We start from the raw sequence: 44,319 nt of genomic DNA on the forward strand, positions 1-44,319 counted from the left end.
AGAATCATACTTTAATTTTCAAGTAGTTATGCTTCCGGATTTTTATTTCGAATTCTCTTATATAGCTTTATCCCCAGCATTAAAAGTATACCTAAAACTATAATACCTACCACTCCGAAAATCCAATTAAAGGAGCTTTTCAAAATCACTAAAAACACAATAGCAAATAAAATCAGCGTAGCACCTTCATTCCATATACGCATGAATTTAGAAGTATACTGAATATCATCGCGTTGAAACTTCTTGAAAATTTGATGGTTTTTCAAATGGTAAAGAATCAACAACAAAACGAACCCAAGTTTTACGTGCATCCAGGGTTGCGATAACCATCCCGGATAAATAATCAGTAACCAAATTGCAAAAAAAGTTGCCAATATTGAAGAGGGCCATGTGATGATATACCACAATCGTTTGGTCATTAACTTTAATTGCTTTGAAAGAATTTCCTTTTCAGGAGAAGGTTTTTGAGTGGCTTCAATATGATAAATGAACAGCCTAGGTATATAAAAAAGCCCTGCAAACCAAGTTATTACGAAGATGAGATGCAGGGATTTTATATAGTTGTAATATTCTGTCATAGAGTTAAAAAACAAATTCAAGTTCAAGAGCAAGAAACAAGTGCAAGTGCAAGTGCAAGTGCAAAATAAAAGTTCAAGAGCAAGAAACAAGTTCAAGTGTAAAACTCATTTCTCTTTTCTCAATTCTTATTTCTCAATTCTAGTCTTAAACTAAGCCCAAAGTTAACAAAAGCGAACAGAACTTAGTTTATAATCTTATAGCGCCAACTCCCGCTTCCCATAACGTTTTATTATAAGCAGGTATAGCAGTGTTGATAAATTGCTTTCCCTTGGCTTTTAAACCGGTCCATTGCGCGTCTAATTCAGCCTTACGGTCTTTACTCGCTTTATTCAATCTTGGAATATCACTATTGGTCTGATTAATCATAAATATATATTCGGCAGAAAACTTATTAGGGAAATTCTCAACATCATCATACGCTTGAGACTTACGCTGTACCATATCGCCATCCCATGTTTTCATGTCTGCTAATAATTTTTCTCCAGCTGATTTCGCATTTGCATCAGTTACCTTTTTCAACACTTCCGCTAAATCGTTTTGTGCAGCATATAGTTGATTGATCATATTGTGCATTTCGGTCAATTCTGCTTCAGCAGTTGTCATAAAAGCATCATATTCTTCGTACTGACCAGGTTTTGTTATATAGGTAGGTACTTCATTAATTGTACCTGTAGTTGAAACTGTTTGGCCATCAACCTTTAATTTAAAAGTATACGTACCAGGAGATACTTTATGTCCGCTAAAACCTGCCTCAATATAAACACCTGGTATACCGGGCATAATTGGGTATTTCATATCCCAAACAAAACGGTTTAACCCTTCTTCTTTGCTTAAAACCGGTGCAGGTGGAGCGCCACCACCATTATGAGGAATATAACTAGGGTCTTTTTCTGAGCTTATAGTTCTAATTACTTTTCCTTTAGCATCTGATATTTCTAAGGCAATTGCAGTACTATCTTTCAATTTAGGCAGCTCGTAATATAGCACTACTCCGTTAGCAGGATTAATACCTTCAAAAGCATCGCTACCGGTAAATTTATCAGAATTGCCACTCAATGGGCTCCCCCAAGAACCATTGTAGGCATCTTTTGGTTTCAAAATCTGAAGTCCCTTTTTTGAAGGTTGATACTGCCCAAGAGCAACAACATCATCAAGAATCCAAAATGAACGACCCGATGTAGCTACTACCAAATCACCTTTGTGAACCTTTAAATCTGTAATTGGAGTCTTTGGTAAATTCAATTGAAAAGGCTCCCAAGATTTACCGCCATTCCAAGAAGCATAGATACCCTTTTCCGTACCTGCATACAATAAATCCTTATTAAACTCGTCTTCACGAACTACACGAGTAAAAGCACCGTATGGAATTCCGGAATTGATTGCAGTCCAAGTTTTTCCATAATCGGTTGTTTTATAAAAACCTGGTGTGTAGTCATTAAACTTATATCTAGTTGTAGCAATGTAAGCAGTGGCAGGATCATGCGGAGAAACCTCAATTGCATTGATCAAACACTCTTTTAAACCTTTAGGTGTTACATTTTCCCAAGTTTCGCCACCATTTTTGGTTAAATGCACCAATCCGTCATCACTACCTGTCCAGATGTATCCTTTTTCGTGTGGCGATTCTAAAATATAAGCAAGCGTACCATAGTTCTCAGCACCTACAGCCTCGTTCGTATATGGTCCACCACCGTTGCCTTGTTTTGCATCGATATCTCGGGTAAGATCATCAGATATTTTATCCCAAGTAAGCCCCATATCCCTAGTTCTAAATACAAATTGGGCCCCATGATAAAAAGTCCCGAGTTCATGAGTAGAAGCAATAATAGGAGCGTTCCAATTAAACAAGTATTTCATGTCTCGCGCCTCACGACCTAAATATTGAATAGGTGCTTGCATAATCTGCGTTGCAGCTTTAGACTCCATATCCATAACTTCAACAGTCCCTAAATACTGCCCCCCCATTACATATCTTGGGTTATCTGGATCAAATGCTAAAAAGGCACTTTCACCACCTGCAGAATCTGCCCAATCTCTTGCAGTAATACTGCCACTTCCGGTAGACAAACTTGCTATTCTTACCGATCTATTATCTTGCTGACCACCATAAATATTATAAGGAAATAAATTATCTACGCTGATTCTATAAAACTGTGCAGTAGGCATATTGCTTTGTGTAGACCACGTTTTGGCATAATCAAAAGAAACAGATGCGCCACCATCATCTGCCAATATCATATTTTTAGAGTTGTTAGGGTTGATCCATAAATCGTGTGTATCGCCATGTGCAACATCTAGATCTTCCCAGGTTTTTCCACCATCTTCAGAACGTAATGCCGGTGCACTTAATACATACACGGTATCTTCATCATTAGGATCCACAAAAATCTCTATATAGTACCAAGCACGCTGTACCAATCTATTATCTCCACTTACCATTGACCAAGACTCACCTGCATCGTTAGAAACGAATAATCCGCCTTTATCGGCATCTGAATCACTTTCAATTAATGCATATACCTTATCGGAATTAGACGGACTAACGGCAATAGCCATTTTCCCTTTCTCCTCCGGTAAACCTTCATGAATTTTTTTCCAAGTATCTCCTGCGTCCGTAGATTTATAAAGTCCGCTACCTGGTCCTCCACTTACAACCATGTTTGGCATACGTTGATGTTCCCACATGGCAGCATACATAATTTCAGGATAGCTAGCATCCATAGAAAGTTCAGAAGCTCCCGTAAGATTGTTTACGAATAAGGTGTTTGTCCACGTTTTACCGCCATCAATTGATTTATAAATACCACGTTCGGCATTGCCTTCAAAAAGAGCACCTTGCGCAGCCACATAAACAATATTAGGATTTGTAGGATGGATGATAATTCGTGAAATATGCTGAGTTTTTTCAAGACCCATTTTCTTCCATGTTTTACCGGCATCAGTAGATTTATATACTCCGTCTCCGTAAGATGTCATTACCCCACGTGGCGCGTGTTCGCCCATACCCACATAAACAATATTCGAATTGGATGCCGACACAGAAACTGCGCCTACCGACCCTAATTCAAAAAAACCATCAGAAATATTCTCCCAACGTTGCCCTGCAGATTCTGTTTTCCAAACTCCGCCACCAGTTGTGCCCATATAATACGTCATAGGGTCGCCAATAACTCCTGTAGCAGTTACGGAACGCCCACCTCTAAACGGACCAATATTTCTAAATTTTAAGGGTTCAAAATAATCATTCGCTGTCTGCGCAAAAGTTATGGTGGTTGCAAGCACCGCCATAAACAAGAGTAGTTGTTTTTTCATGATAGTTTGTTTGAATGTTGTTTTGGTTTTTATTCAAAATATGAGTGCAGTCGAGAACCAAGAGTTATAGAACCAAGGCATTTCGACTGCGCTCAATGTGACATTTAGTAATGACAAAACTGTATTTTACTTACTTTCATCAATGAACAAGTAATTCAATTTAAGCTCGTTAAAACCTTTATTAAATTCTTGAAGCTCTGACGAGATTACGTTATTAAAAATTTCAAGTTCTTTATTGATCGCTGTTGTCAATTCATTCTTCACAGCGATATCTTGCTCTGTTGGCGGGAAATCATCTATGGAAACCAAACTATTTAAATGACCCAATTTATTGGTCAATTTAATAGGGAAGTTCAATGGATCTTGACCACTTCTATTTTGAGTTTGATACAATGCTTTTTCTACTTCACCAAGTTTGTCTTTCATGGCTTTTGCCTTTTCGACCAAATCTTTGGTTCTATAATCATCTTTATACTGCTCAGTAAATGAATTCAGTTGCTTGGTAACATTTCTAATCTTCTTTATAGATTGATGCGCATTTTCAATAGTCGTATTGATATCTGTAATAAAATCGAACTGCTCTTGCATTTGAGCTACCGAACTTTCTGCTCTTGGATCGGGTAAAATGGTAAATGTTTCGCTACTATTAGTTCCATTCACATTCAAATGGACTTTATAATCACCAGGTACCGCTTTAGCACCGTCAAAACTTGCCCACCAGAAAATCATTCCTTCTAGTTTCTCAGCTCCTTTACCACGAGTATCCCATACAAAAGTGTTTCCGCCTTTCTTCACTTCTAACTTCTTGTCTTTTTTCTTGGCAGAAGTACTATAATTTGCCAATGTATCACCAGCCATACTTGTATACGTTAACTGAACCGAATCTTTCTCTGTATAGTTTTTCATCAGAAAATGAGTGATTACACCATTCTCTAAATTCTGACCAGCAGTTTTAGAAGGTTTTTTAGATGCTCTACCTTTTGTGCGGTATGAATCTTTTGGTTTGAACAAAACGGTATTCGCATTCTTTTTACTTTCATCTAATTGATGAAGCACCGTTAAGTCATCAATAATCCAAAGACTACGCCCTTGGGTAGCTACAATTAAATTATCATCTTTAATAGTAAGATCGGTAATAGGTACAATTGGTAAATTCAATTGAAAAGGAGTCCAACTAGCACCGTCATTGAATGACACATACATACCGGTTTCTGTACCGGCATAAAGTAAACCCTTCTTCTTTGGGTCTTCACGTACTACTCTTGTAAAATGTTCTGAAGGAATACCGTTCGTTATTTTTGCCCAGGTTTTACCGTAATCCGTTGTTTTGTATAAGTATGGCTGAAAATCGCCCAACTTATATCTAGTAGCGGCTACATAGCATGTACCCTCATCAAAATTAGAAGGATCAATACTATTAATCATATTCCACTCTGGCATATTTGGCGGAGTAACATTCTCCCAAGTAGCACCAGAATCTTTTGAAACATGAATTAATCCGTCATCACTACCTACCCAAAGAATTCCTTCTTTTAACGGACTCTCATTTGCGGTAAAAATGGTACAATAATACTCAACACTCGTATTATCTTGTGTTATTGGTCCGCCACTAGAACCTAATTTAGTTGGGTCGTTTCTAGTTAAATCTCCACTTAATACTTTCCAGCTTTGCCCTTCGTTTTCTGTAACATGTACATAGTTAGAAAAGGTGTATAATTTCTTCGGATTATGTCTACTGAACAGAATAGGGAAATTCCATTGAAAACGATACTTCATTGCTTCTGCGCCTGCACCCATAGGGTTATCAGGCCAAACGTTTATACCCCTTACTGTTTTCTTTTTATGATTAACACGAGTTAAGAATCCGTCATAACTACCACCATAAACAATATCGTTGTCTTTAGGGTCGACAGCAATCCAAGCAGATTCACCACCAGCGGTTTCTTCCCAATTGCCATCACCAATAGAATTTTCATCACTTCTATGATCTATACGTAAAGTAGAATTGTCTTGTTGTGCAACATATATTCTGTATGGGAAAGAGTTATCTGTAGTTACACGGTAGAATTGTGCCGTAGGTTGGTTGTAATAGGTACTCCAAGTTTCGCCACCATCATAAGAAATTTGTGCGCCACCATCATCGCCAATAATCATACGTTGCGAATCTTCTGGAGATATCCATAAATCGTGATGATCCCCATGTGGGGCATTAAAAGTATTGAATGACTTACCGCCATCGGTAGACTTATGGTAATTTACATTTAGCACATAAACTACATCTTCGTCTTGTGTATCGGCATAAACCCTAGTGTAATACCAAGCTCTTTGGCGAATTTTACGTTCTTCATTTACAACAGACCATGTTTTACCACCATCTTCAGAACGGTATAAACCTCCCTTTTCCTTATTCTCTACAATTGCCCAAACACGTTCAGAGTTTTTTGGAGAAACTGCTACGCCAATAATCCCTAATGTATCTGTTGGAAAACCTTCGTTCTTAGAAATTTCTGTCCAAGTTTCACCGCTATCCACACTCTTCCATAAAGCAGAACCATCACCACCACTAATTAAACTATAAGGTGTACGTTGTGCATGCCATGTAGAAGCATATAAAATTCTAGGGTTATTTGGATCGAAAGTTAAATCAACAGCCCCTGCTTGTTCGTTTACAAACAAAACCTGCTTCCAATTTTTGCCACCGTCGGTACTTTTATAAATTCCGCGGTCTTTGGTCGGTTTATAAATATCACCTAATACAGCGGCATATACCGTATTATAATCTGTTGGGTGCACACGAAGTCTAGGTACATGTCTACTTTTCTCTAAACCAGCAGAAGTCCATGTTTTACCCCCATCTTCGGTTTTCCAAACTCCGTAACCAGACGAGACATTTCCTCTTAGGGTTTTTTCTCCTCCACCTACATAGATAACATTCGGGTCGCTTTTGGCAACCTCAACGGCACCAATACTACCTCCAAAATATCCATCGGATATATTATCCCAAGTACGTCCGCCATCTAAGGTTTTCCATACTCCACCACCAGCTGCGCCGAAATAAAATAGATTAGGCTCGCCAGGTACGCCGGTTACGGCTGCAGAACGCCCACCCCGATATGGACCTATGGAACGATACTCTAAACTAGAGTATAATTCTTCTGGATATATTGGTGCGTTGTTTTGAGTTTTACTCCTTTTTTGAGCTAGTAAGGATAAAGGTAATAGGAAACATGCCAGCATGAGAATGCCAGCATTGGTAAGGTGCTTTTTCATTTTGATAGTTTGATGTTAGTCTTCTCTAAAATTAAACATTTTGTTGGGCAATTGTTGATTTTAAGATTTTATTAGCATTTCATAAGAAGTACAATTGTCAAATTGAGAATAAGCTTCGTATTTCTATACTTAATTCTCAGTAGCGGATGCTATTTCTATGCACTACACTACAAGCAAGAATATCATCCATCAAGCAAAAAGCAATTCAACATCTTCAATAGAATGTACTAGATATTTAAAGTATTCCTATATTTAAGCCAACAAACTAACAATTATGAAATTTAGAACACTATTATTTTCGGCATCTTTAATTGCCATTCTTTTTAACGGATTGAGCATCACTTCTATAAATGCCCAGACACAAGATTTTCTATATGGAGACCAAATGCCCGATGCACCAGAACTAAGTGCTAGAGGCGAATATAAAGTTGGCGTACAAACAGTAAACCTTGTAAACCCGAATCAAGTTGATATTTTAAATTCAAAAGATGGTAAAGACCCAAGTTATGACAGACCGATAACTATAGAAGTTTGGTACCCAGCAAGCGTAGGTGCCGATGCCAAAACGGTAGTTTATGATGAAGTAATGGGCACAAGAGGAGATTCGCTAAGACCATTAACACCATTTACTTTCAAAGGAAGATCCTACAGAGATGCAGAAGCATTAAAAGGGACTAAATTTCCTTTGGTAGTAGTATCCCATGGCTATGTGGGGTCACGCTTTTTAATGACATACCTAACAGAGAATTTAGCCTCTAAAGGATATATTGTCGCAGCAATTGACCATACAGATTCTACATTCAAAGATGCCAACGCGTTTCAAAGTACACTTTTGAACAGACCAAAAGATATTCGTTTTGTAATCAATGAAATGGAAAAATTAGGAGCAAAAGGTTCTAAAAATAAAATCGAGGGACTTGTAGATGCTAACAACACCGCAATTATAGGATATTCTATGGGAGGCTACGGAGTACTAAATGTCGGCGGAGCTGGATATAGCGCAGGTTTAGGTCAATTTTTTACAGGGATGACAGGTGGCAGCACTGCAATTTCTGTAAACACGGCAGGTAATGCAGAATACGAAAAATTAGCTGATGCTAGAATTAAAGCAATAGTAGCTTTCGCACCATGGGGAATGGAACGTGGTGTTTGGGACGCAGAGGGATTAAAAGGTTTAAAAACGCCTACTTTCTTTATTGCTGGAAGCGAAGATGATATTTCAGGTTACGAAAAAGGTATTAAAGCCATATATGAGGGTGCAATAAATGCAGATCGCTATCTATTGACTTACCAAAGCGCAAGACATAATGTTGCACCTAACCCAGCACCAGTAGAAGCATTGGCACCAGGTTTACATATCGATGAATACTATAGATATGCAGAGCCATCATGGGATCAACGTAAAATTAACAACGTAAATCAACACTTTATAACTGCATTTATTGGTAATCATCTTAAAAGTCAAGACAACGCTCAGTTTTTAGATGTACAAGAAAATTCAAATGAAAAAGACTGGACAGGTTTTAAACCAAGGTCTTCTACAGGTATGGAGTTATTACATGCTCAACCTGCCAACTAATATTTAGTTTTTGAGACTTTAATGACATTTTCCTTAAGTAGCCTTACATAGGTGTTTTGATTGTTTATCAATTCTTTAAGTTTCCATGCTAATAGAAATATGGCACCGGCAATTAATTGAGATAAAATAAAATTCATAACAGTATTCTTTAGGATTTCTAAAGCTACTTACGGAAAATGTTTTTTGAGGTTTGGTTTTCAGAAAGATTAAACCAAATTTTTATTGATCTCTTTTCGCAAATAATACCCGGTAACAATAGTTGCAAGCACATCTGCAATGGGGAAGGAAATCCACACTCCTAATTCTCCAAGGTAGTTGGGTAAGATTAAGATTAAGGGAATAAAGAAAAAGCCTTGACGGCATAAGGTTAATAATAATGCTGGTACCGCTTTTCCTATTGCCTGAAAATAAGCGGCACCAATAAGCTGAAGTGCAATAATCGGCGTAGCGGCAAACACCCAGCGCATAGCTGACGGAGTATTTTCAAGAACAAAAGCATTCGTAGCTATTTCAAATTCACTCATACCTGGTTTATGACTTAAAAAGAGTCCCGCTATTTCTGCGGGAAAAATCATGAGTCCCGCGAAAACTACCGTCGCTAATATGGCGGCAAATTTTATAGCCGTATAAATAGATTCTTTTACCCTTTCGTATTTTCCTGCTCCGTAATTAAACCCTGCAATAGGCAAAAAGCCTTGTGTTACACCGAATACGGGAAAAAGAGCAAACATCAACATTCTGCCAATTATAGCATAAACAGCTACCATAGCTTCACCTCCTAAATCAAAAAGAATATTATTCATTAGTAAATAAATAACACTTACTACTGCTTGTCTAGATAATGTTACAAATCCTAAAGAACTAATTTCCTTAATAATCGAAAAGTCGATTCTGAAATACTGTGCATTCAGTTTTAATTCTGAATTTTTAGAAAGAAAAAAGTATAGTATATAACTAAAACAAAGAAAATAACTGATTGTAGTTGCCCAAGCGGCACCCTCCATTCCGTAGTCTAATACATTAATAAATAGATAATCTAATACAAGATTTCCTATGGACGGAATTATCATGGCTATCATGGCAAATTTGGGTTTGCCCTCTGCTCGTATAACCGTGTTACCCATCATGTTTAGTGCTAAAAACGGCACACCATAGAGAACGATAACATAATAGATTTTAGCAAATTCAAAAATTGAACCTTTACCCCCAAAAGCGGGAATTAGGGTATCTACGAAAGTTAGCCCTACAGCCACCATAATTACAGTAATCAGTATGGTAAACGAAATTTGATTGCCAAATGTTCGCAGCGCCTTTTCTTTATTATTAGCACCTAAAGCACGCGAAATAATACTCGCACCGCCGATACCGATTGCCATACCTAAAGCACCAATAAAAAATGAAATCGGCAAAACCACATTTATTGCGGCGATGGCAATAGAACCAATCCAATTACCCACAAAAATGGAATCAACCAGAACGTTTAACGACATGACCAGTATGCCTATACCAGCGGGTACTGCTTGTTTAATGAGCAAACTCGAAATTGATTCCGTACCCAGTTCTTCTGCGGAAACGTTTGCCATTCTTTGTTAAATTTATTGATTTTTGATTTTGATTAAAACACCATCACTAATTAAGCTGTAATCTGTTGACGTTCTTGAATAGCTTCTGCAATATGATTCCATAAATTGATGCGTTGTTGTAATGCCTTTTCCGAACATTCTAGAACATCATGCCACTTAACAGCATCAACTCCGCATAATTCTTGAATCATTTTTAGGGAAAGCGGACCGTGTTCATCACCATCCAGCTCAATATGTCTTCTTAAATAGTATTCCAGTTTAGGGTATGCACCTTCCCCAGCCTGTTCAACAATTTTCAAGAACATATCGGGTATTAAATCTTCTCTACCAAAAGTAAATGCAGCGGCAATTTTATGTGGTTGTTGCGTATTAATCGTTTCAAAAGTGAAGCTCAAGAAAGATTTAACGGCAGCGTTTAAATCAGAATTTTGAATTGTCCTCAAAACACTATCCACCTCATTAATGCTATTGAGAAAATCTGATATTCTAGTAGTATCTGCACCTACTTCAACCATAGCGTCCAAATACATTTCGTAATGACTCTTTAAAACTCCAAGCTCATTAACATCAGTTTCTTCTTCCAAAACTATCTCATTAATAAACCGAGCGGTATTTGTATTGATTACCGGTTTCCATGGCAATAAAGTACAGGTTAAGTTAATTTGCAAAGCCTTTAAAAGCGACATAAAGTCCCAAACGGCATACACATGGCTCTCCATGAATATTTGAATATCAGATACCGATTTCAACTCCGAATAAAGCGTGTGATTTCTTAATTTCTCTCTTAACGGTCGTAATATAATTTCTATTTCTTCGATTTTCATAGCAGTGATTTTCTTAGAATTTTAATTTTATTAGGTGCTTGGCACAACATCTAATTTATCTGTAGCATGCCAATCGTTAACCCACTTCGCCATTACCTTCACCCAAGTGTCATTATCGTTCATACATGGAATATGCTTGTATTCTACACCACCAGCTTCCATGAACTGCTCTTTACCTTCCATGGCAATTTCTTCCAATGTTTCTAAACAATCACTTACAAATGCGGGGGTAATAACAGCTAACTTTTTCTTGCCTTCTTTAGCCAAGCGCTCAAATTCATAATCGGTATAAGGCTTTAACCATGGGTCACCGGCCAAACGCGATTGAAACGAAGAACTCACTTGCTCTTCTTTTAATCCTAAATACGCTTTTACCATTTCGGTAGTGTCATATACTTGGTGTCTATAACATGTATTATGCGCAACAGAATTTACGTTACAACAAGTGCCATCTATTTTACAATGAAAGCTGGTAGGATCACTTTTACGAATATGACGCTCAGGAATACCGTGGTATGAAAACAAAATATGATCGTAATCAAAACCTTCTAATCCGTCCTTAATACTTTCTGAAAGCGCTTTAATAAACTCCGGATGCTTATAAAAAGCAGGCATAGTAGTAATTTTCATTTCAGGAAAGCCCGCTTTTTGCTCTTCTAACACTTTTACGACAACCGTCTCAAAACTAGACATCGCATAATGCGGATATAACGGCACCAAAAGAACATCATCAACACCTTTATCTTTCAATTCTTGCAATGCTTTTTTAATCGACATGGTACCATAACGCATACCTAAAGCTACTGGCATTTCGGTCTGTGTTTTCAATTTATTGGAGAAACGCTCAGATATAACCACTAACGGAGAACCTTCTTCCCACCAAATTTTAGCATAGGCCTTCGCAGATTTCTTTGGTCTAGTCTGCAAAATAATTCCTCTTACCAGGATCGTTCTTAACCATTTAGGAGCGTCAATTACACGTTCATCCATTAAAAATTCATCTAAATAGGGCTTAACATCTTTTGCGGTAGGACTTTCTGGAGAACCCAAATTGACCAATAATACTCCTTTCATAGCGAATGTGTTTGTTATTCGATTGCAAAAATAACACATGCAAATCGATGATAATTTAATTTCGGGCATTAGTTTTTCTATACTCTCATAAAGCAATCTAATAACTAGTCAATAAATTTTTAGTCCTATTTAATTTTAGTAAGTTGTATTTAATCCAAAACCACTAAACATTTGAAATGAATACATTTTTTGATACCATACCTAGAAGTGAACTTTATTTATTTTTAGTATCTATTGCAGGCATTCTTTTCGCGTATTGGTTAATATCCTATTTTCTTCGAAAATTTGGTAAGGATCCCAAATACCTATTACCCGAAGGTACTTTTAGAAAATTAAGTTGGCCTATTTTTTTTATTTTCATATCAATACTCATTCGTTCAGAAGCTTTACGAAAAATATTGCATTTAAACGAACATGAATATTTCTTCAAAAAAACAAGCACCATTTTATTTATTTTCTCGGTTACTTGGCTACTGTTAAATCTTTTAAAAATCATTAAAAAAATTATCGTTAGTAACTATGATGTTCGTGTAGAAAACAATTTAAAGGCAAGAAAAATTTATACACAATTCAATATTTTAGAACGCATCTTCATGTTTACCATTATTTTATTGGCAATTGGGGCAGTTTTAATGAGTTTTGAAAGTATTCGTGAACTAGGTGTTAGCATATTTGCATCAGCAGGTGTTGCAGGTATTATCATCGGTTTTTCTGCACAAAAAATGATCGGTACCGTATTGGCAGGAATACAGATTGCCATAGCACAACCTATTAAAATAGACGATGTTGTTATCGTTGAAGGAGAATGGGGCCGTATTGAAGAAATTACATTGACCTATGTTGTGGTGAAAATTTGGGATAAAAGAAGGCTAATTGTTCCCACCCCTTATTTTATTGAGAAACCATTTCAAAACTGGACCAAGACTTCATCAGATATTTTAGGGACTGTCTTTTTATATACCGATTACAATGTGTCTTTCGATGCGCTTCGAGAAGAGTTGACCAAAATTCTGGAAAACACAGACCTTTGGGACAAAGAAGTAAACGTACTACAAGTAACAGAGAGTAAGCAAAATTGTGTTGAAATAAGAGCCCTAATGAGCGCAAAAGATTCCCCTACCGCTTGGGATTTACGTGTACTTGTTCGTGAAAAACTGATTACATTTTTACAACAGAACTATCCTGAAAGTATTGCTAGGAATAGGGTTTTGTTGGAAAAGGACACTAATATCTATTCTAAATAAAAAGTATCAAATAGGGTGAAATATTAACTATTTATAGCCGTTAATTAAGTAGTAAATTTATGAAATGAAAGTTTTAAAGTTCGCCTATTTAAGTTTTATCATATTTTCTTTTTTTAATTGTTCAAAAAACGAAGAAACAAAGGAATCAATCATACAACCAGAAGTCATCGAATCAGAAAATCCAGTCTCTTCACCAGAAATTATTGAAGAGGAAGTATATTTAACTGTAAATATTGATGCAAACAAAAATACTATCGATAGCGAAGATTGGATAATCATTCACGATGACAACAATAATTTGGTTGATTATAAATCTTATGATAGTGGAGACGAAATAACTTTCAGTGCTTATCCCGATTCAATTACATCCTCATTGAGTATAACAGAGTTTAGTCAAGTTATAGATTATGTAAATGATTTAAATGATGGAACAACCCCACAGACCCGCTCTGAAATAGGCAAGAAATATAAGATTTCAACAACTAATGGCCTTAAAAAAGGAGATGTCTTTCATATCAATTCAACTGTGTTAAATGAACCACAAAATCGAACTAAAATTGGCGAGTTCAATATAACGATAGAAGATATCCCTCAAATTAAAAATTTAAATATTTCTACAAAAAATGGAGTTATACCATATGGATATTCTCCTTCTTGGGAGGGAAATGAGCTAATAGATTATACCGAAAGATTAATACAGAATGAAGGGGAACAAGAATATCTAATCTCCATATTAGACGGAAATTATGCAAATAAGTATTTCCTTTTTTCTAATCCTGAAAACCAAGACTTAACTATAAATTATTCTGAATTCAAATTATTTGATTCTACATTGGAAGTAGAAGTTCCTGTAAATTCGAATTATTTAATTAATATAGGAGGATTTGATATTGATGAATCTTTTAATTACTTCGGAGGTTTCAATTTATTAGATATACCTTTAAATAGCGATAATATAAATTCAAATTTTATTTCATTAAGTTACCTAAGTAAATTTTCAAATTATCGAACACGTTTTATTTTAGAGACATCAGATTACAGTTATTATAAAACTCAATTTGGCTCAAGATTAGATAAGCTTATCATACCTAAAAATCCCAACTTCGTAATAAATAACGAATCATCCTTTGAAAATTTTCGTTTTAGCACTACAAGTGATTTTACATCTTCAATTTATACTTGGAGACATATTGAAGGTAATTACCCCTTCGGTAATTACAACATAACCACTCGTAGTATTGAAACACCCAAAAACACAAAAAAAATTGTCGGCAGTATTCCATTAGAAATATTAGAAAAGTATCCAGACATGAATCTTGACAAAATTAAACCTTACAAAACTTTCTTAAATTTACAAGACATTAACTACAATGAAACTTATCCATCAATGGACGGAATTTTAATTTATAATAATTAAATGCTTAGAAGATTTATAACTGTCCTATTGATTTTCATAGGTCAAATTTTACTTTCGCAACAAATAACCTGCTCACCAAAAGACAAGGCTGCTGTTGAAAATAAGCTAACAGAAATCGACGGAATGTATCAGGGTAATTTCGGTGTAACCATGGTGAGCGTTGGCAAAACGTTTATGAAAACTCCTTATGTTGCTAAAACATTAGAAATTGGTGATACCGAAACATTGGTCGTAAATCTTCAAGGGTTAGATTGTACCACATTTGTTGAAAATGTATTGGACCTTTCTAAACTTTTAAGAGAAAATGACCTTTCATTTGATGCTTTCATTAAAAACCTAGAGGTAATTAGATATAAAGACGGTAAACTAGATGGTTACACATCGCGATTACATTACTTTTCTGAGTGGATTGCGAACAATGCAGAGAAAGGACTTCTTAAAGATATTACCGGTGAAATTGGTGGTACAGAAATTACAAAAGATATTGATTTCATGAGTACTCATAGAGATTTGTATCCTTTTCTTTCCGATGATGCTAATTTCTCAAAAATTAAAGCTTCTGAAAACTATTTAAACAATCAGGCTATTTGTGTACTTGCTCAAGATAAGATTGCCGAAAACGAACATTTAATCCAACCTGGAGACATCATAGCATTGGCCACTTCTATAAACGGATTAGATGTTACCCATACCGGTATCGCTACACGAGAAAAAGATGGTAGAATCCATTTACTACATGCTTCGACCGGATCAATGGAAGTTGAAATTTCTAAAAAACCGCTCGCAGAATATTTAAAAGGCATAAAGAGCAACACAGGTATTATGGTTGCAAGACCGTTATAATTTTCTAACTACCTGCTAACGCCAAAAGGTATTTTTTAGGTGTGGTATTATACTTCTTCTTAAAAGCCGCAATAAAATGACTAGAGGTACTATACCCTACTTTGAGTCCGATTTCATTGACATTATACTGACCGGTTTCTAAAAGACGCTTAGCATATTCCATTTTATGGTCAAATAAAAAGCTGTAGACCGAATCGCCATAAATTTGCTTAAAACCTTCTTTCAGGCGTTTTAAACTCAGGCCTATTTCACTTGATAAATCAGCCAATGTTGGCGGCTCTGCCATATTCGCCAAAATAATTTCCTTAGCTTTTTTAATCTTTTTTACATTTTCCTCATCTGCTAAATAAGGGCATTGTTCAATATCTGCATTCGGACTCCTATTAAAATACAAGGCTATTAATTCGTAAATTTTACCTTTTACATAAAGTGATTTTATAGAGGGATGTAGATTATAGTTCACGATCTGACTCAAAATAACTGCTATTGAAGGTGAAAACGGTTCTTGAGAATAGTACTTCTTTTCTTTATTATCTGAACTTAAAAACGGAATATAATCTGCTTCTGCAGTAAATAATGAATGAAACTTTCTTAAGGTCATTACTACAGACACTAAAGAAGATTTTGGATCTAACTTTAAATTCAACGGTAGGTCTAACTGCGTATTATACAGCAACAAAGAATTCTCTTCGCGAACATCTAAATTATAATTGCCTTGATTGAAATTATACGTACCACTTCCCTTTAGACAAAAGTGAAATTGGATAAATCGTTTATTAATTTCGCGGGTATAGTGTACTGCTACATCTTCTTCGTTCTGAAATTTAAGCACATAAAATCCGTCTTCAATTAAAACTTCGTCGTACGACCCTTGAGCGTTACTTTCTATCTCCATATTCTTAAATTATTTTTATATCTATTTAGAAAGCATCTAAATAAAATAGGCTTAATTCGTTGAAACCATCATAAAATTATGGCTAATAAACTGATATTTATCATATTTTGACCAAAAATTCGGCAGGCGACATTAATTGTACCGCTAGCGTTGTTTTTATTGAATAGATGCTCCTACTTTTGTATCCGCTTTATGAAGGACTATCACATTTCTAAACACAACTCCTTTTACACTATTGGCCTTAATTACAAAAAGGCTGATGCTGAAGCCCGTGGTAAATTTAGCTTAGACGAAGTTGCTGTAAAAGCACTTTTAATAGAAGCCAAAAACCAGGGGATAGATGGGTTGTTAGCGACATCGACCTGTAACCGTACCGAGTTACATGGTTTTGCACAACATCCTTTTCAACTTATAAAATTATTATGTGACCACTCAAACGGAACCGTTGAGGCTTTTCAAGAGGTGGCGTATGTATACAAAAATAAAGAAGCTATCAATCACCTATTCAGAGTAGGTACAGGGTTAGATAGCCAAATATTAGGCGATTTTGAAATCATCAGTCAGTTAAAGCAAAGTTTTAAGCGTTCTAAAGAATTGGGCATTGCCAATCCGTTTATCGAAAGACTTTGTAACAGCATTATACAAGCAAGCAAACGTATTAAAAATGAAACTGAAATTTCATCTGGTGCCACTTCGGTAGCATTTGCGTCTGTACAATACATTTTGCGTAATGTTGAAAATGTATCCGAGAAGAATATTCTTTTATTCGGAACCGGAAAAATTGGTCGTAATACATGCGAGAACTTAATAAAGCATACTAAGAATCCGCATATCACCCTAATCAATCGAACTAAAGGTAAAGCAGAGCAAATTGCAGGCAAGTTCAACCTTATGGTAAAAGATTATGGCGATTTACAATCCGAAATTAGAACTTCAGATATTTTGGTAGTTGCCACAGGTGCTCAAAAACCTACGATTACCAAAGAATTAATATATACGAACAAACCATTATTGATATTAGATCTTTCCGTTCCTAAGAATGTAGATGATTCTATTTCAGAAATGGAGAATGTTACCGTAATTCATTTAGATCATTTATCTCAAATGACAGACGAAACCTTAGAGCGCAGAAAGCAATATATACCAGAGGCAGAAGCTATAAACGAAGAGGTTAAAAACGATTTCAACCAATGGTTAGAAACTAGAAAGTTTGCCCCTGTAATTAAGGCTCTAAAGAAAAAATTAAAGACTATTAAAGATGAGGAGCTAGACTACCAATCTAAAAAAACGGTAGATTTTAATTCGCACCAAGCAGATTTGGTAACGAATCGCATCATTCAAAAAATAACCAAACAATTTGCAAATCATTTAAAAGATGACACGGTAGATTCCAATTCAAGTTTAGAATTTATCCAAAAAGTATTTCAATTAGAATTGGACGAACAATGAGTAAAGTAATACGATTAGGCACACGCGATAGCGAATTAGCGCTATGGCAAGCGAATACCGTTAAAAATCAACTTCAAGCATTAGGTTATAAAGTAAAATTAGTCCCTGTAAAATCTACAGGTGATTTGATTTTAGACAAACCCCTATATGAATTAGGAATTACAGGTGTTTTTACCAAAACATTAGATGTTGCCATGATCAATGGTGATATTGATATTGCCGTACATTCTATGAAAGATGTACCTACTGCACTACCACAAGGCATTGTAAAAGCTGCTGTTTTAAAGCGCGGTAATTACATGGACATTATGGCGTTTAAAGACAATGAAGAGTTTTTAGGTTCTCGCGAAGGTGTAATTGCAACGGGTAGTTTACGTAGACAAGCACAATGGCTAAATAGATACCCAACACATACCGTTGTCGATTTAAGAGGAAATATAAATAGACGTTTAGAAAAACTATACGAAAATGACTGGAACGGTGCCATTTTCGCTGCAGCCGGATTAGAACGTATCGGTTTAGAACCAGAAAACACTATCGGACTTGGCTGGATGCTACCAGCGCCTGCGCAAGGTGCCATTATGGTAGTTGCCATGGAAGATGATGAAGAAATTCGCGAAGCCTGTGCACAACTTAATCATGAAGAAACGGACACCTGTGTATCGCTGGAAAGAGAATTTCTTAGAGAGTTAGAAGGTGGATGTAGCGCACCGATCGGTGCATTATCATATATCAACAAAGAAAATATTGTTACCCTAAAAGGTATTTTATTAAATGTTGATGGGAGTAAAAAACTAGAGGCAGAATTGACCGCGCCACTTGGTAAACATCAAAATTTAGGTATCGACTGTGCTAAAAGTATTTTAGCTAGAGGCGGAAAGAGATTAATGACCGAACTGGCAAACGCAGGTTTAGAAGTAAACATCTTTTCTACCAAAAAACTGACTCCGCCACAACAGCTAATGCTAAACATATCGGTAAATGCCGATTCAGATGATTTTATAAAAATTAATCCGAATCGTATCTCTCCGATAATCTTGAAAAAAAGACATAAAAATGTAGTTTTTACCAGTAAAAATGCGGTAGAAGCTGTATTAGCTAGTAGAGACGCTGCTGAATTAGAATTTGAAAACATATACTGCGTTGGCAGAAAAACCCGCCGATTTATTAAAAATAAGTTCGGTAAGGTTACACATTATGAAAATAATGCAAAAGACTTAGCAAACTATTTGGTAGAATTTATTGACGGATCTGAGATTACTTATTTTCATGGCAATCTAAGTCTAGAAGAATTACCAAGTATTTTAGCAGAAAATAATATTGAGGTAAATGCCATAGAAGCATACAGAACTAAACTTTCTGGCAAAGCAATACCAGAAAGCACAAAAGGGATCATGTTTTTTAGTCCGTCGAACGTAGAAAGCTATTTAAAAGAGAATTCTACCGACAGAGTTGCCTATTGTATTGGTGAAACCACTGCAAATGCAGCAAGAGAACATTTCAAAGTAGTTAAAGTAGCCAAAATACCTACTGTAGAAAGTGTTATTGAATTGGTGAACAGTGACTATTTAGATTAGCTTTTAGCTATTGGCTTCTAGCCTTTGGCTTTTTTAATAAATTATGAGGGACTTTAAAAAGCTTGAAATATGGAAAAATGGAATCACCATAGTTAAGCATGCTTATAGTTTAGTTCAAAAATTGCCAAGCGAAGAAAAATTCGGACTTAAAAGTCAACTTTCAAGAGCTGCTGTTTCAGTTCCTTCAAATATTGCAGAAGGATGCAGCCGAAATAGTGAAGTTGAATTTAAACGATTTTTAGAGATTGCACTAGGTTCTCTTTTTGAAGTAGAAACTCAATTAATAATATCAGAAGAATTGAAATTTTTAGATAGTAAAGAGTTGAAATCAATTTATGAATTGATTTCAATAGAATCTAAAATGATTAATAGTCTAATTAGTAAAATAAAAAATAGCTAAAAGCCAAAGGCTAGCAGCTAAAAGCTATTATAAGAATATGAGCTTAAAAAACGACTTATTTCTAAAAGCCTTAAAAGGTGAAACGGTAGAAAGACCACCAGTGTGGATGATGCGTCAAGCGGGTAGATATTTACCTGAATTCATGGCAATCAAAGAAAAATATGACTTCTTCACCAGATGTCAGACTCCAGAACTAGCATCAGAAATTACGGTTCAACCTATTCGTAGATACGGAATGGATGCCGCTATATTGTTCAGTGATATTTTGGTGATCCCACAGGCAATGAATATTCATGTGGAGATGAAGCCGAATTTTGGTCCGTATTTACCGAACCCTATTCGTAATCAGAAAGATTTAGACAGCGTTATCGTACCAGATGTTCACGATACATTGGGTTACGTTATGGAAGCCATAAAAGCAACTAAAGAAAAACTGAACGACGAAGTACCTTTGATCGGTTTTGCAGGTTCCCCTTGGACCATTTTATGCTACTGTGTACAAGGTCAAGGCAGCAAAACGTTCGACAAGGCTAAAGAATTATGCTTTACACAACCTGTTGTTGCCCACGAATTACTTCAGAAAATTACAGACACTACCATTGCGTATTTAAAAGCTAAAGTTGCCGCAGGTGTTAATGCGGTACAAGTATTTGATTCTTGGGGCGGAATGTTATCGCCAACCGATTATCAAGAATTCTCTTGGCAGTATATTCAGCAAATTATAGATGCTTTAAAAGATGAAGCTCCGGTTATTGTTTTTGGAAAAGGATGTTGGTTCGCACTAGGCGATATGGCAAAATCAGGCGCTTCTGCATTAGGGGTTGATTGGACTTGTTCTGCCAGAAACGCACGTTATTTAAGTGGTGGAAAAATTACCCTTCAAGGTAACTTTGACCCATCACGTTTACTATCTCCACCATCTGAAATTAAGAAAATGGTACACCAAATGATCAATGAATTTGGCAAAGACAGCTACGTAGTTAATTTAGGTCATGGTATATTACCAAATGTTCCTGTTGAAAATGCTAAGGCGTTTATTGATGCAGTAAAAGAATACAAGCAAGACTAACCCTAACAGGTTCAGAAAGCGTTAAGGTAGCCGATATTAAAATCGCATAATGAATTCATTTCAACTAGCAGATTTCGAAATAAATCCGATATCAGAGAGAGATGGTTGGCGTTTATGCGATTTTATATGCGCTAATGCTGACCATATAAAACGATACTTCCCGAAAACGGTAGCTGCAAATCTAAATCCGACATTATCCAATATTTTTGTTCTTGAAAAGGTATCAGATTTTATATCTGGCAATGAGTACTTATTTACGCTTAAAGAACCAGAAAACAGAAAAATTATTGGCCTGGTTTATTTAAAAGAACTAAGACGAGCAGCCCAAGAAGCTGAAATCGCCTATTGCATATCGTACGACCATAACAATAAAGGTTTTGCCACAAAAGTTGTAAAGACCATTTCTGAATGGGGCTTTAACGAACAACATTTACAACGTCTTAGAATCATTGCTCATAAATCGAACCTTGGCAGTATTAAGGTAGCAGAAAATTGTGGTTATCTTTGGAAAGAAACGCTATTAAAAGAACACACTCCACCTAACGAACAACCGTTAGATATGGAACTTTATGTTTTACAGAATGAAAGATAAATTTTACGCTTACATAGAACAACTTCAAGATACAATTACCTCTAAATTAGAGGAAGTAGACGGCACAGCCTCTTTTAAAGAAGACATTTGGGTACGCCCAGAAGGTGGTGGCGGTCGTACAAGAGTTATTGAAAACGGAGCTGTTTTAGAAAAAGGCGGTGTAAATATATCTGGAGTACATGGCGAGCTTCCAGATAGTATGAAGGCATATTTCGGAGTAGAAGATGCCAATTTTTTTGCCTGCGGATTAAGTTTGGTATTGCATCCGAAGAATCCGATGGTGCCGACGGTTCATGCCAATTGGCGTTATTTTGAAATGTATGGTAAAGACGGCGAAATTGTAGACCAATGGTTTGGCGGTGGTCAAGACTTGACTCCCTATTACTTATTTGACGAAGATGCGGTTCATTTTCATCAAGTATGCAAAACAGCTTGCAACAAACATAATCCTACATTCTACGATACCTATAAAAAACGTTGCGACGAGTATTTTTGGAATACGCATAGAAACGAAGCTCGCGGACTAGGCGGTCTATTTTTTGACTACTGCAAAGCAACTCCGGAGATGGACATGCAAGACTGGTACAACTTTGTTACTGAAGTTGGTAATAGCTTTTTAGATTGTTATGTACCGATTGTTATAAAAAGAAAAGATCTTGAATACACCAAAGAACAAAGGGATTGGCAAGAGATTAGACGAGGTAGATATGTTGAATTCAATCTGGTTCATGACAAGGGTACGTTATTCGGATTAAAGACCAATGGAAGAATAGAAAGTATATTAATGAGCCTGCCGCCACATGTGCAATGGGTCTATGACCACCATCCAGAAAAAGGAAGCGAAGAAGAACGTTTAATTGAAGTATTGATGAAACCGAAAGCATGGGTTTAAGAATTTTTCTATTTTGGTGTATGCTATGCTTTATACAAATTAGTACAGCTCAGAATTCGCACTACAAAGAAGCCTTTCCTGATAAGGTTACCGTGAGGTTGTCTTTACAGACCACTTCAAATAGTTTTACCCTTAGCGACAAGATAACACGCAACAAGACCGAGTTTATACCTAACGACAAAAGTTATTTAGGGTTATCGGTTCTATTTCGATTTTTAGAAGTTGATTTTGGGTATGCACCCAACTTTCTATCAGAGAATAAAGACAATGGAGATTCAAAATTAATCACTTTCAACATACGCACGTTTTTTGGTCAATACATGCAGACCTTAGATATCTATAAGCAAAAAGGGTTCTTCGTTCGAACGGCAGATTTAACCTTACCCATAGATGATTTAAAAACCTTCAAAATCGGAGGAACATCTAGTTACATTTTCAATCCTGATTTTTCGTTTCGTGCTATAGGGTTTCAAAACGAATGGCAAAAACAAAGTGTCGGCAGTTTTATACCGAGCATATCGTACTACTATACCAAATTTAAGTTAGAAGACCCAATTATCGATAATCAATTGGAGAAATCTTTCAAGTTAGCTATAGGTCCCGGGTATTATTACAATTGGGTATTTGATGAAAACTATTTAGTTTCTGCTGGTGCCACTGGGGGATTAGGTTTTAACCTTGCTAAAACGGAAGGCAAAACTTCATTTAATGGTTTAGCACAACTGATTTTTAGAATGACCGGTGGCTATAATTCAGAAAATTTCTTTAGTGGCGTAAATATCAATACGCAACTATTAAGTCATACTTCCGATGAGAATTTCGTTTTAGATGACTCCATAAGCTTTCTCGAGTTTTATGTAGGCTATCGATTTGATGCACCCAAAAAGTGGATTCAAAAAGCCGACGAGATAAGTCGTAAATTCGGGATAGAGTAATCAAGCTTGCAGCAATCGCTCGATGCATTCGATTTAGAATAACTATATAATTTTTTGACAAGCATCGAAGTATTAAAATCACTATTATCGAGTAAAATTCTATCTATGAAGCAAAAAATATATCAAATCGATGCGTTTACAACAAAACTATTTGGTGGAAATCCGGCTGCAGTTTGTATTCTTGAAAACTGGTTAGAAACCGATTTAATGCAAAAGATAGCTGCTGAGAATAATTTGGCAGAAACAGCTTTTGCAGTGCAGCACAATGATCATTATGAACTTCGCTGGTTTACCCCTGAAATAGAAGTAGATCTTTGCGGTCATGCTACCCTTGCAACTGCCTTCGTACTCTATAATTACCACGGTTTCAAAGAAAATACTTTACGGTTTATTTCTCCAAGAAGTGGAGAATTATTAGTACAAAAAAATAACGAGGGACTATTAACAATGGACTTCCCAACGGATGATTTAGTTTCCGTACCAGAACAACTCAACATTTCAAAAGCAATAGGAAAGCAACCTTTAGAAACCTATAAAAGCAAAACTGACTACATGCTTATTTATAAATCTCAGGCTGAAATAGAAGCTATTGCCCCAAATTTTCATTTATTAAATGAGTTGGATTGCAGAGGAGTCATTGTTTCAGCTAAAGGTAACGATGTTGATTTTGTCTCTCGGTTCTTTGCTCCGCAATGTGGTATTCCAGAAGATCCGGTAACTGGGTCTGCACACACTACACTTACACCCTATTGGTCAGACAAGTTGAATAAGAAAATACTAACCGCAAAACAATTATCTGAACGTGGTGGCGATATAAAATGCGAATATTTGGGAGACCGCGTAAAAATATCAGGTAATGGGGTTTGCTACTTAATTGGGGAGATAGAAATATAGCGCGCTAATCATATATTTATTTCCAAGTAATCGCTTTTTTTGAAACCTCTTCAAATTGATATTTAATATGCGAGAATCTTGCTTTTAGCAGTTCTTTTCTACCCTTTAAAGTTCTTGTGAATAAAATTTTAGAGCCGTCAACTTCCTGGTTCCAAAATTTTTGAAAAAGTAGCGCTTCTGTTTTATTCTTACCACAATTTTTTGGTACCACGTAATAGTTGCGAATACCCATCTTCCTTTTTATCCAATTAGCGTTCACCAGTAAATATTTAGGATTGTCAATTGGAGCAATGACTTCCTCTAAAAGCGAAATAAATAAGTTACTGTCATGCTGACTTGCATCTTTCAAATAAATCGAAAATGATCCTTTCATATTTTGCTCAGAATGGATGTTGGCATCAACAGATTCAAAATTCAATACTTTAGAATCTAAAAGATAGTCCAATAAAGCCTGACCTATTTTCATAGTTTTCTTATATTGATTTCCAAATAGAAAATAAAGTTTGAGTGCTTTAAAGGTTTTTGGACCAAAACCTAAGAATAATGCTGCGAAGAACAAATACAATACTTGCACAATTCCTTTATTTAAAACTGCTCCCATATTTTTTATTAAAAATTCGGGCACAAATACCGAAACACCTAAAACAACTTCTAGCATAACATATTTGCCCGCATTTAGCGCATGCATCTTTTTGGTCTTGGCATAGGGCTGCTCTTGACCGTACGGTATTTTAAGTTCCCGTACCAAAACATTGCCTTCTTCAATCGCTTCGTTCCATCGATTCTTGAAAACGGATTTTTGCTGAGATAATAACAACATATTCTTGTTAATCCTTACTATTTCGGTAGATTCAGACCACTCTAAAGGTAATACCAATCGGTCTATTCCATTTGAAATATACACCTCGTCTCTTAATGAAACTCCCGTAAAGGCATCAAAGCGTTGCTGAAGCTTTTCCATATCCTTTCCACCATCAATCGCCGTAGGGTCTAAACAAGCCAAGTGCCAAATACTTCCCGTCTTGTCAGGATTATTTGTATCGACACGAATGGCACGTCCTCGCATTTGATTTGAAGACACAAATGAGCCCACATATGAAGCCAGAATTAATGTATTGATACATGGGGCATCCCAGCCTTCACCTAAAAATGCCTTAGTACCGATAAGTGTTTTAATTTCTCCTTGAGTAAACAGTTGGGTAACAGCTTCTGCAATTTTGTTTTTCAAGGCTTCGGGTACATGAATAAGAACATAACCTTCAGAACCTTCTACAATCTCATTTGCCAGATTCTGAATAGTTAAAAGTTTTTTTAATTGGTATAACGCAGTCTCATGAATAATTACCAAAGAACCGGTAAGAACACCCAAAGAATTTTTACCTACTTGTTTCGCTAGTATATATTTAAAAATAGGAAGAACACCCAGCTTATTTAGAGCGCTGGTATCGCTCCCGTTAAAATTCAAAAACTCTTTACGTATGAAATCGGTTAAGATGACCGTTCTGGTATTTTCGCCTAAATGTTCATCAGTATGCTTTACAATCTGATAGATACTTTCAAGCTTGCTGGGACTGTTACACAAGTTTCTATATAAGACCTCATCGCCAACAAAATTTACCCGCTTTTGTTCTAAAACTCCAATTCGCTTTAATTCTTTTTCGATAGGCAACAACACATCTTCAAAGACCTGAAATTCTTCTCGCTTATCAATGAGCAAATTTTGCAGTAGTATTTCTGACCATTCATAGTTGAAACTCGGAAATGTAACATCGTCGTGTGAAAATCCCAATATTTTCAGGTTCTCCTCATTTACGGCATAACCACCAGCGTTCAAATAAATGATAATAGAGGAGAAGAACGATGAGTTTTGATAAATGTATTCTAAAGATTCTTTAGGGGAAATATAAAAATCAAGGGTAATTAAATTCTCTTGTAATGCTGTATTGGCAATCAGATTATTGGTAAAGTTTAATATCTGTTCACGATAGTTAACGATATATTTAATCTGAGCTTCTTCTGGTTTAGAGAAATAGATGAAGTCTTGATGCGGACATAGATCACCGTTCTTGATAAGATCTGGTACCGCGATTTCATCATCGATAGGTCCGCATAAACTAAAATAGCGATTAATTTCAGTAGCTGTACTATCGTATGGCGGTGTTGCGGTAAGGGCAACTACAATTAATCCTTCTATTTCCTTCAAATGATACAAACAATGCCACCATTCATTTTTAAGGTGATGCGCCTCGTCTAAAACCAAAGTCTCGATTTTATGAAGTTTGATAAACTCCAGTAGCTGCTGTTTAGCATTCTTGCCAAATGATTTTGATAAAGAAAACAAAGATTGATAAGTAGAAAATGTAATGTGATCTGGAGATTTTATATCCAACGAACAAGCCCCAAATTCACCATCGACCGTAAAGAACTCCAACAATCTAGAACGCCATTGATTACGAATGGTAAGAGTTGGTGACAACACCAAAGTCGGCTTACCTATACGGTTTAAAATTTCTAAACCCAGTATGGTTTTTCCTGAACCAGGTGGTGCAATAACGTGTAAATGATGATCTTTAATATGCTCTTGAAAACCATCTAAAAACTTCTGCTGATAGTTTCGCCAGGTATATTTAAATTTTAGATTATCAGTTAATTTTTGCAATACAACATGGTTGATTTGATACTTCTATTAAACATGAAAACGACGAAAATAGTACAATAAAAAAATAAAAACCTGTTCGTTATATGACAATTGCCATTCACGAACAGGTTTATAACTAACTAAATTGAAAAAATTACTCTTCTACCGTTTCTAAATTATCATCAGAATTACGATCAATTAATTTATTGTACGGATCAATACCCGCTTTTAAAGGCTTTTCATCAGTAACGACAGTAAATGTATTATCACCTGCAGAAAGCCACTTTAATTCAAAGTAAAACGGGTTTTTGATAGTTACCCCATCTTCACCGGTAATATCTTCTCCAAAGAGACCTACATCTACTAAGTTCTTCTTATCATCAATCAATTTCTCTTTACCCGTATCATCATAATAAATTTTCTTAGAATTTACCGTGAATGTAGTTTCCCATTTGCCATTATCTAGCTTTTTGGTTTTAGCATCCATCACACGATTTTCATAAAGAACAATCTCTTTAAAACCATCGTCAACCTTATATTTCAAAGAATCTGGAGTAACATTATAAATAGCCTTATAAAAATCTTCAGAGGTAGCATATACCCCTTTTTCAAAATACTTGTATTCATTTAAAAAAGTTTTCAGTCCCGCATTTATAACATCTTCACCAATGACATCTTGTAAATCATACATGATCATAGAACCTTTTTGGTACCAAATATGCTGACCGGTTTCGACATCCATTAACGAACGTTCTGGCTTAAAACTGAATGACCTTCTAGACAAATAGGTATCTAAAGAAGGCTTTAAAAACCCTTTGATACCATTTTCACCATATTCATGCTTTAACGCCATTAATGAAACATACTCTGCTAAAGTTTCCGAAATAATATTAGCTCCTCTTGTTTTACTTGGCGTAACGATATGACCCCACCATTGGTGTGCAATTTCATGAGCTGTTACCCTGAATGCATAATTAAAGTCTTCTTCGTTAGAAAAATCTGCTACGAAGCCAAAATCTTCTGAGTAAGGTATCGTTGTCGCAAAAGATTGTGCAAATGTCGTGTGCGCCGGAAACTCAATTATCCTGATAACTGAATATGGATATTCATAAAAGTTTTTAGAATTATAATCTAACGAAACTTTAACCCCATTTATAAATGAAGCTAAGTTTTTCTTGTGTTTCGGAGAGTGATACACTTCAATAGCAACTTTCTTTCCACTAGGTGCAATCCAAACATCTTTTTCAATATCATAAGTTGCAGAAACAAAATTGAAGAAGTAATCAGATTTATCTTCTAATTTATAATTAAAATAACTTCTATCTTCCTTATCCCATTTTTTAATCAAAACTCCAGGAGCGACAGCTGTTTGCCCTTTTGATGTGCTAATCGTTGCTTCAAAATCCATATAATTGCTATCCTCATTGAATAAGTTCTTTTTCAAAGCAATGCTATCTGTTCTTGGCGGATAAAGAAAGTCTAATGTCTCTAAACCGTATTTTTCACGAGCACCATTCTCTGTCAAAGCAATATCATAATGAAAGCTTGGAAAAATACCATCATTAAAGAAAGAACCATTATTAAGTACAGCAGTTTCTCTATCCATAGAAAATCCATGAGTTCTTGCCTTAGTTTCAATAACCAAATTAGCAGTGTCTTTCGGCTGTAAAGCTTCTGGCAATTTGTAAATGAATAAACGATACAATGAATCGCTTAAAAACGGTTTTAACTCTTGATCATTATAAACCACCTTAGTAATCTTAGTATCATAAGTTGGAAACTTAATTTCCATTAACACAGTATCGATTGGCACTTCTGAAGGATTAACAACTGTAAACACTCCCTTTGCATCTACACCACGTGTATCTGTATAAATATCTATATCAGCTTTTAAATCGATAACTTGAATATGGGGCTTATCTATATACTTACCATATGCCTTTTCAGCATCAGCAGAAAGCTTCTCACTAGAATCGCTATCCTCCATATGATTCAGAACTTTTATATTGTAAAAGCTATAAGCTCCTACAGAGATAAAAGCAAATAAGAAAAACAAGGTATAAGCGACCGTTTTACCCTTAAATCTACTTTTAGCTAATTTTAAACGCTCTTTTGCTGAAGAATAAAAACCTCTACTCCAGAATACACTACCAATAGCAGCCAATGTACCTGTAAAAAGAACCCAATATAAGTTCAACCAAAATTGACCAGTCAGGTAATGTCCAAATCCATTTAAATCACTTATAAAACCTGGTGTTGTTTCTCCAAAAGCTAAAAGTGGGTTATTTGTTTTCAACACTAAACTCACCAAAATAGGTATACCCACATAAATTATAATTACAATAAAATGACCCAAAAATTTATTGTTTACTAGCACATGAATAAAAAACGCCAATAACAATGTAGAAACATATAAAGGAAAAAGAGATGTAAAATTATAGGTAAGGTACATACCCAATTCATAATCAAAATAACCATTACCTGTCTGATACATAATACCAACCAGTATATTGATTAAAGTCAACAAAACGGCAACACCAATAAGCGAAATAATCTTTGAAAGATATAGTGTAGTATTACTTACCGGTAGCGCATCATAAAATTCAAAAGTCTTATTACTTCTTGTACGATGCACTGCTTCACCAGAATAAATAATTAGAATAATTGTGGAAAATAAAGCTATCCCACCAGAAACATAGGCAACCATAAACCTAGTTAGTGGTAATGACGGCGTACCATTATATTGATTATTTTGATAGGTTATAAACCCAGCTACTATAACCCCTATAATGATTAATACAAGAAATACTGGCTCTTTAACTATAGATAAAAATTCAATTTTACTTAAAGACAATAGATTTTGTCTTTGCGCTTTTTCACTAAACTCTTGAACAACACTAATGGTTTCTGAAGATGCTACTAGATCATTATCTTCTTTTACATTCTTCTTTTTCTTAGAGGATAAAAACCCTTTATACGAAAATTTAAAAAGTGTAAATACAAATATTAAAATACCTAAAGACAACCATAGTAAACGATTTAGCATAAACTTACCTGTTAAAGCCAATTGGGTAGTGTTTAACTCGTCTACAGACCAATACTTTGTTAAAAAGCTGTAAGCAGATTGCCCAAAAGGATCAACATAAATACTAAGCCATTCTGTATCTAAACTAGATAGTAATTGCCCCGATACCGATGTACCGATAAATATTAATATACCTCCTAAATATAAGATTGGCATTCTTTTAAAAAATGTCATCAGACAGAAGAAAAGACTGCCAATAAAAAAGGAGTTAAAAACTAATAGGTATAAAAACGGAAAAAAGTACGACCAAAAGTTAAAATCGGTATACGTACCATAGTCGGGTCTATCTAATAATGCACCTAATACATAACCAAACATTGCACCGAGCATAGCGGCAATGTTCATTATAGTGACGATAGTAAAACTACCCCAAAAACGACCCAATATGTAGTTCTTTTCAGAAATAGGAAAAGTGAAATAGGTCTGGGCAGTTTTATGTTCTTCATCTCTATACACAGGTACACCCATAATCGCGGCATAAAAGAACAATGCAAATACACTTAACACTCCAAAAACACCTGTTATATTATTCGGACTATTCGTGAATTCTGCCGTTACAGATTCGTCAAATACTCCAAGTAAGCAGGGTATTAAAAACATGATAAATATGTAGATATAAGTAACAGGTCGTCGAAGCCTATATTTTAGCTCAAATAAGAATATTTCTTTCATATTAAACAGTTTGTGGTTGGTTAATACTATAGAAATAAAAGTCTTCTAAATTATTCGCCACTTCTTCAAAACCTTCACCTGGATTGCCTTCTGAAAATACATTAATATATAGGTTACCACTTCGTAAATAGGTAGACAGCACATTATATTCTGACTGGTATATTTCAACCTCTTCTTTTGCAATATTTTTACGAAATACTTTGTTATTCAATGTATTTGAAAGTTCTAACGGATGCCCCTGCACCACTACACTACCCTCATTAAATACGGCCATATTGGTACATAAATTAATAACGTCATCTACAATATGGGTTGATAGTATAACCACGGCATCTTCGCCTAGTTCACTTAATAAATTATGAAAACGATTACGTTCTAAAGGATCAAGACCCGCAGTTGGCTCATCTACAATAATCAATTTAGGATTCCCTATCAATGCTTGAGCTATACCAAAACGTTGTTTCATACCACCAGAGTAATCGCCCAAATTACGCTTACGGAATTTGTACAGATTTACCTTATTCAATAAATCGGCAACATATGCTTTACGATCTGTTTTACTTTGAATACCTTTTATTTTGGCGATATGATTAAGCATCATTTCAGCAGATACTTTCGGGTATACTCCAAAATCTTGAGGTAAGTAACCCAAAACTTTTCTAATCTCATCGGGCTGTTCAAAAACATTAATGCCATTAAATTCAATATGACCGCTATCTGCTTGCTGTAAAGTAGCAATAGTTCTCATTAAAGAGGACTTGCCTGCACCATTCGGACCAAGTAAGCCGAACATACCGGTACCTATTTGTAGATTAACATTGTTTAAGGCTTTTGTACCGTTCGGATACGTTTTATTCAAATCTGTAATCGAAAGCATAATGTAATTGGTTTTCAAGGTTAGTATTTAGATGTCTAATACGTGTCTAAAATCTTATAGAAGTTACAATAGTGATAAAAAATATTCACAATCATATAACTTACCCTACAAAATCGTAGTAATTATTCTTAATTAAAATGTACAGGCGAAAACTATTAAGAAATAAAACCATTGAATAGAAAATTGAGCGTTTTCAAAGGCTTGTCTTAACCTTGTAAAAAAGTTTGACATATATATGCACTCATAAGAAATTGAATCGAATATTCTTTGCAGGGTTAAATACTCCAACAACCTACTTCTCAATGGATTTTTTTTCAAATCCGAATATAATTTTACATAATCTATGTGGCGCTAAAACATGTAAGTGCCCCTCATTTATAAGTTCTTGAAACCTTCAAAAAAAATCTACTAGTAACTACCCAGCTATATTTGAATTGTAATAATTCACTGAGTTTTTATTTCAAAAAACATTTAGCGGTTAAGCCAATAAAAATAAGTGGTAACGTCTGTAGCTATTCTTCAAATTCCCCTATTTTTGTATAACTTCAAGACGCTTACGCCTTCAACAGGTAAAGACTAGAAGGTTATAGTGAAAAAGCAATAAAGCGTTTGAATAAAAATATTCAGTTATGGCAAAAAAAGGTAAAGCTAAAAATACGGTGAACAAAGCAAAGCATGCCAAGCTAATGGATAGAAAGAAGAATAAATTGAAAAAAGAAGCCGCACTAAGAAAAGAACGTTTAAAAAGCATTATTAAAAAAAGTCAGGAATCTGAATAAATATTGAAAATAAAATAGCATTATGTACCCACTTATTAGAAATAGAAGACTTAGAAGTTCAGAAGCAATACGGAGTTTGGTAAGGGAAACCATTATTACACCAAGTGATTTTTTAGTTCCGCTTTTTGTAGTGGAGGGTAAAGGCATTAAAGAAGAAATACCTTCTATGCCCAATTATTACCGTCTAAGTCTAGACAATCTTGCAAAAGAAGTAAAAGAACTTTGGCGTATGGGGCTGTGTTCGGTACTTGTATTTGTTAAAGTGCCTGATAACTTAAAGGATAATATCGGTTCTGAGGCATTGAACGAAAATGGATTAATGCAATTGGCGATTAAGACGATCAAAAATGCATGTCCAGAAATGTTGGTGATGACAGATGTTGCCCTTGACCCTTATTCTTCATACGGGCATGATGGTATTGTTGCTGACGGACAAATTCTTAATGATGAAAGTGTAGAGGTTTTGGCAGAAATGAGTGTTTCGCACGCCAAAGCGGGTGCAGATTTTGTTGCGCCAAGTGATATGATGGACGGGCGTATTCTTAGCATTCGCGAGGCTCTAGAAGATGAAGGTTACACCAATACCGGTATTATGGCATATAGCGCTAAGTATGCAAGCGCACTTTATGGACCATTTAGAGATGCACTTGACTCTGCCCCTGTAGACATTAAAAATGTACCTAGGGATAAAAAAACATACCAAATGGATTCTGCCAATAGGTCTGAAGCCATTAAAGAAACATTGATGGATATTGAAGAAGGTGCAGATATCGTTATGGTAAAACCAGGACTTTGCTACCTTGATATTGTTCGTGAAATTAAGAATGAAGTCGATGTACCTGTTGCCGTTTACCAAGTTTCTGGCGAGTACGCTATGGTAAAAGCTGCTGCCGAAAAAGGATGGCTAGATCATGATGCCGTAATGATGGAGCAGTTACTGGCAATCAAAAGAGCAGGCGCCAACATTATTGCAAGTTACTTTGCAAAAGATGCTGTAAAATTAATGGGTTAATAGCAGGATTGAATTCAGTTAATGAATAAATTATTTTTTATACTATTTGGTTTATTAAGTGGTGTTCTTACTTCGCAAGAACGGGCAACCAAAACTTTAATGCTTCCGGTTGGTTCTAGTTTGCAAGAATCTTCATTGGCGCATTATGGGCTAGATTCACTTTATATATATCGCAACGTAGATAGTATTGTAACAACTGGTATAAAAAATAATGCGTTCCCCGGTGCACAGGTGTTAATCGCCAAAGAAGGGAATATTATTTTTCATGAAGCATATGGCTTCCACACCTATGATAGTATTCAACCAGTTGCCTTAAATGACATATATGATTTAGCATCGGTCACCAAAATTTTAGGTCCGCTGCCTGCAATTATGAAATTGGTCGATGAAGGCAAGCTAGATTTAGATGTGCCTTTTAGCACCTATTGGAAACCTTGGAGAAGACAAAAAGACAAAGCAACTATTACGCTTCGCGAGATTTTAGCCCACCAAGCGGGACTTCAACCTTATATTGTTTTTCTCAGTGAGACTTTAAAAAATAACGGTCGGTTTAAAAAGAGGTTTATCCGCAGTACATCGAACAACAGATTTAGTAACGAGGCATTTGAAGGTATCTATGTAAAAAATAGATTCAATCGAAAAATGTACCGAATCATAAATCGTTCTGAGGTTTCTGGAGAGAAAAAGTATAAATATTCCGGACTCACATTTCTTATTTTTCCTGAGCTCATTACTCAAATTACTGGTGTGCCGTATGAAGATTACATGGAACAAGAATTTTACAAACCACTTGGTATGAAAACCTTTGGTTTTCTGCCGAGCCACAAAAAATTCAACAACAAAATAGTACCGACAGAAGAAGATACCATTTTCAGACATACGCTAACCCAAGGTTGGGTACATGATGAAAATGCATCATTACTAGGTGGCATTTCTGGTAACGCCGGGCTGTTCGGTACCGCAGATGATTTGGCGATTATCATGCAAATGTTTGTTCAAAACGGCCATTATGCAGGTAAGCAATATATCTCTGAAAAGACGATTAAAGAATTTTCAAAAGTTCAATATCCCAATAACGATAACAGAAGAGGTTTAGGTTTTGACAAACCTTATTTAGAAAATAACACCTTCAAAATTGCCGATGCCTACCCTGCACCAGAAGTTGGTGCATCTAGTTTTGGTCATAGCGGTTTTACGGGTACTTTTGTTTGGGCAGATCCCGAAAGCAAATTAGTGTATATATTTCTATCCAATAGAGTGTATCCTACGAGAGAAAATCGCAATATTTACGATCTTAATATACGTTCATCCATCCAACAAATATTTTATCAGGCATTTGATAACGTAAAAGAGCACAAACCTTAGCATTATTATTAATATCTTCGATTTATAAAACAACCCTATGGGCTTACTACTTTTTTACGCGTTCATTTCTATTTTCTTCTCTTTTCTGTGTTCTATACTAGAAGCAGTACTGTTGAGCATTACCCCTACTTTCATAAATGTAAAAAAGAAAGAAGGTCATGCGTATGCAACAACCCTAGAGGCACTTAAAAAAGATGTCGATCAACCTTTAATTGCCATTCTAACCATAAATACAATCGCCCACACGGTCGGTGCAATTTTGGTGGGTGTGCAAGCGAAAGTTGCCTATGCCGAATTATACGGTAGCGAAACCAAATCATTTTTAGGCATCACCTTTACAGAAGATTTAATGGTCGGTGTGGTGTCTACCATTATGACCATTCTTATTTTGGTAGCGTCAGAGATTATACCGAAAACTATTGGAGCTACATACTGGAAACAACTAGCTAATTTCTCTACCAAAGCGTTAAACATTATGGTTTTGGGCTTAAAATATACAGGTTTGTTGTGGCTACTACGCCTTTTTACCAAAATGGTAGGCGGTGGAAAACACCATGGTAGCGTTTTAAGTCGCGAAGATTTTCATGCAATGACCGATATGGCACATGAAGATGGTGTTTTTGAAAAATCTGAATCTACTATCATTAAAAACTTATTGAAGTTCGATGAAGTTCTGGTGAAAGATATTATGACGCCAAGAGCGGTTATGAAAGTAGCATCAGATGAAAAAACGATTGCAGATTTCTTTACCGATAATCCTAAATTGCGTTTTTCTAGAATTCCTGTGTACACCGATAATATAGATAATGTTACTGGTTTTGTATTAAAGGATAATGTTTTGGAAGAAATGATCAACCAGAACGGAGACATTCCGTTGAAAGATATTAAGCGCGAAATTCTAGTAACCCGCAGAAGTACACCAATACCGACCTTATTTGAAATATTCATTGAAAAACGAGAAGCAATTGCGCTTGTTGTTGATGAATATGGTTCTGTAAGTGGTATTGTAACGATGGAAGATGTTATTGAAACACTATTAGGACTCGAAATAATGGACGAGAGCGATAGTATTGCCGATTTGCAGAGTCTTGCTCGTAAAAATTGGGAAAAACGCGCTCAGGCAACGGGAGTCATCGAAAAGCCAACTTCACCAGACGAATAAATTTCAAGAATACCATGGAGGAGGATATAGCATATATTAGTACGCCGTTAGGAGTTGCTAAAATTATTGGTGATGCTGATGGCCTTACCGCTATAACCGTATTGAATTCTGATGAACCCCTTACCGATGTTATACCAGAATCTTTAGAAGATGCCGTTTACCAATTGAACGAATATTTTGAAGGGATAAGAACTAAGTTCGATTTAAAATTGAACCCTGAAGGAACAACATTTCAAAAGAAGGTTTGGGTAGAGTTACAGAACATACCTTACGGAAAATCAAAATCTTATTTAGAGCTTGCAAAATTATTGGGTGATCCAAATGCAACCAGAGCTGCCGCATCTGCAAATGCCCGAAATCCGTTATGGATCGTGGTGCCCTGCCATAGAGTTATTGGTACCGATGGTTCACTTACAGGCTACGCTGGCGGTTTACACAGAAAACAGTGGTTATTGAACCACGAGAGTCCGTTTAAACAGCAAAGTTTGTTCTAAAACAGCTGCTTTACCCAACTAAATAACAAACCACTTAGTTTGTTTCCTTTCAAAATTCCTCTTCATACATCTTAGAGTTTGCATTTTACCGATACAATTGCGATTGCTGTCGTCACTATCAACAATTATAAACACCTTCTCCAAGTGAAAAACCGACTGGTTGGTCGGTTCGCTAATTTTAATCATTTCTTACGTAGACTTAAATAATTTATGGTGATTATGGTTTCCCGTAATGGAATCTGAGATGATAATTGTAGGTTTATTCTTTAGTGGTATATTTAGTATACTGAAATATCAACAATTACATATATTCCTCGATATTGATAAAAATGTTACAGCGTAGTTGAAAGATGACAAAATCACAAGTAAATAAATTAGGAAAAGAGATTAGAAGGTTCATTAAAGAAGATAGTTTACCGGCTAACGATTTACTTGATAAGCTTCAAGATTACCGTACATCCTTCAAAGCAGATTTATCATCTGTTTTTAAAGACATTTCCGAAGTCGCTAAAGAAACAAGAAACGATAGCATTACAGCCTTTCGAATAAAGAGAATTGAATCTATACTTTCAAAATTAAACCGACAACCTACTATGTCTTTAGGTAATATGGGAGATATTGCTGGCTGTAGAATTTTAGTCTATAATAAAAAATCCGTTTCAAAATTGATTAATGAACTCAATAGTCGATTTAAGGTAAAACATTATAATGATTATTTAAAAGAAACGAAAGATGATGGTTATAAAGGCTATCACCTATATATTGAAAGTCCAATAAACCCAAACAAACTCATCGAAATCCAAATTCGAACTGTTAAGAGTCATAAATGGGCTTCAATGGTAGAAATAATTGATATACTCTACAACTTAAAAATTAAAGAAGGGCAAAAACATCCACATTTCGAAAGGTTTTTATTTCTTCAATCTAGAATTGATAATTTATCTTTTGTAGAAAAGAAGGAAGTTATTACCATTGATAAAAAATACAAAATACATTCAAAATTCAATGAAGTATTTATCAAAAACAATAAAAAAATTAGAATGGATTGGTTTTGCCATATTGATAAAGAAAACAACTTTTTCATTATCGAAGTAGATAAAAATAAGACATCAAACATTTCTTCATTTGAATCCTATGAAGTTGCAGAAGCAACTTACTTTGAGAAATTTAAATTAAAAAAACAATCTAATTTTGTATTAACACATATAGAAAAACCCAACTTCAAAAGAGTCTGTATAGCTTACGCTAGTTATGTATTAATAAATCATGAATATCTTAACGACTGGTATAAAATTGCGGTAGAAGTATTAAACCTATTAATCGAATCGAAAGATAACCAACAAGCTCAAATTTATCAAAATTATATAAAAGATAATTTAAAAGAGCAACTAGAACTTCTAAAGAATGAGATTAACGAAATTAGTGAATATAAAAAAGATGAAGCTCATAGCCTCGATGGATATGAAGAATGGTTAGAAGAAATAAAAGAAAAATTAGTTGATATAACAAAAGTTGCTGTAGACCAAACAACTGATACAAAAGATAGAAATCGCTGGTTAAGTTGGTTGAAAGGATAAAACACTAGTCAAGAAGGACTATAATTTAAAACATAAAGGAACAAAATTTCAAAAGAAGGTTTGGGTAGAACTACAGAACATACCTTACGGAAAATCGAAGTCTTATTTAGAGCTTGCAAAATTATTGGGTGACCCCAATGCAACCAGAGCTGCCGCATCTGCAAATGCCCGAAATCCGTTATGGATCGTAGTGCCTTGCCATAGAGTTATCGGTACCGATGGTTCACTTACCGGTTACGCTGGCAGGTTGCACAGAAAACAGTGGTTATTGAACCACGAGAGTCCGTTTAAACAGCAAAGTTTGTTCTAAAACAGCTGCTTTAACCGATCAAAAAACAAACCAAGTGGTTTGTTTAATGTCTAAAACACCCATTTAACTTTGTTCGCTTCGTATTTTGTCGATACAATTGCGATTGCTATCGTTCATTCTAACAATTTAGAACTCATTTTACCACTCAAAAACCGACTAAGTGGTCGGTTCGGTATTTTTTGGGTAATTCTCTTCTGAGTGCTACTAATGACAAATTAACTATATAAAATTTATGGTGATTACGGTTTCCCGTAATGGAATGTGAGTTGTTAATTGTAGGTTTATTCTTTAGTGGTATATTATTGTGCAAAAGAACATAAACTTTTACACATATCCGCATGTTAACGGTCATTGAAAAAAAATAGAAAAAAAAAGAATGAATATTATCGGGTACATAATTTTGGGCTTTGCGGTCTTACTCACTTTGGGTTGGTGTTTAAGAATTAGAGAAAAAGCAAAGATTGAACAGAAAAGAGAAAAAGCTATGGAATTACAAGGCTTTTTAATGACTGTTTCAATAATTTTAATAGCAGTTCTTGAGATTTCGCCCTTTCATTTATTTTGGATGTTTCCAGCTTCATTTATTATTGGTCTATTGAGTGCATCTACGCCGTTACGAATACTTTGGTATTTTTCCTCTATTTACTTTTCATTTTGGTATATAGGAATAAATAATTTAGGACGAAAATTTTATCTTGAAGGAGAATATGATAAATCAATTGATGCTTTTGAGAAACAAATTATTAAAAATCCAAATTCAGTAGAAGACCATTTTTATCTTGGTCTTGCATATGGAAAAGCAAGATTATACGAGAAAGAAATAGAATCATATAAGAAAGCTTTGAAATTAAGACCAAACCGCCCTGAATTTTACTTTAATCTTTCGAATGCTTACTACGAAATCGGAAATAATTCAAAGGCTATAGATGCACTAAAAAAAGCAATAGAATTAAGACCTGATTATATGAAAGCACATTATGGAATCAGTAAAATATACTCTGAAATAGGCGAAAATGAAAAAGCCTATGAAGAATATGAAAAAGTTAAAAAATTGGACAGTAATATTGCAGAAAAATTGGCAATATTAATTAGTAACAAATAGTCATAAGATTAAGAAGCTATTTGTCGTGAAAAAATAACGAAACGCTAACAAAGATATATATTAAAAAAAAAGACAAAATAGTAGGGAATTAAGAATTTTGGCCCGTATCAAACATTGTACTCAATCGAAAGTTTAGTGCTTCTAAATCGGCTAATTTTCATTTACTAACCGTTAAAATTCTTCGGAACAATATTATTAAATTTTGTAGGTGTTCCTGGTTCTTTGATTGCTTTAAAATCTACAGATAAAAAAGAAAGTAAATTTATAATTGGGTTAATACTATGCCTTATTGCTCATTCAAACTTTTATTTTTCGATAATAATGTACTTAATGAAATGGGCTCGTAGTCATATAAACCTTGAAAATTTTTCCAAATATTTTATCTGGCTTTTCTGCTTAATATTAATTTCAGGAAGTATGGAAGCAATCTATAAAACTGCTAAAATGGAATTTCAAGAAAATAATGCGAACATAACTGATTCATTAAAATATTTAAATCCTCAAATTGAATCATTAAGTATCTTAAGAGGCTTAGTTTTTATTGCCTTTTTCGCATTCTTGTTTTTCCCAAATCTATCCAACCCTTTATGGACTTGGATAAATAATCTTGGTTTTGTTATTTAATTGAGAAAATAGGAAATGAATAAAAATTCAAAAGTGATATCATTCTACCCAAAACCAAAGTGCTTAAATCTTGAAGAAAAAAACTTAAAGATAATTTACTCAAATTCTATTTTTGAAAACTATAAACAGGCAAAAATAAGAACAAAAATAAAAGACTTTAATAGTGCACTTTTATTATGCAATTACTGTTTGAAAAGTGAACCAACTTATTACAAAGCAATACTCTTAAAATCTTACATTTTCTTTGAAATAAAAGATTATCACAGAGCCTATTCCAATTTTTTTTTAGCCATTGAGGAAATTCCTGAAAAGGATATTAAACATTCATTAGCATTTCGCATGCTCATAAAATATTTGCTAAACTGCAATAACATTAAAAGGAGGGAAATAGTTGAATACGCTGACTATTTAAAAAAAATAAGACACGAGTATGTTTATGACATTTAACATTAAAATAAAAAGTACTATTGCTAACCAAGCCTAAACATTATGCAGAATTTAAAACAAATCCGAAAGGTCTTTATGTATTGTATCACAAAATCTTATGGATTTAGCTTTGAACAAGAAAAAATAAAACTAAACAATAAGCTTTAGTTTCTTGCCCAGAAGGAAACGAAAAATTTACTTGTCTCCGCACTATGCTTAGCTTAAACGTTGTAAACCGCTGAACAAAATATATGGCAAAATACCTTTACATATTAATTCTCCTCTTTTCATTCAATAATGTAAATGGGAATCCTAAATATGAAGAAATTGATAAAAAGTCAAAAAGCGTTCCTGATTCATTGAAAACACCAGAGAAAATCGCTAAATACTTAACCTTAAAACTAAAAAGCGAAGATGAAAAAGTAAGGGCTCTACATATATGGATTACCCATAATATAAAATATGACCTAAGCCTGCTCGATAAGAATGTTACTTACACCTCTTATGATAAATTAATTGATGACACCATAAATTTTGGAACAGGTATTTGTGACAACTATTCTCAGCTTTTTCATTATATGTGTAATTCAATTGGTATTGAATCTTACGTTATTGTAGGTTATACCCCAGAAATAGATAGTAATGAAATTCCAGAAATTAGCCATTCATGGAATGCAGTAAAAATCGAGGGTGATTATTTATTTTTAGACAATACATGGGCAGCTGGATATGTTAATTACAAAGGCAACTATGTACATAAATTTATAGATGAATACTTTCTCATACCTTCAAAAGAATTCATTAAAACGCATGTGCCATTTGACCCGATTTGGCAATTTCTTAATAATCCGATAAATAATTTCGATTTAAAGAACAAAGATTTTACAAACCTTTATGTTAATGGAACTTTTAACTATAAAGATTCTATTTCTACAATGAAAACTTTAGATTCTATTACCAGAATCAAGAATAAAATAAAGCGCATTACTCAATCGGGTATTACTAATAAGTTGATTCAGAAATATCTAAATGAAAGTAAAGAACAAATTGAACATCTCAATTTCAGCAAGTGGGTTGTATACTATAATGACATTACCAAAATCGTAAATTCAGCCCAAGATGAAATAAACATGGGAATAAATTTCGATAACACTTTCATCGATTACTTAAATAAAAGATTTCGAAATCCTAAAATCTCCGATAGCCAAATAGAAAACACTATTGACAAAGCAAATCTTCATTTATATCAAGGGATAAATCAACTAAAAAAATCAAAAAAACGTATATATAGCCTCAAATATTCCGGGGAAAATATGGAAAAGATTAAGCAAACCAAAAACTACAAAAAAAGTCTAATAGACTTTATAACTGAATTGGAACGCAAAATATTGGAAGTTGAGCCATCAATAATAAATAACACCAATTATTCAAAAAGATATTTGAAAAAATGGAAACCGTTAAGAAATTTTGTGCCTTACAAATGAAAAGCCTATGCCTAACATAGAACAGAGCTGAAAAACAACCAAATTCATTCTTAAACCGTGACATTACTATTTTAGGTTCATAGATTCTAAAATCAATAAACAAAATACGCTCGTAACCAAGTGTTATAACTTTACAATGAGAAAACTTCAATGCTATCTTTTTATTCTTTTGCCCATTTTAGCATTTTCGCAAGCACCTGAAATACCAAAAATCGACTTTAAATCTAATGCAGAAGAAGTACACAGGTATGTTGCGTTATTTGGTTTAAATGATGCAGACGCATTGGTGGTTCGCCTCGCCTACTCCATCCTGCCACATATAGCACCAGAAGCAGATTATATCGTTTACTTCAACAACGGTAAGGTAAGGCGCTACAGAATTAATGAGTCCGCCCAACCATTGGCTTCCCCGAAAATAAAGAGTATACGTGTTCAGAAAAAAAAGTATTCAGCGTATTGGGTATTTTTGAATCTCTGTGCTAGCGAAGGAAAATTCGATATAGATCAAAGTCAATTATCGACCTTAGGAGAAAAAGCGAATTCATGGAAAAACGGCATAAGTGGAGGACAAACCTATACTTTCTGTTTATACCAAGGCGAAAATTATACAGAATATAAAAGCTTTTTACCTTCAATGTTCACAGATGAAGAATATCCGGGATTCGAAGATAAACGCAAGTTAATCTATGTGATGGAAGGCTTTAAAACTCTCACTGAAGACTAATGCATGTTTGTTCCTTATTAAAACTATGAAGTCATCTAATGCTTTGCATTAAGGGTTATAAAACTGCACAGCAAACAGTGGCTATTGCACCTTGAGGGTTCGTTTAAACAGTAAAATTTGTTCTAAAACAGCTGCTTTTCCCAACCAAAAAACAAACCACTTGGTTTGTTTAGAGCTCAAAACGCCTTTTAAACTTCATAAGCTTTGCATTTTGTCGATACAATTGTGATTGCTGACGCTATTTTCAATGATTTACCACCCATTTTACCAGTAAAAAACAGACTGATTGGTTGGTTTGTTGTTTTTTGCCATTTCTGTTGAATTTGATTTTATGAATGTGGTTTTCCTGCGGAAAGCCGCTTGTTAATTGTAGGTTAATTCTTTAGTGGTATATTAGCTAGATACCCTTTAACCACCAAAAAAGGAAATAAACGTACCCTGGTACGTTTATATGTACGTTTTGCTTCATACAAAAAAACCAAGGTGCATTAAAAGGAGGAAGACAGAAAACCTAATTAGAGTAAGTCAATTAAATAAAAAATATGAACAGAATATTAGTATTTGTATTAATTACATTTTCAACACTAACAGTATTTGGTCAAAATTTTGAAGGAAAAATAACCTATTCAAATACTTATGAAAGTCAGAATCCTCAAATGACAGACCAACAATGGCAAACTATGATGGGTGGAACACAAGAATACTTTATAAAAAATGGCGATTACAGGTCTGTAACTAATGGAACTGTTATGCAATGGCAAATTTATGTGAATTCAGAAAATAGACTTTATAGTAAAATGGCGAATTCAGAAACTGCTATTTGGAATGACGGATTAATAAATGTGGATACTATTTCAAATGTAAAATTGAATAAAAATGTAATTAAAATACTTGGTTATGATTGTGACGAATTAATATTGACATGTAAAAGTGGAATTCAAAAATATTATTTCAATACTTCTTTAAAAGTAAATGTTTCCCTTTTTGAAAATCACAAGTTTGGAAATTGGTATACTTTTTTGAAAGAATCAAACTCTTTGCCTTTAAAAATGATTGTGAATAATACTCAATTTACAATGGAAAGTATTGCTACTGAAGTGACAGAAATGAAAATTAAGGATAGTGATTTGCAATTACCTGAAGGAATAAAAACCGCTAAAAGCCCTTACTAGAAATAAGTACGAAAGCACAACAATTGCTATAGTTAATACGGGTTTTAGTGCTCCAAACCAGAGTATAAAGCTTCTACACAAAAAAAAATCGTCTCAAGAAACCTAAACATACCATGAGAATATATAGAATACTTCTAATTCTACTCCTCACAGTTGGATGTGCCGATAGGAACAATAAGGTTAATACTATAGAAAAAACAAATCAAGATACAACTAGACTATCATGGGTGACTGATGAAATGGTCGAAGAAATAAAAATTAGTAATGAAATTGTAAAAAACGAAGATTTTGAAAGTTTATTTTCTTTACTTTGTAGGCTTCCCTTTTTTAGGACACCTCTAAATTCGATAAATAATTATTATTTAGGTCAGATTTGATGAAGAATTTA

General features: G+C 34.7%; 35 protein-coding genes and 1 pseudogene. 25 read left to right on the top strand and 11 right to left on the bottom strand.

Features of this window, described 5'->3' with window-relative positions; all coding sequences use genetic code 11:
* Window positions 1–26: 26 nt before the first annotated feature.
* The 3 genes from ACEN2N_RS12460 to ACEN2N_RS12470 form a co-directional block, all read right to left on the bottom strand.
* Window positions 27–578, bottom strand: coding sequence for a CopD family protein (locus ACEN2N_RS12460; RefSeq protein WP_441824630.1), 552 nt, complete (start codon window positions 576–578; stop codon window positions 27–29).
* Window positions 579–765: 187 nt separating this feature from the next.
* On the bottom strand, window positions 766–3,891 hold the full coding sequence (locus ACEN2N_RS12465) for a VPS10 domain-containing protein (RefSeq protein ID WP_441824631.1): 3,126 nt from the start codon (window positions 3,889–3,891) through the stop codon (window positions 766–768).
* Window positions 3,892–4,017: 126 nt separating this feature from the next.
* Window positions 4,018–7,128 carry a WD40/YVTN/BNR-like repeat-containing protein gene (locus tag ACEN2N_RS12470; protein ID WP_441824662.1) on the bottom strand — a complete coding sequence of 1,037 codons (3,111 nt, stop codon included), beginning with the start codon at window positions 7,126–7,128 and terminating at the stop codon, window positions 4,018–4,020.
* 307 nt (window positions 7,129–7,435) lie between these two features.
* Here ACEN2N_RS12470 and ACEN2N_RS12475 point away from each other — a divergent pair, with 307 nt between their 5' ends.
* Window positions 7,436–8,740, top strand: a complete 1,305-nt coding sequence (locus tag ACEN2N_RS12475; RefSeq protein ID WP_441824632.1) for an alpha/beta hydrolase family protein — start codon at window positions 7,436–7,438, stop codon at window positions 8,738–8,740.
* On the opposite strand, the gene ACEN2N_RS12480 is transcribed toward ACEN2N_RS12475, so the two are convergent.
* From ACEN2N_RS12480 to hemH, 4 genes are all read right to left on the bottom strand, one after another.
* Window positions 8,737–8,877 (bottom strand): hypothetical protein, encoded by a 141-nt coding sequence (locus tag ACEN2N_RS12480; protein WP_424004326.1) that lies wholly within the window; start codon window positions 8,875–8,877, stop codon window positions 8,737–8,739. The genes ACEN2N_RS12475 and ACEN2N_RS12480 overlap by 4 nt on opposite strands.
* A 69-nt stretch (window positions 8,878–8,946) precedes the next feature.
* Window positions 8,947–10,323: an MATE family efflux transporter gene (locus ACEN2N_RS12485; protein ID WP_441824633.1), complete on the bottom strand. Its 1,377-nt coding sequence runs from the start codon at window positions 10,321–10,323 to the stop codon at window positions 8,947–8,949.
* 50 nt (window positions 10,324–10,373) lie between these two features.
* Window positions 10,374–11,147, bottom strand: coding sequence for a DUF3050 domain-containing protein (locus tag ACEN2N_RS12490; protein WP_441824634.1), 774 nt, complete (start codon window positions 11,145–11,147; stop codon window positions 10,374–10,376).
* Window positions 11,148–11,177: 30 nt separating this feature from the next.
* Window positions 11,178–12,221, bottom strand: a complete 1,044-nt coding sequence (gene hemH, locus ACEN2N_RS12495; RefSeq protein WP_441824635.1) for a ferrochelatase — start codon at window positions 12,219–12,221, stop codon at window positions 11,178–11,180.
* 176 nt (window positions 12,222–12,397) lie between these two features.
* Between hemH and ACEN2N_RS12500 the strand changes: the two genes are divergently transcribed.
* From ACEN2N_RS12500 to ACEN2N_RS12510, 3 genes are all read left to right on the top strand, one after another.
* Window positions 12,398–13,465 carry a mechanosensitive ion channel domain-containing protein gene (locus tag ACEN2N_RS12500; protein ID WP_441824636.1) on the top strand — a complete coding sequence of 356 codons (1,068 nt, stop codon included), beginning with the start codon at window positions 12,398–12,400 and terminating at the stop codon, window positions 13,463–13,465.
* A 64-nt stretch (window positions 13,466–13,529) separates the two neighbouring features.
* A complete protein-coding gene (locus tag ACEN2N_RS12505) occupies window positions 13,530–14,882 on the top strand; it encodes a hypothetical protein (RefSeq protein ID WP_441824637.1) in 1,353 nt (450 codons plus the stop codon).
* Window positions 14,883–15,725, top strand: a complete 843-nt coding sequence (locus ACEN2N_RS12510) for an N-acetylmuramoyl-L-alanine amidase-like domain-containing protein (protein ID WP_441824638.1) — start codon at window positions 14,883–14,885, stop codon at window positions 15,723–15,725.
* Between the two features lie 4 nt (window positions 15,726–15,729).
* On the opposite strand, the gene ACEN2N_RS12515 is transcribed toward ACEN2N_RS12510, so the two are convergent.
* The gene (locus ACEN2N_RS12515) at window positions 15,730–16,620 is read right to left on the bottom strand and encodes a helix-turn-helix transcriptional regulator (protein ID WP_441824639.1); all 891 of its coding nucleotides are present in this window, start codon (window positions 16,618–16,620) and stop codon (window positions 15,730–15,732) included.
* A 192-nt stretch (window positions 16,621–16,812) separates the two neighbouring features.
* Between ACEN2N_RS12515 and hemA the strand changes: the two genes are divergently transcribed.
* The 8 genes from hemA (at window position 16,813) to ACEN2N_RS12555 (ending at window position 24,428) form a co-directional block, all read left to right on the top strand.
* Window positions 16,813–18,069, top strand: a complete 1,257-nt coding sequence (gene hemA / locus ACEN2N_RS12520) for a glutamyl-tRNA reductase (RefSeq protein WP_441824640.1) — start codon at window positions 16,813–16,815, stop codon at window positions 18,067–18,069.
* Window positions 18,066–19,646, top strand: coding sequence for a hydroxymethylbilane synthase (hemC, locus tag ACEN2N_RS12525; RefSeq protein ID WP_441824641.1), 1,581 nt, complete (start codon window positions 18,066–18,068; stop codon window positions 19,644–19,646). Before hemA ends, hemC begins: the two co-directional genes overlap by 4 nt.
* Window positions 19,647–19,689: 43 nt before the next feature.
* Window positions 19,690–20,046 carry a four helix bundle protein gene (locus ACEN2N_RS12530; RefSeq protein WP_441824642.1) on the top strand — a complete coding sequence of 119 codons (357 nt, stop codon included), beginning with the start codon at window positions 19,690–19,692 and terminating at the stop codon, window positions 20,044–20,046.
* Between the two features lie 37 nt (window positions 20,047–20,083).
* A complete protein-coding gene (gene hemE / locus ACEN2N_RS12535; protein WP_441824643.1) occupies window positions 20,084–21,115 on the top strand; it encodes a uroporphyrinogen decarboxylase in 1,032 nt (343 codons plus the stop codon).
* A 49-nt stretch (window positions 21,116–21,164) separates the two neighbouring features.
* A complete protein-coding gene (locus tag ACEN2N_RS12540) occupies window positions 21,165–21,707 on the top strand; it encodes a GNAT family N-acetyltransferase (protein WP_441824644.1) in 543 nt (180 codons plus the stop codon).
* Window positions 21,697–22,599: an oxygen-dependent coproporphyrinogen oxidase gene (gene hemF / locus ACEN2N_RS12545; RefSeq protein WP_441824645.1), complete on the top strand. Its 903-nt coding sequence runs from the start codon at window positions 21,697–21,699 to the stop codon at window positions 22,597–22,599. Before ACEN2N_RS12540 ends, hemF begins: the two co-directional genes overlap by 11 nt.
* Window positions 22,590–23,534, top strand: coding sequence for a DUF4421 family protein (locus ACEN2N_RS12550; protein ID WP_441824646.1), 945 nt, complete (start codon window positions 22,590–22,592; stop codon window positions 23,532–23,534). Before hemF ends, ACEN2N_RS12550 begins: the two co-directional genes overlap by 10 nt.
* 105 nt (window positions 23,535–23,639) lie before the next feature.
* Window positions 23,640–24,428, top strand: a complete 789-nt coding sequence (locus ACEN2N_RS12555) for a PhzF family phenazine biosynthesis protein (protein ID WP_441824647.1) — start codon at window positions 23,640–23,642, stop codon at window positions 24,426–24,428.
* A 16-nt stretch (window positions 24,429–24,444) separates the two neighbouring features.
* Here ACEN2N_RS12555 and ACEN2N_RS12560 read toward each other — a convergent pair whose 3' ends face one another.
* The 3 genes from ACEN2N_RS12560 to ACEN2N_RS12570 all read right to left on the bottom strand — a co-directional run bounded on the left by ACEN2N_RS12560 (window position 24,445) and on the right by ACEN2N_RS12570 (window position 31,700).
* The gene (locus tag ACEN2N_RS12560) at window positions 24,445–27,087 is read right to left on the bottom strand and encodes a DEAD/DEAH box helicase family protein (protein WP_441824648.1); all 2,643 of its coding nucleotides are present in this window, start codon (window positions 27,085–27,087) and stop codon (window positions 24,445–24,447) included.
* 133 nt (window positions 27,088–27,220) lie between these two features.
* Window positions 27,221–30,823 carry an ABC transporter permease/M1 family aminopeptidase gene (locus ACEN2N_RS12565; protein ID WP_441824649.1) on the bottom strand — a complete coding sequence of 1,201 codons (3,603 nt, stop codon included), beginning with the start codon at window positions 30,821–30,823 and terminating at the stop codon, window positions 27,221–27,223.
* Between the two features lies 1 nt (window position 30,824).
* Entirely contained in the window at window positions 30,825–31,700 is an 876-nt protein-coding gene (locus ACEN2N_RS12570; RefSeq protein ID WP_441824663.1) for an ABC transporter ATP-binding protein, read from the bottom strand.
* 629 nt (window positions 31,701–32,329) lie between these two features.
* Between ACEN2N_RS12570 and ACEN2N_RS12575 the strand changes: the two genes are divergently transcribed.
* The 13 genes and pseudogenes from ACEN2N_RS12575 (at window position 32,330) to ACEN2N_RS12635 (ending at window position 43,931) form a co-directional block, all read left to right on the top strand.
* Window positions 32,330–32,479 carry a hypothetical protein gene (locus ACEN2N_RS12575; protein ID WP_166638520.1) on the top strand — a complete coding sequence of 50 codons (150 nt, stop codon included), beginning with the start codon at window positions 32,330–32,332 and terminating at the stop codon, window positions 32,477–32,479.
* Window positions 32,480–32,501: 22 nt separating this feature from the next.
* A complete protein-coding gene (gene hemB, locus ACEN2N_RS12580; protein ID WP_441824650.1) occupies window positions 32,502–33,491 on the top strand; it encodes a porphobilinogen synthase in 990 nt (329 codons plus the stop codon).
* 21 nt (window positions 33,492–33,512) lie between these two features.
* Complete coding sequence (locus tag ACEN2N_RS12585; RefSeq protein ID WP_441824651.1) at window positions 33,513–34,856, top strand: serine hydrolase domain-containing protein; 1,344 nt, start codon at window positions 33,513–33,515, stop codon at window positions 34,854–34,856.
* A 37-nt stretch (window positions 34,857–34,893) separates the two neighbouring features.
* Window positions 34,894–36,018 (top strand): CNNM domain-containing protein, encoded by a 1,125-nt coding sequence (locus ACEN2N_RS12590; protein ID WP_441824652.1) that lies wholly within the window; start codon window positions 34,894–34,896, stop codon window positions 36,016–36,018.
* A 14-nt stretch (window positions 36,019–36,032) separates the two neighbouring features.
* Window positions 36,033–36,512 carry a methylated-DNA--[protein]-cysteine S-methyltransferase gene (locus ACEN2N_RS12595; RefSeq protein WP_441824653.1) on the top strand — a complete coding sequence of 160 codons (480 nt, stop codon included), beginning with the start codon at window positions 36,033–36,035 and terminating at the stop codon, window positions 36,510–36,512.
* Window positions 36,513–36,862: 350 nt separating this feature from the next.
* Window positions 36,863–38,089 carry a hypothetical protein gene (locus tag ACEN2N_RS12600; protein ID WP_441824654.1) on the top strand — a complete coding sequence of 409 codons (1,227 nt, stop codon included), beginning with the start codon at window positions 36,863–36,865 and terminating at the stop codon, window positions 38,087–38,089.
* A gap of 31 nt (window positions 38,090–38,120) precedes the next feature.
* Window positions 38,121–38,399, top strand: a pseudogene (locus ACEN2N_RS12605) (methylated-DNA--[protein]-cysteine S-methyltransferase); the annotation flags it as partial.
* A 376-nt stretch (window positions 38,400–38,775) separates the two neighbouring features.
* Entirely contained in the window at window positions 38,776–39,501 is a 726-nt protein-coding gene (locus ACEN2N_RS12610) for a tetratricopeptide repeat protein (protein ID WP_441824655.1), read from the top strand.
* A 417-nt stretch (window positions 39,502–39,918) separates the two neighbouring features.
* Window positions 39,919–40,125, top strand: coding sequence for a hypothetical protein (locus ACEN2N_RS12615; RefSeq protein WP_441824656.1), 207 nt, complete (start codon window positions 39,919–39,921; stop codon window positions 40,123–40,125).
* A gap of 15 nt (window positions 40,126–40,140) precedes the next feature.
* Window positions 40,141–40,572, top strand: coding sequence for a hypothetical protein (locus tag ACEN2N_RS12620; protein WP_441824657.1), 432 nt, complete (start codon window positions 40,141–40,143; stop codon window positions 40,570–40,572).
* A 230-nt stretch (window positions 40,573–40,802) separates the two neighbouring features.
* A complete protein-coding gene (locus ACEN2N_RS12625) occupies window positions 40,803–42,035 on the top strand; it encodes a transglutaminase domain-containing protein (RefSeq protein ID WP_441824658.1) in 1,233 nt (410 codons plus the stop codon).
* A 136-nt stretch (window positions 42,036–42,171) separates the two neighbouring features.
* A complete protein-coding gene (locus ACEN2N_RS12630; protein ID WP_441824659.1) occupies window positions 42,172–42,759 on the top strand; it encodes a hypothetical protein in 588 nt (195 codons plus the stop codon).
* Window positions 42,760–43,301: 542 nt separating this feature from the next.
* A complete protein-coding gene (locus ACEN2N_RS12635) occupies window positions 43,302–43,931 on the top strand; it encodes a hypothetical protein (RefSeq protein WP_441824660.1) in 630 nt (209 codons plus the stop codon).
* Window positions 43,932–44,319: the final 388 nt, after the last annotated feature.

This window comes from Maribacter spongiicola (genome assembly GCF_052119685.1).
Classification (GTDB): domain Bacteria; phylum Bacteroidota; class Bacteroidia; order Flavobacteriales; family Flavobacteriaceae; genus Maribacter; species Maribacter spongiicola_A.

Excerpts from the sequence above, each read along its gene's own strand:
- ACEN2N_RS12460 (WP_441824630.1), bottom strand. The coding sequence starts at position 578 with ATGACAGAATATTACAACTATATAAAATCCCTGCATCTCATCTTCGTA.
- ACEN2N_RS12465 (WP_441824631.1), bottom strand. The coding sequence starts at position 3,891 with ATGAAAAAACAACTACTCTTGTTTATGGCGGTGCTTGCAACCACCATA.
- ACEN2N_RS12470 (WP_441824662.1), bottom strand. The coding sequence starts at position 7,128 with ATGCTGGCATGTTTCCTATTACCTTTATCCTTACTAGCTCAAAAAAGG.
- ACEN2N_RS12475 (WP_441824632.1), top strand. The coding sequence starts at position 7,436 with ATGAAATTTAGAACACTATTATTTTCGGCATCTTTAATTGCCATTCTT.
- ACEN2N_RS12480 (WP_424004326.1), bottom strand. The coding sequence starts at position 8,877 with ATGAATTTTATTTTATCTCAATTAATTGCCGGTGCCATATTTCTATTA.
- ACEN2N_RS12485 (WP_441824633.1), bottom strand. The coding sequence starts at position 10,323 with ATGGCAAACGTTTCCGCAGAAGAACTGGGTACGGAATCAATTTCGAGT.
- ACEN2N_RS12490 (WP_441824634.1), bottom strand. The coding sequence starts at position 11,147 with ATGAAAATCGAAGAAATAGAAATTATATTACGACCGTTAAGAGAGAAA.
- hemH (WP_441824635.1), bottom strand. The coding sequence starts at position 12,221 with ATGAAAGGAGTATTATTGGTCAATTTGGGTTCTCCAGAAAGTCCTACC.
- ACEN2N_RS12500 (WP_441824636.1), top strand. The coding sequence starts at position 12,398 with ATGAATACATTTTTTGATACCATACCTAGAAGTGAACTTTATTTATTT.
- ACEN2N_RS12505 (WP_441824637.1), top strand. The coding sequence starts at position 13,530 with ATGAAAGTTTTAAAGTTCGCCTATTTAAGTTTTATCATATTTTCTTTT.
- ACEN2N_RS12510 (WP_441824638.1), top strand. The coding sequence starts at position 14,883 with ATGCTTAGAAGATTTATAACTGTCCTATTGATTTTCATAGGTCAAATT.
- ACEN2N_RS12515 (WP_441824639.1), bottom strand. The coding sequence starts at position 16,620 with ATGGAGATAGAAAGTAACGCTCAAGGGTCGTACGACGAAGTTTTAATT.
- hemA (WP_441824640.1), top strand. The coding sequence starts at position 16,813 with ATGAAGGACTATCACATTTCTAAACACAACTCCTTTTACACTATTGGC.
- hemC (WP_441824641.1), top strand. The coding sequence starts at position 18,066 with ATGAGTAAAGTAATACGATTAGGCACACGCGATAGCGAATTAGCGCTA.
- ACEN2N_RS12530 (WP_441824642.1), top strand. The coding sequence starts at position 19,690 with ATGAGGGACTTTAAAAAGCTTGAAATATGGAAAAATGGAATCACCATA.
- hemE (WP_441824643.1), top strand. The coding sequence starts at position 20,084 with ATGAGCTTAAAAAACGACTTATTTCTAAAAGCCTTAAAAGGTGAAACG.
- ACEN2N_RS12540 (WP_441824644.1), top strand. The coding sequence starts at position 21,165 with ATGAATTCATTTCAACTAGCAGATTTCGAAATAAATCCGATATCAGAG.
- hemF (WP_441824645.1), top strand. The coding sequence starts at position 21,697 with ATGAAAGATAAATTTTACGCTTACATAGAACAACTTCAAGATACAATT.
- ACEN2N_RS12550 (WP_441824646.1), top strand. The coding sequence starts at position 22,590 with ATGGGTTTAAGAATTTTTCTATTTTGGTGTATGCTATGCTTTATACAA.
- ACEN2N_RS12555 (WP_441824647.1), top strand. The coding sequence starts at position 23,640 with ATGAAGCAAAAAATATATCAAATCGATGCGTTTACAACAAAACTATTT.
- ACEN2N_RS12565 (WP_441824649.1), bottom strand. The coding sequence starts at position 30,823 with ATGAAAGAAATATTCTTATTTGAGCTAAAATATAGGCTTCGACGACCT.
- ACEN2N_RS12570 (WP_441824663.1), bottom strand. The coding sequence starts at position 31,700 with ATGCTTTCGATTACAGATTTGAATAAAACGTATCCGAACGGTACAAAA.
- ACEN2N_RS12575 (WP_166638520.1), top strand. The coding sequence starts at position 32,330 with ATGGCAAAAAAAGGTAAAGCTAAAAATACGGTGAACAAAGCAAAGCAT.
- hemB (WP_441824650.1), top strand. The coding sequence starts at position 32,502 with ATGTACCCACTTATTAGAAATAGAAGACTTAGAAGTTCAGAAGCAATA.
- ACEN2N_RS12585 (WP_441824651.1), top strand. The coding sequence starts at position 33,513 with ATGAATAAATTATTTTTTATACTATTTGGTTTATTAAGTGGTGTTCTT.
- ACEN2N_RS12590 (WP_441824652.1), top strand. The coding sequence starts at position 34,894 with ATGGGCTTACTACTTTTTTACGCGTTCATTTCTATTTTCTTCTCTTTT.
- ACEN2N_RS12595 (WP_441824653.1), top strand. The coding sequence starts at position 36,033 with ATGGAGGAGGATATAGCATATATTAGTACGCCGTTAGGAGTTGCTAAA.
- ACEN2N_RS12600 (WP_441824654.1), top strand. The coding sequence starts at position 36,863 with ATGACAAAATCACAAGTAAATAAATTAGGAAAAGAGATTAGAAGGTTC.
- ACEN2N_RS12610 (WP_441824655.1), top strand. The coding sequence starts at position 38,776 with ATGAATATTATCGGGTACATAATTTTGGGCTTTGCGGTCTTACTCACT.
- ACEN2N_RS12615 (WP_441824656.1), top strand. The coding sequence starts at position 39,919 with ATGGAAGCAATCTATAAAACTGCTAAAATGGAATTTCAAGAAAATAAT.
- ACEN2N_RS12620 (WP_441824657.1), top strand. The coding sequence starts at position 40,141 with ATGAATAAAAATTCAAAAGTGATATCATTCTACCCAAAACCAAAGTGC.
- ACEN2N_RS12625 (WP_441824658.1), top strand. The coding sequence starts at position 40,803 with ATGGCAAAATACCTTTACATATTAATTCTCCTCTTTTCATTCAATAAT.
- ACEN2N_RS12630 (WP_441824659.1), top strand. The coding sequence starts at position 42,172 with ATGAGAAAACTTCAATGCTATCTTTTTATTCTTTTGCCCATTTTAGCA.
- ACEN2N_RS12635 (WP_441824660.1), top strand. The coding sequence starts at position 43,302 with ATGAACAGAATATTAGTATTTGTATTAATTACATTTTCAACACTAACA.